Source organism: Leptospira tipperaryensis, assembly GCF_001729245.1.
GTDB classification, from domain to species: domain Bacteria; phylum Spirochaetota; class Leptospiria; order Leptospirales; family Leptospiraceae; genus Leptospira; species Leptospira tipperaryensis.
In genome coordinates, this window is sequence record NZ_CP015217.1 from 1,612,400 (window position 1) to 1,670,070 (window position 57,671).

At 42.8% G+C, this 57,671-nt stretch carries 50 protein-coding genes and 1 pseudogene (2 of these 51 running past the window's edge); 27 read left to right on the forward strand and 24 right to left on the reverse strand.

What is annotated here, in order from left to right:
* The 5 genes from recO to A0128_RS07730 form a co-directional block, all read left to right on the forward strand.
* A protein-coding gene (recO, locus tag A0128_RS07705) for a DNA repair protein RecO (RefSeq protein WP_069606975.1) crosses the window boundary here: on the forward strand, positions 1–306 show its 3' end. The gene continues 480 nt to the left of window position 1, outside the view; only the last 306 of its 786 coding nucleotides appear in the window; its start codon lies beyond the left edge, outside the window; its stop codon occupies positions 304–306.
* Positions 290–535 (forward strand): hypothetical protein, encoded by a 246-nt coding sequence (locus tag A0128_RS07710; RefSeq protein ID WP_069609191.1) that lies wholly within the window; start codon positions 290–292, stop codon positions 533–535. Before recO ends, A0128_RS07710 begins: the two co-directional genes overlap by 17 nt.
* A 288-nt stretch (positions 536–823) precedes the next feature.
* Positions 824–2,584 (forward strand): arginine--tRNA ligase, encoded by a 1,761-nt coding sequence (gene argS / locus A0128_RS07720; protein ID WP_069606977.1) that lies wholly within the window; start codon positions 824–826, stop codon positions 2,582–2,584.
* The gene (locus A0128_RS07725) at positions 2,584–3,840 is read left to right on the forward strand and encodes a nicotinamide-nucleotide amidohydrolase family protein (RefSeq protein WP_069606978.1); all 1,257 of its coding nucleotides are present in this window, start codon (positions 2,584–2,586) and stop codon (positions 3,838–3,840) included. Before argS ends, A0128_RS07725 begins: the two co-directional genes overlap by 1 nt.
* A complete protein-coding gene (locus A0128_RS07730) occupies positions 3,837–4,916 on the forward strand; it encodes a WD40 repeat domain-containing protein (RefSeq protein WP_069606979.1) in 1,080 nt (359 codons plus the stop codon). Before A0128_RS07725 ends, A0128_RS07730 begins: the two co-directional genes overlap by 4 nt.
* 323 nt (positions 4,917–5,239) lie before the next feature.
* On the opposite strand, the gene A0128_RS07735 is transcribed toward A0128_RS07730, so the two are convergent.
* The 5 genes from A0128_RS07735 to tpiA all read right to left on the reverse strand — a co-directional run bounded on the left by A0128_RS07735 (position 5,240) and on the right by tpiA (position 9,322).
* Entirely contained in the window at positions 5,240–6,232 is a 993-nt protein-coding gene (locus A0128_RS07735) for a response regulator transcription factor (protein ID WP_069606980.1), read from the reverse strand.
* Positions 6,232–7,365, reverse strand: a complete 1,134-nt coding sequence (locus A0128_RS07740) for an LIC_12097 family sensor histidine kinase (protein WP_069606981.1) — start codon at positions 7,363–7,365, stop codon at positions 6,232–6,234. Before A0128_RS07740 ends, A0128_RS07735 begins: the two co-directional genes overlap by 1 nt.
* Positions 7,366–7,371: 6 nt before the next feature.
* The gene (lenA, locus tag A0128_RS07745; RefSeq protein WP_069609192.1) at positions 7,372–8,046 is read right to left on the reverse strand and encodes an endostatin-like outer membrane lipoprotein LenA; all 675 of its coding nucleotides are present in this window, start codon (positions 8,044–8,046) and stop codon (positions 7,372–7,374) included.
* Positions 8,047–8,107: 61 nt separating this feature from the next.
* Positions 8,108–8,461: a preprotein translocase subunit SecG gene (secG, locus tag A0128_RS07750; protein WP_069606982.1), complete on the reverse strand. Its 354-nt coding sequence runs from the start codon at positions 8,459–8,461 to the stop codon at positions 8,108–8,110.
* 108 nt (positions 8,462–8,569) lie between these two features.
* On the reverse strand, positions 8,570–9,322 hold the full coding sequence (tpiA, locus tag A0128_RS07755) for a triose-phosphate isomerase (RefSeq protein WP_069606983.1): 753 nt from the start codon (positions 9,320–9,322) through the stop codon (positions 8,570–8,572).
* 254 nt (positions 9,323–9,576) lie between these two features.
* On the opposite strand from tpiA, the gene A0128_RS07760 reads away from it, so the two are divergent.
* Complete coding sequence (locus A0128_RS07760; protein WP_156781907.1) at positions 9,577–10,353, forward strand: hypothetical protein; 777 nt, start codon at positions 9,577–9,579, stop codon at positions 10,351–10,353.
* A 139-nt stretch (positions 10,354–10,492) separates the two neighbouring features.
* Here the strand turns inward: A0128_RS07760 and A0128_RS07765 are convergent, their stop codons facing one another.
* The 5 genes from A0128_RS07765 to lepB all read right to left on the reverse strand — a co-directional run bounded on the left by A0128_RS07765 (position 10,493) and on the right by lepB (position 15,815).
* Positions 10,493–11,683, reverse strand: coding sequence for a phosphoglycerate kinase (locus tag A0128_RS07765; protein WP_069606984.1), 1,191 nt, complete (start codon positions 11,681–11,683; stop codon positions 10,493–10,495).
* A 3-nt stretch (positions 11,684–11,686) separates the two neighbouring features.
* The gene (gene gap / locus A0128_RS07770) at positions 11,687–12,694 is read right to left on the reverse strand and encodes a type I glyceraldehyde-3-phosphate dehydrogenase (protein ID WP_069606985.1); all 1,008 of its coding nucleotides are present in this window, start codon (positions 12,692–12,694) and stop codon (positions 11,687–11,689) included.
* A gap of 145 nt (positions 12,695–12,839) precedes the next feature.
* Positions 12,840–13,247: a response regulator gene (locus tag A0128_RS07775; RefSeq protein ID WP_069606986.1), complete on the reverse strand. Its 408-nt coding sequence runs from the start codon at positions 13,245–13,247 to the stop codon at positions 12,840–12,842.
* Positions 13,244–14,695 (reverse strand): sensor histidine kinase, encoded by a 1,452-nt coding sequence (locus A0128_RS07780; RefSeq protein WP_069609194.1) that lies wholly within the window; start codon positions 14,693–14,695, stop codon positions 13,244–13,246. Before A0128_RS07780 ends, A0128_RS07775 begins: the two co-directional genes overlap by 4 nt.
* 559 nt (positions 14,696–15,254) lie before the next feature.
* Positions 15,255–15,815, reverse strand: coding sequence for a signal peptidase I (gene lepB, locus A0128_RS07790; protein WP_069606988.1), 561 nt, complete (start codon positions 15,813–15,815; stop codon positions 15,255–15,257).
* Between the two features lie 115 nt (positions 15,816–15,930).
* Between lepB and A0128_RS07795 the strand changes: the two genes are divergently transcribed.
* The 6 genes from A0128_RS07795 to A0128_RS07825 all read left to right on the forward strand — a co-directional run bounded on the left by A0128_RS07795 (position 15,931) and on the right by A0128_RS07825 (position 23,032).
* Positions 15,931–16,473, forward strand: coding sequence for a gamma carbonic anhydrase family protein (locus tag A0128_RS07795; protein ID WP_069606989.1), 543 nt, complete (start codon positions 15,931–15,933; stop codon positions 16,471–16,473).
* Between the two features lie 260 nt (positions 16,474–16,733).
* A complete protein-coding gene (locus tag A0128_RS07805; RefSeq protein WP_069606991.1) occupies positions 16,734–17,804 on the forward strand; it encodes a hypothetical protein in 1,071 nt (356 codons plus the stop codon).
* A 190-nt stretch (positions 17,805–17,994) separates the two neighbouring features.
* Complete coding sequence (cysK, locus tag A0128_RS07810; protein WP_069606992.1) at positions 17,995–18,924, forward strand: cysteine synthase A; 930 nt, start codon at positions 17,995–17,997, stop codon at positions 18,922–18,924.
* 304 nt (positions 18,925–19,228) lie between these two features.
* Entirely contained in the window at positions 19,229–20,077 is an 849-nt protein-coding gene (locus A0128_RS07815; protein ID WP_069606993.1) for an oxygenase MpaB family protein, read from the forward strand.
* A 13-nt stretch (positions 20,078–20,090) separates the two neighbouring features.
* Positions 20,091–21,944 (forward strand): type I DNA topoisomerase, encoded by a 1,854-nt coding sequence (gene topA / locus A0128_RS07820; protein ID WP_069606994.1) that lies wholly within the window; start codon positions 20,091–20,093, stop codon positions 21,942–21,944.
* Positions 21,945–22,696: 752 nt separating this feature from the next.
* The gene (locus tag A0128_RS07825) at positions 22,697–23,032 is read left to right on the forward strand and encodes an LIC10421/LIC12816 family protein (protein ID WP_069606995.1); all 336 of its coding nucleotides are present in this window, start codon (positions 22,697–22,699) and stop codon (positions 23,030–23,032) included.
* Positions 23,033–23,150: 118 nt separating this feature from the next.
* Here A0128_RS07825 and A0128_RS07830 read toward each other — a convergent pair whose 3' ends face one another.
* The 3 genes from A0128_RS07830 to A0128_RS07840 form a co-directional block, all read right to left on the reverse strand.
* Complete coding sequence (locus A0128_RS07830) at positions 23,151–23,564, reverse strand: SRPBCC family protein (protein WP_069606996.1); 414 nt, start codon at positions 23,562–23,564, stop codon at positions 23,151–23,153.
* Positions 23,565–23,660: 96 nt separating this feature from the next.
* Positions 23,661–24,455, reverse strand: coding sequence for an ABC transporter ATP-binding protein (locus A0128_RS07835; RefSeq protein ID WP_069606997.1), 795 nt, complete (start codon positions 24,453–24,455; stop codon positions 23,661–23,663).
* A 6-nt stretch (positions 24,456–24,461) separates the two neighbouring features.
* Complete coding sequence (locus A0128_RS07840; protein ID WP_069609195.1) at positions 24,462–25,943, reverse strand: HDOD domain-containing protein; 1,482 nt, start codon at positions 25,941–25,943, stop codon at positions 24,462–24,464.
* Between the two features lie 121 nt (positions 25,944–26,064).
* Here A0128_RS07840 and A0128_RS07845 point away from each other — a divergent pair.
* The 4 genes and pseudogenes from A0128_RS07845 (at position 26,065) to A0128_RS07855 (ending at position 28,642) form a co-directional block, all read left to right on the forward strand.
* Positions 26,065–26,341 (forward strand): annotated as a pseudogene (locus tag A0128_RS07845) (LIC12077 family protein).
* Between the two features lie 4 nt (positions 26,342–26,345).
* Positions 26,346–26,600, forward strand: a complete 255-nt coding sequence (locus tag A0128_RS07850) for a hypothetical protein (RefSeq protein ID WP_069606998.1) — start codon at positions 26,346–26,348, stop codon at positions 26,598–26,600.
* Positions 26,601–27,201: 601 nt separating this feature from the next.
* Complete coding sequence (locus A0128_RS22530; protein WP_156781793.1) at positions 27,202–27,561, forward strand: SBBP repeat-containing protein; 360 nt, start codon at positions 27,202–27,204, stop codon at positions 27,559–27,561.
* Positions 27,545–28,642 (forward strand): SBBP repeat-containing protein, encoded by a 1,098-nt coding sequence (locus A0128_RS07855; RefSeq protein WP_156781794.1) that lies wholly within the window; start codon positions 27,545–27,547, stop codon positions 28,640–28,642. The genes A0128_RS22530 and A0128_RS07855 overlap by 17 nt, the downstream gene beginning before the upstream one ends.
* Positions 28,643–28,815: 173 nt before the next feature.
* On the opposite strand, the gene A0128_RS07860 is transcribed toward A0128_RS07855, so the two are convergent.
* From A0128_RS07860 to A0128_RS07870, 3 genes are all read right to left on the reverse strand, one after another.
* Complete coding sequence (locus A0128_RS07860) at positions 28,816–29,664, reverse strand: hypothetical protein (RefSeq protein WP_069606999.1); 849 nt, start codon at positions 29,662–29,664, stop codon at positions 28,816–28,818.
* A gap of 88 nt (positions 29,665–29,752) precedes the next feature.
* Complete coding sequence (gene panD, locus A0128_RS07865) at positions 29,753–30,088, reverse strand: aspartate 1-decarboxylase (protein ID WP_100784009.1); 336 nt, start codon at positions 30,086–30,088, stop codon at positions 29,753–29,755.
* Positions 30,089–30,116: 28 nt separating this feature from the next.
* Entirely contained in the window at positions 30,117–30,650 is a 534-nt protein-coding gene (locus A0128_RS07870; RefSeq protein WP_069607001.1) for a type II toxin-antitoxin system antitoxin SocA domain-containing protein, read from the reverse strand.
* An 18-nt stretch (positions 30,651–30,668) separates the two neighbouring features.
* Here A0128_RS07870 and lipB point away from each other — a divergent pair, with 18 nt between their 5' ends.
* From lipB to A0128_RS07900, 6 genes are read left to right on the forward strand one after another with little or no spacing between them, the layout of a single operon-like run.
* Positions 30,669–31,316: a lipoyl(octanoyl) transferase LipB gene (gene lipB / locus A0128_RS07875; RefSeq protein WP_069607002.1), complete on the forward strand. Its 648-nt coding sequence runs from the start codon at positions 30,669–30,671 to the stop codon at positions 31,314–31,316.
* 51 nt (positions 31,317–31,367) lie between these two features.
* Positions 31,368–32,480 carry an LIC_12071 family protein gene (locus A0128_RS07880; protein WP_173662788.1) on the forward strand — a complete coding sequence of 371 codons (1,113 nt, stop codon included), beginning with the start codon at positions 31,368–31,370 and terminating at the stop codon, positions 32,478–32,480.
* A 10-nt stretch (positions 32,481–32,490) separates the two neighbouring features.
* Positions 32,491–33,387 carry an STAS domain-containing protein gene (locus tag A0128_RS07885; protein ID WP_069607004.1) on the forward strand — a complete coding sequence of 299 codons (897 nt, stop codon included), beginning with the start codon at positions 32,491–32,493 and terminating at the stop codon, positions 33,385–33,387.
* A 3-nt stretch (positions 33,388–33,390) separates the two neighbouring features.
* Positions 33,391–34,986 (forward strand): murein biosynthesis integral membrane protein MurJ, encoded by a 1,596-nt coding sequence (murJ, locus tag A0128_RS07890; RefSeq protein WP_069607005.1) that lies wholly within the window; start codon positions 33,391–33,393, stop codon positions 34,984–34,986.
* Between the two features lie 9 nt (positions 34,987–34,995).
* Entirely contained in the window at positions 34,996–35,217 is a 222-nt protein-coding gene (locus A0128_RS07895) for a DUF167 domain-containing protein (RefSeq protein WP_069607006.1), read from the forward strand.
* A 23-nt stretch (positions 35,218–35,240) separates the two neighbouring features.
* Positions 35,241–41,213: an LA_1737 family protein gene (locus A0128_RS07900; protein ID WP_069607007.1), complete on the forward strand. Its 5,973-nt coding sequence runs from the start codon at positions 35,241–35,243 to the stop codon at positions 41,211–41,213.
* A 71-nt stretch (positions 41,214–41,284) separates the two neighbouring features.
* Here the strand turns inward: A0128_RS07900 and amt are convergent, their stop codons facing one another.
* The gene (gene amt, locus A0128_RS07905) at positions 41,285–43,423 is read right to left on the reverse strand and encodes an ammonium transporter (protein ID WP_069607008.1); all 2,139 of its coding nucleotides are present in this window, start codon (positions 43,421–43,423) and stop codon (positions 41,285–41,287) included.
* A gap of 102 nt (positions 43,424–43,525) precedes the next feature.
* Between amt and A0128_RS22055 the strand changes: the two genes are divergently transcribed.
* Positions 43,526–43,708, forward strand: coding sequence for a hypothetical protein (locus A0128_RS22055; RefSeq protein ID WP_156781795.1), 183 nt, complete (start codon positions 43,526–43,528; stop codon positions 43,706–43,708).
* Between the two features lie 151 nt (positions 43,709–43,859).
* Positions 43,860–44,978: an alanine dehydrogenase gene (gene ald / locus A0128_RS07910; RefSeq protein WP_069607009.1), complete on the forward strand. Its 1,119-nt coding sequence runs from the start codon at positions 43,860–43,862 to the stop codon at positions 44,976–44,978.
* Here the strand turns inward: ald and A0128_RS07915 are convergent.
* Both A0128_RS07915 and A0128_RS07920 read right to left on the reverse strand, forming a co-directional pair.
* The gene (locus A0128_RS07915) at positions 44,975–45,646 is read right to left on the reverse strand and encodes a LuxR C-terminal-related transcriptional regulator (RefSeq protein WP_069609196.1); all 672 of its coding nucleotides are present in this window, start codon (positions 45,644–45,646) and stop codon (positions 44,975–44,977) included. The genes ald and A0128_RS07915 overlap by 4 nt on opposite strands.
* Positions 45,647–45,671: 25 nt before the next feature.
* Positions 45,672–48,692, reverse strand: a complete 3,021-nt coding sequence (locus tag A0128_RS07920) for an ATP-binding protein (protein WP_245667216.1) — start codon at positions 48,690–48,692, stop codon at positions 45,672–45,674.
* A gap of 488 nt (positions 48,693–49,180) precedes the next feature.
* Here A0128_RS07920 and A0128_RS07925 point away from each other — a divergent pair, with 488 nt between their 5' ends.
* Positions 49,181–50,053 carry an AraC family transcriptional regulator gene (locus A0128_RS07925; RefSeq protein WP_069607011.1) on the forward strand — a complete coding sequence of 291 codons (873 nt, stop codon included), beginning with the start codon at positions 49,181–49,183 and terminating at the stop codon, positions 50,051–50,053.
* Positions 50,054–50,123: 70 nt separating this feature from the next.
* Positions 50,124–50,567, forward strand: coding sequence for a DoxX family protein (locus tag A0128_RS07930; RefSeq protein WP_069607012.1), 444 nt, complete (start codon positions 50,124–50,126; stop codon positions 50,565–50,567).
* A gap of 54 nt (positions 50,568–50,621) precedes the next feature.
* Here A0128_RS07930 and A0128_RS07935 read toward each other — a convergent pair whose 3' ends face one another.
* A complete protein-coding gene (locus tag A0128_RS07935; RefSeq protein ID WP_069607013.1) occupies positions 50,622–51,707 on the reverse strand; it encodes an AraC family transcriptional regulator in 1,086 nt (361 codons plus the stop codon).
* Positions 51,708–51,977: 270 nt separating this feature from the next.
* Here A0128_RS07935 and A0128_RS07940 point away from each other — a divergent pair, with 270 nt between their 5' ends.
* Entirely contained in the window at positions 51,978–54,284 is a 2,307-nt protein-coding gene (locus A0128_RS07940) for a hypothetical protein (RefSeq protein WP_069607014.1), read from the forward strand.
* A 66-nt stretch (positions 54,285–54,350) separates the two neighbouring features.
* Here A0128_RS07940 and A0128_RS07945 read toward each other — a convergent pair whose 3' ends face one another.
* The 4 genes from A0128_RS07945 to A0128_RS07960 form a co-directional block, all read right to left on the reverse strand.
* Positions 54,351–55,583, reverse strand: a complete 1,233-nt coding sequence (locus tag A0128_RS07945) for a multidrug effflux MFS transporter (RefSeq protein WP_218918953.1) — start codon at positions 55,581–55,583, stop codon at positions 54,351–54,353.
* A 185-nt stretch (positions 55,584–55,768) separates the two neighbouring features.
* Entirely contained in the window at positions 55,769–56,434 is a 666-nt protein-coding gene (locus A0128_RS07950; protein WP_069607016.1) for an NAD-dependent epimerase/dehydratase family protein, read from the reverse strand.
* A 27-nt stretch (positions 56,435–56,461) separates the two neighbouring features.
* On the reverse strand, positions 56,462–57,622 hold the full coding sequence (locus A0128_RS07955) for an MBL fold metallo-hydrolase (RefSeq protein ID WP_069607017.1): 1,161 nt from the start codon (positions 57,620–57,622) through the stop codon (positions 56,462–56,464).
* Positions 57,609–57,671, reverse strand: partial view of a TetR/AcrR family transcriptional regulator gene (locus A0128_RS07960; RefSeq protein WP_069607018.1) — the end only. It continues 537 nt past the right edge of the window; 63 of the gene's 600 nt are visible here — the last part of the coding sequence; its start codon lies off the right edge, out of view — the gene reads right to left on this strand; its stop codon occupies positions 57,609–57,611. Before A0128_RS07960 ends, A0128_RS07955 begins: the two co-directional genes overlap by 14 nt.

Sequence of the window (57,671 nt, forward strand, 5' to 3'; positions counted from 1 at the left end):
CTCTGTCATTCCTGTGGAACCCCGTTAAAAGAGATGACTTCCGTAACGTTGCAGACTTCTCCCTTGGAAGTCGTTTGTGGAAATTGTCTTCATTCCAATGAAAATGATCTCGGTCTTGTTCAGTGGATTCAAACTTTTTTAATGTTACGTTTTCGAGACTTGAAGGAAAGAAAAATCTCTGTTGATACAATCCTGGACCTCGACAGAATTTGCAATCGGATGCTCGAGCCGATCCTTCGAAGGAAACTCAAATCGACTTCCACACTCTACGAAGCTCTGGGAGAGAATCTTGGAAAATTTAATTAAGACCGTTCTATTGTTTTTCTATTTTTCGATCCTCTTATTCCTTGTGATTTTGGACATCCGCTGGGATCAAAAGACGCCTGTTCAAATTCCCGTGCAGGTCGAAAGAGAAGAAAGGGGAAGACGATCAATACTTGTTTCCATGCTTGACATTAAAAAAATGGTATTTCAGGAACTGGAAATCAGTTGGGAAAATTCTAAAAAGAAAAACGTATTCTATGAAAGGAAATAACCGTATCGAAACGCATTTTATATTCCGCTTAAAGTCGAAAGAATGTTTGGAAAGGTTATGATTCAAAAGGGTGGTTTTTGTCGGAGTTCCGACAAGGGAAAACTTCTACTTGCAAAATTTGATTTTTGTGGTAAAGAGGAATTTCCCGATTTTTTCCACCACCCACCCCTCCACCCGAGTTTGGGCGGGGCGGATTTTCACGGAAAAATTGTCGTACTTCCGACGGGTTCCTTCTCAAATTCAAACAACGTGTAACCGGCTTGTCGCCCTCAATGGATCGCTCTTAAAATGAAAGAAACTGAAACGCTCAAACAAATCGTATTAAAAGTTCTGGAGGAAGGGGTGAAGGAAATCACTTCTGCCTTTCCGGATTTGGACCAGAGTTCCTTAAAAATAAAAATTGAATATTCCAGAGACGAGAAGTTCGGAGACTATTCCACCTCGTTCGCATTAGAAAATTCTAAATTACTAAAAAAGAATCCGGTTCAGGTTTCGCAAGACCTTGTCGCCGCGTTACAAAAAAGAACTGACCTCTTTGAGACTGTCGATTTTACTCCTCCGGGATTCGTCAATTTTAGAATTCTTCCCTCCTTTCTTTTAAAGTTTATCGAATCTTCCATTCTTTCCGGAAATTATTATCCGAAAGTATCGAACCCCCTTAAGATCAACTTAGAATTCGTATCCGCCAATCCGACCGGACCGTTGAACATCGTTTCGGCGAGAGCGGCCGCTATGGGGGACGCGATGGCGTCTCTTTTAAAAGCAATCGGTCATAAGGTAGATAAGGAATTCTATATCAACGACTTTGGAAATCAAGTTTTCTTACTCGGCGTTTCTACTCTCGTTCGAATTCGAGAACTCAAAGGGGAATCTTCATCGATCCAAGAAGCCGAAGACACGACTCCGATCGAAACGATCCTCGAAAAAAATATTCTTCCGTCCGAAGGTTATCGGGGAGAATACATTAAGGATATTGCAAGTTCTCTCTTGAAGGACGCGACAAAATCCCCTCAAATTGAATCTCTCCTAAAGGAAAAAAAATACAGGGAACTCGCGGAACTTTGTTCCGTCTGGACCGTAGAAGACAATCTCGTCTGGCAGAGAAAGGATTTGGACGCGTTTGGAGTCGAGTTTGACAACTACTTCAGCGAAAAAACACTTCACGACGCCGACAAAGTTCTGACCGTGATGAAAGATTTGGAAAAATCCGGAAAAATTTTTGAAGAAGACGGGAAGAAAGTTTTTCGTTCCACGGAATACGGAGACGATAAGGATCGTGTCGTGGTCAGAGACGACGGCCGACCGACTTACTTGCTCGCTGACATCGCGTATCATAAGAATAAGATCGAGAGAGGATACGATCGTATCATCGATATCTGGGGACCCGATCACCACGGTTATATCGCGAGACTTTCCGGTGCAATTCAATCCTTAAACTATCCAAAAGAAAATTTCAAAGTGATCATCGCACAACAAGTCAATCTTCTCGAATCAGGACAAAAAGTGAAGATGAGCAAACGTGCGGGTTCCTTTCAAACCATGAGCGATCTCATCGGCTTTTTGGGGAAACACGGCAAAGACGTGGGACGTTATTTTTTTGTAATGCGTTCTCTCGACGCACCTCTCGATTTTGACTTGGATCTTGCCAAGGACGAATCGGATAAGAATCCGGTTTTCTATCTTCAATACGCCCACGCGAGAATCTGTTCGATTTTTCGAGAAGTCGGAAACGAAACCTCCGCGGAAGAAGCTTCCAAACTCGAAATGTCCGAGGAGAGAAAACGACTTCTTTTCTGGATTGCAAGATATCCGGAAGAAATATTAGATTCTGCGAATGCGATGGAACCCCATCGTGTGACCAATTATCTCCAGAGTTTTGCGAAAGCGTTTACAATTTTTTATTTAGGAAGGAACAATCGTCTGAAGGACGCAACTCCCGAGGTTCGCCTTGGGCTCGCGAGAATCTGTCTTGCATCCAGAGATATTCTCTTTCAAGGTCTTTCTCTGATCGGAGTTTCAGCCCCGGAAAGGATGGATAAGGAATCCTAATGTCAGAACCGAAGATTATAGTTCTTTCTACTGGCTCGGAACTCACATCCGGAAGAAGTCAAGATACGAATTCCTCTTGGATCGCAAACGAACTCTTTGGGATCGGCTTTTCGGTTTCTAAGTTTGTTGTTCTTCCCGACGATCCAAATGTCTTAGAAGAAGAAATCGGAAACCTCGCAAAAGAATCCACAAAAGAAAGACCGGTACTGATGGTGATGACCGGAGGACTTGGCCCCACGGAAGACGACTATACATTAGAAATTTCTTGTAAGCTCGCCGGCGTTACTTCGATAGAAAGTCCCGTCGCGAGACAGAGAATCGAAGCCTTCTATCGTCTCAGAGGAAAGAATTTTGAAGAAGCGATGCAGACTTCGATTCGTCAGATCTCGGTTCCTGAAACTTCCATCATCTTAAACAACAAGGTAGGAATCGCTCCCGGATTTATTTTAAAGTTAGGCGAGAATGCGACCTTGAGTTGTATGCCCGGTGTTCCGGGAGAAATGACCGAGATGTTTAGAGAAGAGTTATCTCCTTGGATTTCGAAGACATTCTCCGCAAAGGAACTTCATTCCGGTTTTCGCTTTATCTGGTGGATGAGTGAATCTCTCTTTCAAAAAGAATTTATATCCAAAGAAGAATCGATTACAAACGGATCCGTCGTATGGGGTGTTGCCGCTAAACGCGGTTATATTCGCGTGAGTTTTCAATCGGGAGATCGAAAGCTCGTGGATTCTCTTTTAGAGAAGCTCGATCAGGTTTATGGAGCAAAATCAACTCCGGATATCTTTGAAGAATTACCTAAGATTCTCATCGAACAAAAAGTCACAGTTGGAACGGCGGAGAGTTGCACTGGCGGTTTGATGGCTAAGACCTTTACGGATCGTGCTGGATCCTCCGCTTATTTTTTTGGCGGAGTTGTTTCTTACGATAATAGCATCAAGGCGGGACTTCTTGGAGTAAAACAAGAAACATTAGACGTCTTTGGAGCCGTCAGCCGAGAAACTGCGAAAGAGATGGCGGAAGGAGCACTTTCGTCTTTGAAAACGGATTATACGATCAGCGTAACGGGGATCGCGGGGCCGGGCGGCGGAACCGCACAAAAGAAAGTAGGGTTGGTCTATTTTGGGATCGCTCAAAAAGGCGGAACCACCGAAATCCACGAACACTACTTTCCGTTTCCAAGGGCCTCCTTTCGCGAATACGCGGCTCATACTGGAATGTATTTATTATACGACTTATTGAAGAGGAAAGGATGAAACTTCTACCGATTGCGGGATTTAGCATATTCTTTACGATAGTGTTTTTTTATTTATTTGGAAATCCGTATCAAGCCGCTGTGGGAATCCAGAAGGTATGGGCGTTTTCTAAATCGGCTCACGCCGGTATGGCCCCCGATCCCCGTTTTCAGTGGAACCCCGAAGAAAATCTAAACGGTTATAAACACGAGAATTCTTATTATACCGTCCAGAGTTCAAACGGAATCGCGTTAGACGACACAAGAAGAATCGAATATCCCCTTAACGCGAAAGGATATCTGGAATATAAAAAGATCGGGGCTGAAGTGAATTTCTATTCCCCATCCGGAGAGATTCTCTGGACAAAAGAATACAGAAGTTATCCGAGAATTTCTCCTTCCGGAAATCTTGTTTTGCTCGTTGCGGGAGATCATAATCAGGTGATACTTTCCGATATCAACGGAAATGAAACCGGCGTGAAAAAAATCGACGGTCGTTTTTTGACGGACTATTCTTTTGCTCCCGATTCTAAAATTTGCGGAGTTCTTTTTTCGGGCGGCGAGTTGTTTGTTTTGGACTCTAAGGGTGGAATTCTTTTTAAAAAAGAATTGGGTTCCGAAAAAACTCCGGTCTTTGCTAAGAGTCTTTCTCTTTCTCCCGATGGAAAGAAGACGGCGATTCATCTTTTAAAAACTAACAAGGATCAGATTCTCGTTCTGGATGAAAAGGGAAACGAGGATTCTTCTTATGAATTGGATTCGATTTATCCGCATAAGGTTTATTTAGCAATTTCTAATACGGGTGAAGTGTTGGTTTCCGCTCCGGATAAAATTTCCTTCTACGACCGATCTGGTAAAAAGGGTTTGGAGGCGAAGCGAACTTCCGGCACCGGAGTCTATCAAACCGTCTTCCATAACGGGGATTGGTTTGCGGCTGAGTTGAATTCCGAGATTCTTTTTTTGGATGAAAAAGGAAAAATCTTAAAAAAAGAAAAGATCAAAATTTCCGATTTTCCGGGTAGATTTTTTCCTTCCGGCAAAACAGGTTCGGTCGTTTTGGAAACTGGGAAGGAATTGTTCCTTTATAGAAATTTATAATATTCTTATATAGTGAATCTTCTAACTTATTCCGACAAAGTGTTCTTTTTTAAAAAATGGCTTGCAACGGACTTCAAGTCCGTTTTGAGATAACGTCGCGTAGACTTTGATTTCGGGCCGTAGACATTCTAACTTGTTCTGACAAGATATTCTTTTTTAAAAAAGCTTGCAACGGACTTTAAGTCCGTTTTGAGATAACGTCGCGTAGACTTTGATTTCGGGCCGTAGACATTCTAACTTGTTCTGACAAGATATTCTTTTTTAAAAAAGGCTTGCAACGGACTTCAAGTCTGTTTTCCGATAAGATCGGAAAATTCTTAACTTCAGACTTCGTAGATGGACAAAGATTTATAACTTTTGTTTCCTTGTTTATCCAGAAGCGCGATGATTTCGGTTCTTTTATCTTTCTCGATGTTAAAAATTAACTGATCTGAAATTTCGCGACAGATATAAAGACCTCTTCCGTGAGAATCCGCGAGACCGGGCGGAAATCCGGTGGCCTCGTCGACCGTGATATGACGATCGAGTCTTTTTAAGATTTCTTTTTTATCCAAGGAACCGAAATGATCCCGGATCACGATGATGAATGTATTGTCGGCGATCCCGTATCCGATTTCAAAGAAGTCGGATTCTGCGAGCTGAATGTTTTCCAATGGAATCACAAGATCTCGAGAGGGGAGCTCGTATTGATATTTATAATTTCCTTTGGAATCTCTCGGCGCCCGAATCATCGCGTTAGACGTAAGCTCTTCTAAGATTTGATTGATCGCATTCGGAGCTCCTTTTTCCACGAGAAACTTCGCGATACGATTGCAGAGAAAGTTTCTCTGTTCGTCCGAATAGATCCTTTTGTAAACGATACTTTCCGGTTGAGGGACTGAAAATTCTCGATCTTCCGCTTCGGATTCTTGAATGATAAAATCCGGACCGAAGTATTTTTCAACTCCGAAGATGTCTTTGGTGAGAAGTTTACGAACCATCACCGAGATCAACTTGATATCCAAAAAAGAATATTTCGGAATGATGTTCCAGATTCCGTGTTTGTATGCGAAGTTGATGTAGTCGTTGATATTGTATGCGGTCATCAACGTATAAAGAACCTGAGGAAATTCGTGCTGTATCGTTTTGATGAGATCGAGTCCGGTTTTTCCCGGCATTCGAATATCGGTGATCACAAGATGGATCTCTTCTTTTTTAAGAATCTGAATCGCTTCGTCGTAATTCTCCGCGTCAAAAACCCGATACATTCCGTTCAGCAAATCCTTGATCGCCTCTCGAATCGAATGAATGTCTTCTACGATGAGAATGTTGTACATCAGGAAGAATACCCGTTGTTCTGAGTAAAGGGTAGGGAAACTCTGAAACGAGTTTTCCTTTCGAACGATCTGACCGACAATTCTCCTCCGTGTTCTCTTACGATCGAATGACAGATCGAAAGTCCGAGCCCGGTTCCGATTCCAGTCTTATTCTTCGTGAAGAACGGAGAAAAGATTTTGTCGATGAGATTGTCCGGAATTCCACCGGCATTGTCTTCCACGATGATGTGGACCATGTTTCTGGTCTTTCTTACTTCCACGCGGATCTTTCCTTCTCCATAGTCAAAGGCTTGGAGAGAATTCTTAAAGAGATTGATAAAAAGGCGTTCCATCTTTACCGGATTGAACTGAAATATAGTTCCGGGTTCGCAGAGAATTTCCCAGGTAATATTTTTTGATAACACGGGATAAACCCAAACCACGTTTTCCTTTGCTTTTTGGATCGTCTCGGAAATGTCCGCGGACGTGGTTACGAGTTTGTCCGGTTTTGCAAAGCTGATGATATCGGAGACGATCATCGCGGCGCGCGTTAGATCCTCTTTCATCATATCCAAACGTTTTTTAAAAAAGTCCGGATCAATGGAAGTAAGATTGTTCAAAAGACTCTGCAAAGTTAAACTCATTCCCGTAAGAGGGTTGTTGAGTTCGTGCGCGACTCCGGAGATAAAAATTCCCAAAGAAGCAAGATTTCGAATTCTTAGATTCTCTTCTTCCTTTTCTTTGATTCTTGTAATATTGCTTACTTTCTCCAAAACGGAACCGATGAGTCCGTCTTTTTCGATCGGATAAAAATCCAGATATAAGGTTTCTTTTTGTCCTCTTGCGGAATGGAAAATCTCCCGATTGACGTCGGATTTCGGATATTCAAAATATTGATTGAAGTTTTCTTCTCCGGTTTTCATTTCCTTCATCGGACAATAAGGACAAACCGCGGTTCGATTGTAGAGGACCTCGTAGCATTTTTTCCCTATAATGGAGGAAAACGACGGTTGACCGGAAAATTCGAGCGTGGATCGGTTGACCCTCCGAATACGAAAACCCGGATCGATCAATACCAATGGCTCGGTAATCCCATCCAAAATGGACTGTAGTTCACCGGCTCTTTCTAAGAGATTTTCCTGCAACGAGGACATGAAGATTCAATATTGTAGAGAATCTTTAAAAGTTTGCAGTAACTTTTTTTTATTTTTTGCGGATTCCTGGTTCTGCATTTCATGAAGTCTCAGGACTTGCACAAGAAAATCCTCTAAAAGTTTTAAGTAAAATTCTTGCTTAAACGCGGATCTTTCTCGGTTGCTTCCTTCATCCGGAAGAAACTGAATCGGATAACGCATTTCTTTTCCGTTCCGATTGGACTCCACGAGAATATCGTCCACGTTCTGATCCAGAGGAGTTTCGTCGATCAAGCGGATGACGGTCACATCGGAACCGTCCGCATTCTCAGCTTTTACTTCCGTTATGACTCGAGAAAGAGTGGTTCCCGTAAATTCCAAAAGGATCGATTTACTCTCCGCTCTTTCGATCCCGCTTCTTCCTTCGGAAATGGAATGTTTCGTGACCTTGATTCCCTTTCGATTGGGAAAGTTTCCTAAAAAAGAAATATAAGTTCCGCTAGGAACGGAATCGATTCTTTCTAATTTGATAAGTTCTCTTGCGACTCCGAGGTCTTCGTAAATTCTTAAAATTCTTCGATTGAGAATGGAAGCGGTGCTCGAAGAAGTCGCTTTGTGATCGTCAGTTTCTCTTCCTTCTGAAAACAGAGAGAACGCTACAAAGAATGAAAGAAGGAAAAGAAAGAATCGAGAGGAAAGAATTTGGATCAGAGAAGAAAGAACTTTCGTAAAAGATTCTTCTCTGATTTGATTTCGTCTGAAATTAAGGAGTGGTTGCCGGCGCCGCAGGAGCCGCGTTGGGAGCCGGAGTCGTAGTAGGTGTATTGTTTTCACTTTTGGTCTCCTCTGGAGGTGCGGTCAGAGTCGGTGCTGTTTCCGGCATCAGTTTATCTTCCTTTTTTGCAAAGAGAAAGGAAAGAAAAAGAGAAAGAATGATAAAGAGAATCGCGGTCACTCTGGTCGCTTTGGTAAGAACGTCCGCAGTGGAAGAACCGAAAACGGATTGGCTGGAGCCCCCGCCTAAAAGTCCTCCACCCTTGCCGGTTTGAATCATAACGAGTAAAACCAGAAAGAGAGAAACAACAACGAATAATGTAAGAATGACTCCGTTTAACATATCAGTTCCTGAAAAAAAATTGAATCCTTTGCCAGATTATGAATCCGCAGAGGAGTGACAATTAAAATACTCTCCTCTGGTAGCTTCTCCGACCAGTTTCAGCGGGTTTTAGAAGAGTCCTTGATAGGAATCGATCTTCTGACTGGCTCCTCCCACGAGTCCTCCGTCGATATCTTTTTCCTTTAAGAGTGCGGTAACATTGTCCGGTTTTACCGAACCGCCGTAAAGAATCGAAAGGGATTCTGCAACGCCGGAAGCTCCCACAAAAAGACCCGCGACTTCCTTGCGGATAAAAGCATGAACTTCCTGAGCCTGGGCCGGGGTCGCCACTTTTCCGGTTCCGATCGCCCAAACGGGTTCGTAGGCAAGAATCAGGTTCGAGAAAGAATTACTTTCGATTCCTTTTAGGCCTTCTTTCACTTGGGAAGCGATGACTTCGAAGGTCTTTCCCGATTCTCTTTCCGCTAAGGTTTCCCCGACACAATAGAGGGCGGTATATCCGTTCTTTAGAAGGTAGTGGATTTTTTCGTTACAGAAAGAACTGGATTCTCCCAAGAACTGTCTTCTTTCGGAATGTCCGATCATTACGACCTTAACTCCGATTTCTCGAAGTTGTTCCGGAGAAGTTTCCCCCGTAAACGCAGCGAGTCCGGATGGGTAGCAGTTCTGTGCTCCTACGACGACTCCGGTTCCTTCCAAAATTCTTGCGACGCTCGCTAAGTGAAGGGGGGAAGGGAATACCATCGGGATTCTATCCTTTGCGACGCTTGGAATTTTTTCCTTAATCGATTGTGCCAAAGAGATGGCTTCCTTTTCGGAAAGATTCATTTTCCAATTTCCGGCGATCACTGTCTTGCGCATGGTTTCCTCATTGATTATGATTTCGTGAAAGATGGGAAGAGTTTGTGGGAAAGCCTGTTGGCTTCAAGGACTTTTTAAGTTGGAATGTTTCCTACATCCTAATTCGCTGTGGAGGAATTCCGGATCGGATTCGCAAAAATACCTGCTTGATAAAGAAGCGAATAAAATTCATTCTTCGTATCGCAGATCAAAAGTATCAGTGATGAATTTGAAAAGGAAGGTTTGATTTGAATCTCACTCTGTATTCTAAATGGATAAAACGATTTTTTTTATTCTGTTGTATTCTCCCGTTTTTTTCGCTTCCATCCAACAGTCGGGCTCCGGAATCCGTTACGGCCGCACCGGGAAGTATCTTGTTTTCCAAATCAAAAAACGTTCGTTTGGAGGAGGAGAAATTATCTATTTTCTGTGAAGACAAATGTTCGATAAAGGCAACGTATAAGATCAATTCTTTACAAAAGGGAGATTATCTTTTTTCTTTTGTTTTACCTGCGTCCGCAACGTTGGAAATTCTTCACAATCAAAAAAGAATCTCGGTCGCGTCTAAAGAAAAAAAATCCCTGAAAATACTTTCCCAAGCTATGAGAGAACAAAAAAAGGAATATGGGCAATGGAAGCCTTTTGATATTCCTCATATCGCTGAGTTTCAGCTCGAACTCCCCGTTGGAATTCAAGAATTAGAAATCCTTTATACGATGCGACCCGGACAGAATGAAACTGGTTTTGGATATCTTTCTTTTGGAAATTCCGATTTCTGGGGAGTGATAGAATACGATCTTTGGCCCGCCAAGGAATGGGTTTCCGAAAATTTTAAACTTACTTTCGAGATGAGCGTTCAGGAAGAGCGGAGCTTTTTCTTTTTCGGAAGACGAACCGTAGAATGTTTCGACGCGAAGGATTTGCGTCGAAACAAATTGGAGCCTTCGGAAGAAACATTCAAATCGGGAAATCGGATTCTTACCTATCGATTTGGATTTCAATTTCCCGATGTCCTTCGATGTTTTTACGATATGGACGGGGCCCTCTACTGAGTTATTGAAAGATAGAATTCGGGTTTAGGATTCTATAATATTCTAAAATTTGATTTGTTGAAAAGAGGCAGAGGATCGGTCGCAAACGGATCCGTTTCTCACAGAAGATCGGGATCCGCGCTTGTTTTTGAATTCGAGTTTATTCGGATTCTTTTTTCTTTAAGGCTTCTACGCCTGGAAGTTTTCTTCCTTCCATAAATTCTAAAGAAGCTCCGCCGCCCGTCGAGATATGAGTGATCTTATCCGCGACTCCGGCCTTGTTGATCGCCGCGATGGAATCTCCTCCGCCTACGACGGTCTTTGCTTTGGATTTTGCGATCGCCTTGGCGAGAGCCATCGTGCCGCCCGCAAATTTATCCATTTCAAAAACTCCCATCGGGCCGTTCCAGAAAATGGTGCCCGCGTTCTTGATGATCTTTTCGTAGTTTGAGACGGTTTTGGAACCGATATCCATTCCCATCCAACCGTCTAAAATTCCCATCTTATCCACCGACTTTGTTTTTGCTTTGTCGCTGAATGAATCTGCGATGATATGATCGACCGGAAGTTGAAGATCGACTCCGGCCACTCCGGCTTTTTCGATCAACTGAAACGCTTGCACTTCAAATTCTTTTTCCACAAGAGAATTTCCCACAGGAACCGCTCTGGATTTTAAGAATGTATAAGCCATTCCTCCGCCGATAAGAAGGTGGTTTACCTTATCAAAAAGATTGGTAAGAACCTTAATCTTAGAAGAAACCTTCGATCCACCGATGATCGCCACAAAAGGACGAGCCGGTCTGGAAAGAAGCGCCGAAAGTTCTACGATTTCTTTGTGCATCAAAAGTCCCGCGTAGGCGGGAAGAAGATGTGCGATTCCTTCCGTAGAAGCGTGAGCTCTGTGAGCCGCTCCGAAGGCGTCGTTTACATAGACGTCCGCGAGCGCCGCGAGCTTTTTAGAAAAACCCGGATCGTTCTCTTCTTCTTCCTTGTGAAAACGAACGTTTTCGATTACGAGGATTTCTCCGTCTTTTAATTCTTTCGATAACTTAACTACGTCGTCTCCGATCACGTTCTTGGAAAAAAGGACGTTTGCTTTTACGAGTCCTTTGAAAGCTTCCACGACGGGAGCCATGGAGAATTCAGGATTCACTTGTCCTTTAGGTCTTCCTAAATGACTCGCTATAATGACACGGGCTCCTTTTTTCAGGAGGAGCTCGATGGTCGGAAGCGTTTTTTCGATTCTTGTTTTGTCGGTGACTTTTCCGTTCTCAATCGGAACGTTAAAGTCCACTCTTAGGAAAACTCGTTTTCCGGCGAGGTCGACGTTTTCGAGTCTAGGCAATTCCATGAATTAACCTTTTTTCGCCATATAACGGATGAGATCGAGAACTCGGTTCGAGTATCCCATCTCATTGTCATACCAAGAAACCAATTTGAAAAATCTAGAATTCAATTCGATACACGCGTCCATATCAAAGATGGAAGAAAGGGTAGAGCTCACGAAGTCGTTGGATACGACCATGTCTTCGGTGTAACCCAGAATTCCTTTCATTGCCCCCTCGGATTCCGCTTTCATTTTCGCTGAAATTTCTTTTAGAGAAGTTTCTTTTGTAGTTCTTACGGTTAAGTCTACTACTGAAACGTCTGGCGTTGGAATTCGGAAAGACATTCCTGTGAGTTTTCCGTTTACTTCCGGAATACAAAGTCCGACCGCTTTCGCGGCGCCCGTAGAAGCGGGAATGATATTTTGCATGGCTCCTCTTCCTCCGCGGAAATCCTTTTTAGAAGGTCCATCAACGGTGGGTTGAGTTGCGGTAGTCGCGTGAATCGTGGTCATCAAACCTTCTTCGATTCCAAAATTATCGAGAACTACTTTTACGATCGGAGCCAGACAGTTGGTCGTGCAGGACGCGTTAGACACAACGTGATCGGTTGCTGGGTTGTATTTTTCGTTGTTTACACCCATTACGAAAGTAGGGATGTCCTTGTCTTTTGCCGGAGCGGAGATCACGACTTTTTTGGCTCCGGCTTTGATATGTTTTTCCGCGCCGACTCTGTCAGTGAAAAGTCCAGTGGACTCGATTACGTAGTCTACTTTCAAATCTTTCCACGGAAGTTTTTCAGGATCTCTTTCCGAAACGCAGAGAACTTTTTTTCCGTCTACGATGAGTTCTTTTTCGGTATGTTCTACGGTTCCTTGAAATCTTCCGTGAGTGGAATCGTATTTGAGTAGGTAGGCCAGGTTATCAGGAGTAACTAAATCATTGATTGCGACAAATTCCAGATTGGGGTCTTTGATTCCTGCTCGGAAAACGAGTCTTCCGATTCTTCCAAATCCGTTGATGGCTATTCTAGTCATTTTCTTCCCTTTGTTGTTTAGATTTATTCAAGATCTCCCGTTTCCGACGGACGCCGAATGGGGAGAATTTTTAAGATTTGATTACAGTATTTTCCTGGAACATTCTCTTGAAAATCTGTTTTTTCCGGAGAAAAGGAGAGGATTTTTAAAAATAAACCTCGAAAATATCGTTCAGCATCGCCTCCGTGAGGGGCTTTGTCTTAAAGTCGGAGAGAATTCCGAATTCTTTCGCCTTTGCCCGATCGTCCGGATTGTCCGAAGTCGTGAGCATTACGATTACGATCTTTCCCTGGAGTTCTTTGGGAAGCGCGTCGTATTCCTCGAGAAACTCCCAGCCGTTCATTCCGGGCATATTGATATCCAGAAAGATCAGATCGGGACGAGGGTCCTCCGGACTGGCAACCCTTCCTCTGAGATATTTTAAGGCGTTTTCTCCCGATTGTTTCGAAATCACCTGATCCGCAAAGTTCCCTTTCCGAATGACACGTTCGTGAACGAAATTGTCGGATTGGTTATCGTCGACGAGAAGGATACAATTTACTTTCTTGTTCATATTCTTAGATTCGGAATCGTAAAATAAAAAGTGCTTCCGAGATTTTGAGTCGATTCTATCCAGATCTTTCCACCGTGCAACTCTACAATCTTTTTGCAGTTTGCAAGACCGATTCCGTAACCTTCGTATTCGGAGTCGTGATGAAGTCTCTGAAAAATAAAAAAGATACGATCAAAGTATTTGGAGTCTATTCCAATTCCATTGTCTTGAATCGAAAATTGCCAGAGATCGCCTTGTTGACTTACTCGAATCTGAATTTCGGGAGCCGTTCTTTCCTTTCTAAACTTGATCGCGTTTGCGATGAGATTCTGGAGGAGTTGTCTGAATTCCACTTCGTAGACTTGCAGAGAAGGGAGTTCGTCCTTTGTAATTTTCGCTCCGGATTGAAGAATCAAACTTTCCAGATCGGCTCTGACTTCTTCAAACAAAGTATTACAATCCACGCGGATCAGTTTTCTATCCCTTCCGATTCTGGAATACATGAGAAGCGCTTTGACGAGGGCGCTCATTCTTTTGGTCGCGAAGTTGATCGTCTTGAGATGCTTGTGCGCCGTGGAGTCTAACGTATTTGCATAGTCTTCCTGGAGAATTTGAATATAATTCGAGACGGTGCGAAGTGGTTCCTGCAAATCGTGAGAGGCGAGATAAGCGAACTGTTCCAATTCCTTATTCTTGGCTTCGAGTTCGTTTTTACGGATGAGTGTCGTCTCTTGGATCTTACGTTGTGTGATATCGATGATTGACGCAAGGACCATCGGACCTTCGTCGGTATCGATCGGGTTGAGACCGATTTCGACCTGAATTTCGGTTCCATTTTTTCTCAAAGCAAAAAGATCTCTGCCGGCGCCCATGGAACGAACCGAAGGCTCCGCAAAAAAACGATCTCTGTGATCGGGGTGTTCTCCTCGGAATCGATCGGGGAGAAGAATTTCGAGTTTTTGTCCGATCAATTCTTCTCGATCGTATCCAAAGAGTTTTTCGGTCTGATTGTTGACGAGGGAAATCGTGCCTTCGTGGCTCACGAGAATCATCGCGTTGGGAGCGGATTCAACCACGAGACGAAATCGTTCTTCGGCTTTTTTACGTTGTGTGATATCGATGATCGAAGCAAGAACCAAAGTCCCGTCTGCGGTTACGACCGGATTGAGTCCGATCTCGATCGGGAATTCGATCCCGTCCTTTCTCAATCCGAAAAGATCCCTTCCGGCTCCCATGGGTCTGACCTGAGGAGAATCAAAGAAAGAATTTCTGAAATCGGGATGGCGGTCTCGATATCGAACTGGAATCAGTTCTTCGACGATTCGTCCGACGAGTTCCGTTCTGAGATATCCGAAAAGTTTTTCAGTTTGAGCGTTGATAAAAACAACTTTTCCCTCTTTATTTACGAGGATGATCGCGTTTGGCGTGGATTCCACCATCAACTGAAAGGTAAGCTCGGAGAGTTTCATGATTTTCAAAAATTGTAAAATGGAATGTATTTTTGCTTGGTTTTGAATTTCTGCATATAAAAAGAAACCAAAAAAAAAGATACAAGTCTCAAGAAAGGATTGTTTCTTAGAGAATTACAAAAAAAGAAAATACAAGAAATTTCCAAAGTCAAATCTTAAAACATAAATTATCTATATATTCAAGAATTCTATATTAGAATTTATAGTTTTTTAAATTGAAGAGAAATTTCGTATTTGCTCAGTCAAGAAAAAATCTTTTCAAAAAAAGCCTGAATACGGACTTTAACGTCTGTTCGAATTCTATTTTTGACGTTTTTTTAGGAAGGAATGTGAAAAAAATTTCCTTTGCTCGTAGGCCCGTCTTAACGGATGGATTTCTTTTCTCAAAAGATTCTTTAGAAAAATCGAAACCGGGACGAAAGCCCGAAAGGAAAGGGCCGAAATTGGATGGGTTTTTTCATCCGGGGACGTTTAAAAAATTTTAGACTTGGTTTGTAAGAAAACTTTTAGAAGAGAAAAACTCGGAGAAAAGCGGGGAGTTCCCACATTTGTCTAAGGATTAAAGGGCTTTTCCTAATATGTTCTCGATAGGGATTGGGCCAAAATCTCTGGAATCGGAGCAAGAATCTCGGTTATCACAGAGGATAAAGTAATCTCTGTCCTTGAGAATGAGAGGTTCCGAATTGTCCCTTCCTGAAAAACTCGCGGGGAAAGGTCCGCGCTTGTCTTCAAATTGAAGGGTGTAACCGGCGCCGGATCCAAGATTTTCTTCCGGATTGTTGTTTCTAAAGAAGACCTTATTCTTCATTTGAACCGTTTCTCCGGGTTTTCCTGCGATACGGGAGAAAACAACTTTTCCTTCTTGTGTAGGATGTCTTACAAGAACGAGATCTCCGAGATAGAGATTGGAACGGTCTACAAAACGGGAAAAATAAATTCGAGTTCCGGGAGAATGGCCTGGGAGCATGTCTCGATTCTCCAAAACAAAAGGAAAGATAAGAAAGAATCGGATGAGGAAGGCGATGACTGCTCCGACGATAAGGCCGATCCCCGCTTGTTTTAAGAGGGACTTTATTTTTTCTCTTCTTTCTTTTTCCTGATTGGAAGAACTGCGGCTCATGCGTGCATTCTTTTCTCTCGAAGAATGGGGTCAAAAGAAAATCTTTTTTTTAGACTTGTTTTGAAGACTCCCGAGGAAAGTCCTGGAAAGGAAGGAAAAGAGAGGGAAGCGCGAAATGAAGTCAAACTATCAGGTTCTAGAATACATGGGAAAAAAACCGCAGATCCACGAATCTGTTTTTTTGGCTCCGGGTTCTCAGGTAGTCGGAGACGTAGTGATAGGAAAAAATTCTTCGATTTGGTTTCAGACCTTGGTGAGAGGAGACGTGAATTACATTCGAATCGGAGAGAATGTAAACATTCAAGATCTCACGGTGATTCACGTAGCAAGGGATGTTTATCCGGTCGAAATCGGAAACAACGTTTCGATCGGACATAGGGCGACGATTCACGGATGCAAATTGAAAGACAATTCTTTCGTGGGAATGTGCGCAACGTTGATGGACGACGTTGAAGTTGGAGAATTTGCTTTCATCGGCGCGGGATCGCTGGTAACACCGGGGAAAAAAATTCCTCCAGGAGTTTTGGTGATGGGTTCTCCCGGAAAGATCGTGCGTGATATTACTGAAAAAGAAAGAGAGATCATCACAAGAACGACAGGAAATTATATCAAATACAAAGAGAACTATCTTCAAGATCCGTTTTATTCTCGGAGTTAAAAAAAGAGAGAATAAGAAAAAAAAGGATGAGAAATGTTTAAGAGTGAAGAGGTCGTCGTCCACGGAAAATCTGTCGTAACTACGACGAACCTCCGTGAAAGCCGCGCGCCCCACCCTGATTGGGTGGAGGAGGTGGGCAGGTGGGAGAAAAGCGTGAGACTTTCCTCTAACACAAAGACCAACTTTTATCAAGAAGAATTCCCCTTCACAATTTTCGTCGTACCTCCGACAAAACCTTCTCTGAGAGAAAGGAATTTTCTATGAATTCAAATCGTCTTCCCGGGGTTTATATCCGCGGAACCGGGGTCATCGGCTGGCCTCTTGCGTCTCTTCTTTTGATTCTCCAGGAAAAACTAAAACAGTTCCAGGTTTATATCGAGCCCTTTCGTCTAAAGGAATCCGAAATTCCGGCGATTCTTTCTCTCGTTGAAAAAGGAGCGATCGTCGTAGAAACGACGGATAACGACGTCGCAAAATTCTTCCCTGAATTTATCAAAAAAGAAAACGCGCTCTTAGACGCCGTTGTTCTTTGCGACTGTTCTCCTTCCGGAGTGGCCGATTCGAGGATCTCAGAATACAATACATCAGAATATTCTAATATTAAAATGTTTATAGCCCAGGGAAGCGAACACAAATTCGGTCCTCAGTTTATGTATCCGGACACGAGGACTTCTCTGGATAAAATTCTTCCCAAGATGATTCACGTCGCGACCTGCAACACACATACTCTCGCGGGATCACTTCGCTTATTAACGGAAGAATCTCCTAAAGAATTGGAATCGATCCTGGAAGAAGCCGACTTTCTCGTAATTCGCCGTGACGCGGATATGGCAAAAGACGATCCCCACGTTACCGGACCTCTTTTGGTTAAACCGGAAGCGGAATGGGGAACACATCATAGTAGGTTGTTAAACGAACTCTATTCTCAAATCGGAATTAAAATTCCGGTGACATCGTCTTCGGTTACGATCAATTCTCCGTATATGCATTTGGTTCGTTTTCGTTTTCGTCTTAAAAAAACTCTGAAAAAAGAGACCGTCTTAAAACGGCTGCAGAACGATCCTTATCTTTCGACTACGAATCTCATTTCCACAAATTCGATCTTTTCCTCGGGAAGGGATCGCGGACTTTATGGAAGAATCTTTTCTCACGCGGTCATTCCTCTTGGTTCCTTGGAGATTTTGGAAAAAGAAATCAGAGGTTACGCGGCGACGCCGGGAGATTCAAACGTTCACGTCTCGACGATCTACGCGGTTTTCAAAACTCTCGGGATAGAATTTGGTCCGACGGCTGAGTCTTTTCTCCAGAGCGTGGTTCTTCAGGAAATCTAAGATTTTTCCCGAGATAAGTAGGAACTCACACTTTTCTTCCAAACCGAGGATGTCGAAAATTCCGCTCTTTTGTAAAAAGAATCCTCTGCAAAGGATTTTTTTTCTTGAATCTATTTGTTATATTGAAATAAATGTCTAATATAACAACATCTAAACTCAAAGAACCCTTGGAAGAGGCAGGAAAACAGAAATGAAAGCTAAGAGTATTTTAGAAACGATCGGAAACACTCCACACGTAAAAATCAACCGCTTGTTTAACACAAAGAGCGAAATCTATGTAAAATTAGAAAGATCAAACCCGGGCGGATCCATCAAAGATCGTATTGCACTTTCTATGATCGAAGACGCGGAGAAATCCGGAAAGCTCACGAAAGATAGTATCATCGTAGAACCTACATCCGGAAACACAGGGATTGGATTGGCTCTCGTTGCGGCCGTTAAGGGATACAAACTCCTTTTAGTAATGCCGGAATCTATGAGCATTGAAAGAAGAAGAATTATGGCGGCTTACGGAGCAGAGTTTGAACTCACTCCAAGAGAAAAAGGAATGCCGGGCGCGATCGAAAAGGCAAAACAAATCGTTGCCGAAAATCCAAAAGCTTGGATGCCACAGCAGTTTGAAAACGAAGCCAATATCAAAGTTCACGTCGAAACCACAGCACAAGAAATTTTAACGGACTTTCCGGACGGACTAGACTACGTAATCACAGGAGTTGGAACCGGAGGACATATCACCGGCGTCGCTCAAGTCTTAAAACAAAAGTTTCCAAAATTGAAAGTATTCGCGGTAGAACCGGAAGCTTCTCCGGTAATTTCCGGAGGAAAACCTGGACCACACCCGATTCAAGGGATTGGAGCTGGATTCATTCCAAAAAACCTTCACACTGATCTTTTGGACGGAGTGATTCAAGTAAGCAAAGACGAAGCATTCCAATACGCGCAAAGAGCTGCAAAAGAAGAAGGAATCTTTATCGGAGTTTCTTCAGGAGCTTCTTTTGCAGCTGTGGCAAAAAAACTTCCTGAAATTCCGGAAGGTTCTAAGGTTCTGACTTTCTCTTACGATACGGGAGAAAGATATCTTTCGATCGAAGGTTTGTTTCCAGTTCCAGCAAACGCATAAGAATTTTTTGATCTAAATTTTCTCCACTTACAAACCCCGGAGTCTCTAAGGCTTCGGGGTTTTTTTATAAAAAATTCCATTTTTAGAATATGATTTTTGAGTGAAGTTTTCTCCCTTGAGAGATGTTTTTGCTTCTTTCGATGCTCATAGATTCCTCTCACATTTCGGATTAAAAAGAAATTATTTAAATGGAAAATGAATTTGTCTATAAACAACCGTTCACCAATCTCTTCAAAGGTTTGATGACAAATGAATCAAGAAGAAAATTTCTTGCAACACAATCGGTATTCTGCAAATTGCGGGTATGTGGAACCGATATGCGATATACGATCAGATTCAAAAGTTAGATCCCGAGAAAGATTGTCATAGAATCTCCTTTCTCTCCGGGAGTTACGATTTCCCAAGGGATATAGAAATCTCTTTAGCATTAGCATTCTTTAAAACGTTTGCGATTCCTTCTATCGCAAAAATTTTAGACGGGACAAAACAATTCGAAAACTTCGGACAAAAAAGATACGATGACACTGCGATTCTCTTGGGAGAATTTTTAGAAAACGGAACCGAGTCCGAAAACGGAAGAGCCGCGATCCGAAGACTCAACCAGATACATAAAAAGTATTCGATTTCCAATCAGGATTTTCTTTATACCCTCAGCACATTTATCTACGAACCCGTTCGTTGGAATCTTCGTTTCGGCTGGAGAAAGGGATCTCAGAAAGAGAAACTCGCCAACTTCCATCTATGGAAGAACGTAGGAAAACTCATGAACATCCAAGACCTTCCCGAAGACTATGATGCTTTTGAAGTCTGGAATCGGAAGTTTGAAAAAGAGAATTTTAAACGGATTCCGGAAAGTGAACGCCTTGGCAAAGCGACGCTTCATATCCTCGCCGGAAGGATTCCAAAAATTCCGGGAATTCAGACGATTCTTTTTCACGGCCTTTTTAGCCTAATGGAACCTCCTCTTCGAGACGCGATGGGATTTCCAAAGCCGATTCGTTGGATCGAGCTTGTTACGATTGCCGTTTTTAAGATCCGAGCTTTTGTTTTGAGAACTCTTTGGACTCCTCGAAAAAAACCGTTCCTTGTGACGAAGCGTAAAAACCCGACATACAAAGACGGATATTTGATTGAAAACCTCGGGCCAAGTTAGAATCTAAAACTTCGTGTCCTTCCTCCTCATCGTCGAATCTCCATCCAAAGCAAAAACCATCTCCGGCTATTTGGGAAAAGAATATAAAATTCTCGCGACTCTCGGACACGTCGCGGATCTTCCTAAGACAACTCTCGGAGTCGATCTCAAAAATCGTTTCGAACCGGAATACTCGATTCTTCCGGGAAAGAAAAAAGTCGTTTCGGAGATCGTCAAAGCCGCTAAAGAATCGGATAAAATTTATTTAGCAACGGACCCCGATCGAGAAGGCGAGTTTATCAGCGCTTATATCCGGGATCGTCTTAAAAAAAAATCAAACGTCTATCGTATTCGATTTTCTGAAATTACAAAGAATTCCATTCTCTCGGCGATCGAACATCCGACTCAAGTTCAAGAATCTCTCGTAAACGCTCAAAAAACGAGAAGAATTGGAGATCGTTTGATCGGATATTTTATCAGTCCCGTTCTTTGGAAAGAAATCGGTCCCGGACTTTCCGCCGGGCGGGTTCAATCCGTCGCATTAAAATGGATCTGTGATCGGGAAGAGGAGATTCGCGGCTTTAAACCGGAAGTATATTATAATATTTTAATTTATTCTCAAGATAAAAAAGGACAAGAAGGGATCTTTCAAAGAGTAGGAGATAAAATTCTTTCCAAAGAAAAAGCGGAGTTAATTCTTTCTCGGATTCAAAAAGAAAAAAATCTGATCATCGCGGATAAAAAGGAATCGTACGGCAAAAACTTTCCTCCGCCTCCGTTTCAGACCGCGAGCTTACAACAGGAAGCTTTTCGTAGATTTCAATTTTCCTCTAAAAAGACGATGAGCATCGCTCAGAAATTATACGAGGGGATCGATCTCGGAAACGGTAAAAGGGAAGGGCTGATCACTTATATGAGAACGGATTCTACACGTCTGAGTCCGGACTTTGTCTCTCAAGCGCAGGATTGGATTCTTTCCAATTTAGGAAAGGACTTTCAGGAAACCGCGATCAAGGTAAGAAAATCGAGCCGCAAGATTCAGGATGCACACGAGGCGATTCGGATTACGAACGCTACTCTGACACCTCAAGATGCAAAGAGAATTCTAAGCAAGGAAGAATCTTCCCTTTACGAACTCATTTGGAAAAGGACCATCGGCTCCCTTCTTCCACCGGAAGACTTTATAAAAATTGAATATTCTATTCTTTCCTCGGGTGAAACCTTTCGATTGGAAACAAAAAAAACTCTTTTTCCAGGATTTAAGATTCTGAGTGAAACCGAAGATAAGCCGATTCCGGTTTGGGAAAAAGGAGAATCCGTTTCCGTTTTTAAGGTCGAGGCGGAAACAAAACAAACCGAGCCTCCGTCTCGTTATTCGGAAGGTTCTTTGGTTGCAAAACTCGAAAAGGAAGGAATCGGACGGCCTTCTACGTACGCAACGGTTGCGGAGACCTTGTTAAAACGAAAGTATATCGATCAGGACAAAAAATTCTTCTTTCCTCTTCCCTTGGGAGATAAGGTAAATTTTTTTCTTCAGTCGAGTTTTGGAGATCTTTTCCGGGAAAAATTTACCGCCGAACTCGAATCAGATCTGGATAAGATCGAACAAAACGAATCCGATTCCTTCGAAATATTAAACCGACTTTGGTCCACCCTTCAAACTCAGATTGAAAATAGTAAAAAGACTTCCGGGGCCGTTCGTAAAGGCTGGGTCGATATTCGAGAAAAGAAAAAGGAAACCGGCTGGGGAATCTGTCCTCTTTGTAAAGAAGGGATTCTTCAAAAAAAGAAAACTTCCAAGAAGAAGGAATTTTTTCAATGCAATCGGTTTCCCGACTGCGAATATGTAAGCTATGAACTTCCGGATCGCGCGGATCCTTCTCCCTGAACCTTTTGTTTTCAGAAAACCATTTCGTTTCACAAATCCCTTCTTTCCGTTAGGAGACTTAAAATCCTTTTGGAACCGGATACTTCTTTGAGATTTTAATACGAGGTTTTCCACAAATAATCCCAAGGGATTAGCGCTCTGTTAGAATTTTGCTCCTTTCTGAGAACGTTTTCGTAAAAGAAGAATGCAGTTCGACTCAAAGTAAGCATGTTATGTTCGACTTGTTTATTTTTTACGCGAAACTCCTTCTTTCAACCCGCGTCGTATTTCTACATAAGAGCTTACAGCTTTTCCATCTGCTGAAACAATCGGGTTTCCTACTTATAAAACGCACAGACTTTCTAACTCTTATGATTTTATTTGAGTTTTCTTCGATGAGATGTATAATGTTTATATAAGAAGTTTTATCGAATTCTACTTCTCGTTTATTTTTTAAGAGTTTAGCGCTCCTTCCTCTTTTGGATGTATGATATAACTTGAATATTGCTTGTATTTTGATGTTTTGGCTTTGTTTTGTTGAGTTTTGATTAGTTGCAAAAAATAGAATATTCTAAAAATAAAGAATTACATCGGAATTTTAAAATAAAAAATACAAGATTATAAAAAAATATTTATTTTTTTATAAGGATAAGTCGTAGTGGTAGTAGAGAAACAAAGACACTTTGGTTCTTGAGAGGCCATCCTAAAAACGATTCGATTTTTGAAGATGGACTCTAAAGCAAAAACAAATACAAAACTTGAGGTTTCAAATCATGAACACTAACAAATTAATTTCTGTAATGTCCCTTTTGGGTTTTCTGGCTGCAAGCTCCGTTTTCGCCGTATCGGAAGACGTGGAAGATCAGCTTTTGGAAAAGGCTATCGTAGAAAGCGCGGTGACTAAAGAACAAAAAACCGCAGTAGGGAATTATCTAAGAGCCGTCGCTCATCAAAAAACGCAGAGAGCCGAAGAGTTGAGAGAACTCGCCGGAAGATCCACAGGTGGTAAGTTTCTTGCGAGCAACGCTCAGTCTCAAAAATACATCAAACAAGCTCAGATGTTGGAAAGAGAAAATGCGAGATACCAAACTCTTCTTGGTAACTTCTAATCCGGAAAAAATTTGATCTTTGTGGTTTTTGAAAAGGCGCTGAGGCGCCTTTTTTGTTTTTAGAGGAATATTCCGTTTTTATAAAATTCTCCTGAAACGATGAGTCCGGTTGTTCTTATTAGCCGAATTTCTTTTCCATCAAATTTTTAAGTTCGTTCAAATCCTTTTTTACCCAGTTTGCGTCTTCCTCGAATTTTTCAGAACTCATCTCCGGCGTTTTGAAAAGAGAGAATACTACCTCGCTTCCTTCCGCGTTGGGGAGAATTCGCATCGGATTGTGGATCCGTTCTCCCGTTGGAAAGATCACGGTGTGATCGATGATTCCGAATTCATTCGGTGGCGTAAAGACCGCCTTGAGTGTGCCCTGCGGAGCTTCGATGATCCATTCTTCATCGTTTCCTTGTGTGATGGACTTGCAAAGTCCGGAGGCCCACTGCGGAAAGTTTTTTGGATCGGAAAGGTAAGCGTAGACGGTTTTCCAAGAGACTCTTATGGAAACCCCGATATGTTTTGTTTCTAAGATTGGAGACACGTTTGAGTTCCCTCCTTTGTTTTACGAAGAATTCCAAGTTTTGTGTTTGGAGCCGCGCGGTATATTCTAAAAATGGAATCTTCCATAGGAAAGCGCTTATTCGTTTCGTTTTGGGATGACGGACCAGGTCCCGTCGATCTTTTTTACCTGTAATGAAAGATCGTAGAGTTCTTGGAGATGAGACTCTCTGAAACAGTCTTCGATAGGACCGAAGGTCAAAACTTTTCCTTCCTTTAATAAAACGGCTTTGGAATAGAATTCCGGAATTTCTTCCGGTCGATGAGTGATATACAGGGAAGTGAATTTTCTCTGAGAATGATAACGTTTTAAAAATCCTAAAAAATCCTCTCTGGCGGTTAGATCCAAGGAAGAGCAGGGTTCGTCCAGAATCAAAAGATCCGGCTCGCTTACGAGACTTCTTAAAAATAAAATCTTTTTCTTTTCCCCCGATGAGAGCGTAACGTAGAATTGATCCTTCTTGGAGAGTAAGTCCGCGTATTCCAAAATTCCCAATGCTTTTTTCTCTTCTTCCGCGCTGGGATCTCTGTAGTATCCGATCGTATGAAAGAGTCCGGTTAAGACGACGTCCAGGACTGTGAGTTTTCTTTGAAGAGCGTTCTCTTGCTGAGAGGCGTCCAAGATTCCGATCCTCTTTCTCAATTCTTGAATAACGGTTTCTCCGTAGGTTTCTTGAAAGAGTCGAATGGTCCCGGAAGTTGCCCAGATCATTCCATAGATAAGATTGACAAGAGTGCTTTTGCCGGCTCCGTTTCTTCCCAGAAGCACGCAGTGTTCGTTTTCAAAAATCTGAAAACTTACATTTTCAAGAATCGTCTTTCCGGTGGGTTTATAACTGACTTCCTCGACGGAAAGTAAGGGATCCGATTTCAAACGTTTTTAATTCTCCATTCTCGCGATGTTGTAGAGCTTTCGGAGTTTTTCACAGGTTTCTTCAAAGATCTTTTTATCAGTAAGATCGTATTTTTGAAGTATGGTTTCGTCTATCGTGAAAAAAGACGCCTTCTTATCGATACAATCCACCATCATGTTTGCGAGATAGACGAGTTCGACTAAGTCGTGATATACGCTTCCTATTGCCATAAACGGTCTGTGATGAAATTCTATCATCTGAACGAGATCGGGAGGGAAGTCCCATTTTCTTGCGAGGAGTCCGCCAAGGGTCGGATGCGAAATTCCGATCGAGATCTCTTCTAAGATCGTAGAACTTCCGAAGTCCCTGTCTTTTTGATAATTGGATAATTTAATAAAAAGTTTTTGATCCAGGGAAAGAAGAATAAATTTTCCAAGATCGTGAAGGAGAGCTCCGGCGGCGGCGATATCGGCGACCCTTGTCATTCCACCTCTGCCTGCGATATGGCGTATAAAAAAACTGCACATATTGGAATGATTCCATACTTCTTGCAGTTTCGCATAACGTCCATCCATGATCTTTCGAACTCCGGAAACGTAGAGAAGGTTTCGAACGTTTTTGAGGCCTACCACTTTCACGGCTTGGACGATGGTGTTGACCTTGTTTCTACTCGCAAACCCGGCGGAGTTGGATAGTTTTAAAAGGTCCACGCTCAAAGCCGGATTTTTTTCGATCTCGTTTGCTATTATCGAAAGATCGGAATCCGGATTGTTACAAAGAGAGATGATTCTTGTGAGAGTATTCGGAAGAGGAGGAAGGCCTTCGATTTCGGCCAGGATTCTTTCTTTGAGTTTGGTCGTGATATCGATCGGGACGATCTGTTGCGGAACTACAAGAGTAGCTCTCGTAAGTTTTCCATCCGTATCCACTTTGAATTTATCGGAACCGATCCCTGAATTTTTTAAGAGCAGTTGGATCAGAACCAAACCGAGTCCAGCGCTTTCTTGAGAATCGGAGATGTCCATGAATGCGTCCGAGAGATCGTTGTATTTTCTCGCGGACTCGATTCTTTTTTTAATTCTTTCGGTTTCTTGCGGAAGAAGGGCGGCGTCGTTTTCTACGAGGATCGCAAGACTATTGTTGATCATCTTTGCTCGGAGATGAATCTCGAAATTACTGTTGACTAAACTTTCTCTTTGATCGTCCCAGTGATGAGTGATTTCCTGTTGGAAGGTTCTCATTCCTTTTGCGTATTGGTCCGCGTTGTGGATATCCAGATTCTTTTTGAGAAAGAAGATTCTTTTTGCGTTCGCCTTATTTGCGTTCATCAAAATTTCTTTTAGAATCGTAGAAATCACTTCCGTTAGAAAAAGCCGATCGATCTTTCCGAGAATATTAAGCAATAAATTATAGAGTTGTTGGTGGTCCTCTTCCGATACGAATTTGTATTCGATATCTATGTCTTTTCCGTTGAGAAGAGTGTCTGTAAGTTCCGTTATGTTGAGCATCGATAGGCCTTTCTCTTTGCAATTTTTTGACCAATCCGAAATAAATCCAGTCTTTCCGGAAAACATTGTCCGGGGTCGGATTTATTCTTTCCATTGTATCAGAGGAACGTTGGAGGATAGAATGGTGTTGATCCGCGAAACAGAAAACGAAATCGAGCAACAATTGCGTTATTTTTTAGAGGAGAAATTGGAAGGAATCCTAGAAGAAGCCAGAAAGGTGAAAAAACGGCGTCAGGAGGTCCTACACGGGAAGAAAACGGGGGAGTTGGTTCCTCAGGATATTCTCGTCCAGGAAAACCCTGAAGAGGGGCAATTGACGCTTTGGGACGAGGCTCCAGGGCAATCAATGCGAACATAATAAAAGAATGGACATTGAAAATGCCTGTTCTTACAATTGAACCAATGGACAATAGCTTCTTTTCAGAAAGCGAAAACGGCCAGGGTCTCCCTCTAAAAAGGGACATTCTCGACATCATGGACTCCTACCGGTACATGAACTCCTCCTACTTCTTTGATTTTTTATCCGACGGTCGCTGGGATCACGGCACGGGTTGGATTGAAAAGAATATGAGCGGGGCGGATTGGTCTACTCGGTATGTCCCAGAGAGCATCGAACGTTATAAGAAACAGACAAAACGTTCTAGAAAGTCTCTCTAAAACAATCCATTTCCGATCCAAGCGATTTCAAAGAGATTTGAGATCGATACTCCTTATTGTCTTTTTTAGAAAAGAAATAAAACTCTCAAGCGCAGGATTCAAATTTTTTTGAAAAGAATATAGAATCTAAGAATTTCTTTTCAACCTTTCTCACTGAAAACAAATACAAACCTCCGTTTCACCCTTTAACTTTCTAAGAAAAAACTTTTAGAAACGTAAAAGCGTTTTTTCGTCCGAGCCGACGGATTCACCAAATCTTTGTTAGCTGTTTTATTTTCACTTTTCGAAGTTTGTTTGCATTAGAGAGGGACGACTTTTTGTCAGCGACGCTTCCTGGAGTCGATGCGGTTCCTGCCGTTTTGTAGGAAGTTGATTCCCGCCGACTGTCTTTCAATCCATAGAAGTTGACTCTTATGATTCAGGCTGACTGTTTTAAAATACGGCAGTGATAAGAGAAGAAAGGTTTCGAAGAGAATACTTTTTGCTAAGGGAAGAATCGGACTCTCCTTTTGTCGCGGTAAACGCGAAAGAAGAATCCGCCGATTTTATTTTGTAAATCGATTGATCCTTCGATTTACAAATTTGTAAGAGAAGGTGAAGAATGGTAGTTTTTAGGATTGATACATTCGTTTTTCGGAATATTCTATTTTTATTTTTCTTTCTTGCGAACTGCGCCGTTCAATCCAGCAACTTATGCGATCCGAGCGGGAGTTTGTTTTTTAAGACGGCGGCCCTCAAAATTCTCGCCCAAGATTCCACTTCGTTTTGTGGAATGAGCCTTCCCGTTTCAAAAAATTCGGCAATCAATAACAGCGGGCTGAGACAATGGTCCACACTTCTGGGAGTGGCGGGAGCTACTACAAATTCGCTCGGTGTTTCTACGGACGATTCCGGGAACGTGTATCTTACTGGTTCTACGAATGGAAATTTAGACGGTCGATACTTTGATCGGACTCTTTGATATTTTTGTGGCGAGTTACGATAACACGGGCCGTAAACAATGGACAAGGACCTTGGGAGTTATCGGTTCCAACACAACGGCTTCGGGGATCGTTTCGGATTCTTTGGGAAACGTTTATTCTACCGGAAAAACAAACGGAAACTTGGACGGTCAGGTTCTTACTGGAATTCAAGATCTCTTTATCGTAAAGTATGACAACGCCGGGAACAAACAGTGGACTCGTCTTTTAGGCGCGCCCGGTACTACGGCCGCTTCGAATGGAATCACGATCGATAGACAAGGAAATGTTTTTGCAACGGGCCAGACGAACAACAACTTGGACGGTCAGGTTCTTACGGGCAATCAGGATCTCTTTATCGTAAAATTTGATAGCGCCGGGAACAAACAATGGACCAGACTCCTCGGAGCCGTTGGAGCCAATACGAGCGCCTTTGGAGTTACAACGGACGCATCCGGAAACGTTTATTCTACCGGTTCCACATTTGGCAATCTCGACGGCCAGACGTTGACGGGAACCCAGGATCTTTTTGTAGTAAAATACGATACAGCCGGGAACAAACAATGGACTAGGCTTTTGGGAAGTCTCAGCGGTTCCTCTTTGACGGCGGCTTTTGGGATCGCCACAGATCCAACCGGAAGCGGGGTTTACGCTACGGGAGGAACTGGCACAAATTTGGACGCTCAGACTCGAACAGGCAATCAAGATCTCTTTATCGTAAAGTATGATCTTTCCGGGAACAAACAATGGACCCGTCTTTTGGGAGCGCTTGGGGCGACTGAGACCGGCTTTGGGATCACTTCGGATTCTTTTGGAAACGTCTATACAACGGGAGCTTCGAGCGGCGGTCTAGATGGGAATCCTTCCATCGGAGCTCAGGATCTTTTTGTAGTGAAATACGACGGCTCCGGAAATAAGCAGTGGTCGAGGTTGGATGGAGCAGGCGGCGGTTCCAATACCAACGGTAACGGAATTGTTTCCGACGTCTTTGGGAATCTTTATGCGACGGGCTTTACCAACGGAAATTTAGACGGTCTTACTCCGACGGGAACCCAAGACTTCTTTCTCATCCAGTATAAATAGAGATCTTTTCTGTATTCTCTTTCAAACGGACTTGAAGTCCGTTTTCATTCTTCTTTTCTATTTTTGGTTAGGAGCTTAAAAGAAATCGAAGATGGAGATTCAATCCGATTGGAGAATGGAAGTCGGGTAAGCGAAGAGCGGGCGGAGACTTCCGCCCGGGGAAAAGAAAATTATTAGTTGAGGAGTTTGATTCCGCCTACATCCATAAATCTTCTGTAGACTAATTTGTTTTTCTCTTTCAAAGGATTGAAGATCAAAATCACAACCTTATTGTAAGTCACGTATCCAGGACGATACTCGGTGTAGTGATGAGACATCAAAGTCGCTTTGTATTTTGCGTTGTAGATCGTGTAAGTGTGTTTGTTTAGAGATTCGTGAGATTGTTTCTTTTTCTCATCTTCCGTCTGATCCACAAAATTGCTGAGCAAGACCTGGTCTTTTTTCGGACCTTGTTCTCCGAAGATGGTAAACTCTAAAGCATTCTCAGGATGATTGGTAAGATACGTAACAATTTCCGTTAAACCGGGAATTCCCATTTTCACGGATTCCCCTCTGGAAATCTTAGCGTCGTATTCCTTTTTTTCCTTGTTGAATCTTTCTTCTCCCCAAACCGCTTTCGGTTCGAGTTTCTGAGGCATTAGATTTTGGAAATTGATCACAAAGGTATTGTTTTCAGAATCGTAACCTCTCCATTTTGGAAAAGGAACGAGTTCTCTTTTTTCCGTACTCACGGAAGAACTTTCATTCACGGCTATGATATAAGCCGAAAACTTAGCGGGTTCAAAGTCGCGGTTCTCCAGTTCCACCATAACATCCAGAAATTCTCCCTTCCCGTTGTCGGAATGTCTGCGGAAGAAGGATATGTTCTTCACGGCGAGACGTTCGTCGTAGTAGGAGAGGGGATAATAGTCTGTTCCTCCGTCCTTTTTGTTCGGATCGGGTTTTTCTGCATTTTGGCTATAGGATGACTGACCGAGGAAAAGAAGTAGCAGGCAAACAGAGATTCTCAAAAAAGATTTCATAGTTATTCTGGTCCGATGGAATTCTTACTAATTTATATCGGTCTCTACGAGCCGGAAATTAGGTTAGGAAAGTTGTTTTTTGCAAAAATTACCGTTTCCGGTTATTTTCGTCAACGTGAACTACTTTTGGGGAGTAATTAGAGGGAAGTTCTTTCTCTTCCACTTGCGCGTAGGTGATAATGATGACCTTGTCACCCTTCATTCCGAGTCTGGCGGCCGCCCCGTTGAGGCAAATTTCCCCCGATCCGCGTTTTCCTTCGATGATATACGTCTCGAAACGGGCTCCGTTGTTTACGTTCACAACAGAAACCTTCTCATAGACCCGCATTCCCGCCGCGTCCACAAGATCCATATCTACGGTCAGACTGCCTTCATAGTTCAGGTCCGCGTCCGTTACCGTAGCCCGGTGGATTTTACCTTTCATTATGGTTATCTGCATCTTAGGGTTTCCGTTATTCACTAAATAGTACCTTAAAAATTTTACCGGAGATATTTAAAAGCGTTTTCCGCTTAAAAAAGTGAATTTTGGTATTCAAGGTATCCATGCTGAATGGAATTTCCGCAAAAAGTGGGGAAATAATGTAGTTTTCGTAGAGATTCGGATATACCCGATTCTCATCGTAGACCGCATTCTTAAAATTTTCCAAAATCTTGCGAATGATCCTTTTCTCCTGTCGATTGAGATCGACCGCTTCCTCTCCGGGTTCTCCCGTCCAAACGATTTGAAATCCTGAGATTCCTTTTTCCGTAAGTCTGGGCTTGATATCAATTAGACCGTTTTTTCTCAGATGAAGCAACGCCGATTGAAAATCCAAAGCGCAGGGAGAATCTTCCAGATGGATATAAGTCTGATTTGTGATCAGTTTTGCGTTTTTTTGAAAGTAAACCCCGTCCGCGTAGTAGATCAGCTTGGAAAGAGACAAACGATCCCTTCCATTTGGGGATTTTTGTAGGATAAAAGAGATGACTTCTAAAAGTTTTTCCATATAAAGAATCTTGTGAGAATGATCGAACTGAAAGGAGAATTTCCATACCTTCGTTATGTGGATTTGCAGGAAAAATTTCGCCGATTTCGGAAAGAATGCGTTCTGTATTTAGAACACGGTCCCACGATCACCGGCGGAATCAATTATAATCTTGAGAATCTCCTCTTAGGGAAAGATTTTCTGGAATCCCAAGGGATCGCGGTCCATTTTATTCAGAGGGGCGGGGATTTTACCGCTCACGAACCCGGCCAACTCGTGATCTATTCTCACGTGGATTTGAAAAAACGAAATCTTTCTATTCGCTCCTTTCTGGAGAATTTTTTGGGCGCTTTACAAGACGCGGCTCTGAAGACCTGGAACTTAAGCCTCGTCTCCGATCCGGATTCTCCAGGCCTTTATCTTCAATCCGATCCTACGAAGAAAATTTGTTCGATCGGCGTGAACTTTAAGTCCTTTTTTACGAGCTACGGAGTCGCTTTTAACTTGAGCAACGATTTTCGCGCCTTTCGTTGTATCCATCCCTGCGGTAGAAACTGGACGGACATGACGAGCATCGAAATGTTAGGCCTCGACGCGGGAACGACCAAACGAAACGAGTTTCTTTCCTTGGTTCGAAAAAATCTAAATTCTTTTCTTCTTTCTTCAGAAAACGCAGTTTCCCACTGAAAACCTCGCGTTCTCCCATTTTATCCTCAAGAGAAAGCCTCTTTTCTTCCGATTGATGAAAGAGAGGTCAGAAGAGTGAAGATTTTCAAAAGTATATTCTATTTTCTTTTATTGCTGATCGTCTGCGAAGCGGTCGCGCTCGGAGCCGTGGCCTGGTCGTTTTTAGAATCTTCCCTGGCTTCTTTCGAACTCTTAAAAATCGCCTCCGATAACAGAGCGAGAGACACGTTAGGCACTCTTGCAAAGGCCGCTGAAAATTCCGGCTTGGACCGTAACTACGACGATATGAACTTCGTTTTTAACAGGATGACGAAGTTGTCCGAAAAAGACACGGACGGTTATACGATCAAAGAAATCTTTTTAATGAACGACGCGGGAATCGTCCTCGCTCATTCCAATCCGGAATTTCTTCAGGAAGATTTGAAGAAGAGAAAACCGGTGACACTCTATCAAGACGCACTTTATACAAGGGCCTTTCGTCTTCGTAAATGGCAGATCGGTATTCCGGTTTTGATGGGTGAAAAAAAAGAAGTCGTGGCCAAGAGCGGTTTTTTTTCCAAACTCGCGGGTTACTTTCCTGAAATCAACGAACCCGAAATTCTTCTTTCCGCGGCCGTCTATCATCCGATCAAACTCGATCGTGTCGCTGCGATTCATATGACCTATGATCGCGGAAACTTCAGGACCTTTGTCGCCAAACAAACCGAACTTCTGGAGTGGTTGGTTCGTAATTATTCTCTCATCGCTTTGGGTGCTGCCTTATTTTTAGAATTTGTTTATCTCCTTTTGACCTTGGGCAATTCCACGAGACAATCGGTTCCTGATTTGAGCTCGAGACCTCTCGTGGAAAAGGTCTCTCATTCTTCCGAAATGAACGTTCCCGTTCTTGCGAGAAAATCGAGTCCTCTTGATTCTCTTCCGATTCCGGGAAGTCTTGGCAACGCCTCCGCCAAAGTGGAGGAGCCGATTTCAACCCCGGTTTCCGTCGCTCCCGTTTTAACCGCGTCTTCGATTTCAGTTCCGCAGGTCGCTTCCGTTGTCACACAACCGATCGAATCTTCTCCCGTTGCAGTCGCATCGGTTTCTCATTCGGAGCCGTCAACGGTAAGTCCGACGATCATCGCATCCAAAGAAGAAGTTTTGGACGCGATCTACTTAGGATAAAAAAAAGAACGTGGAAATCCGATCCAGACTTTCCGGGAATATTCTCAAACTCAAGTTGAAGGGGAGACTCGACGCTTCGAGCGCGGAGGATTTTTATTCTTATCTCAAAACAAAATGGGAAGAAGGAATCCGGAAATTTTTATTTTCCTGCGAAGAACTCGAATACGTAGAAGCGGAAGGAATCAGCGTACTCGCTCGTTTTGAAAACTTTCTAAAAAACAGAGGGGCTTCCTCCGCCTATTGCGCGTTCAACGAAGAGTGTAAGACGTTACTCAGCTTTCTCGGGTTTGGAAAAACCATCGCCTTTTTTGAGGATCCTTCCCGCGCGGAAGAATATCTTTCTCTTATCAAAATTCAGGATCAGAGAAGTTCTAAAAAAGAATCGTTTCCGATTTCCCAGATCAAAAGAAACGAAGCCATTCAGTTTTATTCTTCGGGAACGGGAACTCCTCGTACCAGTTCCGGCGGTTCTCACTCCGTTTATATTCCCGAAATCCAGACCGTTCCTGAATTTGATGTCGCTTCTTCGGAATCTCCCGATGTAGTTTCGAATCCGGTTTCAAATCTAGAAACCGGTTCTTCAGAGCACGGTCTTTCGAGTCAGTCTCAGAGACTCGAAGCCTTCTTACAAGAAGAGGGAACCCATTCGTCTTCTTCTCCTATCCCTTCTAAGAAACAAGAATCCGTATCTTCTTCCGAATCCTTGTCTTACTCCGCGAAGGCGGCTCTGGAAAAAGCGATTCAGACCGAGAAGAGTTTTCCAAAACGAATCATCTACTGCGGCGCTTGTAGCAGTAGAATTCGAGTTTCCAAGCCGGGAAGATACCAATGTCCGGCGTGCCAGATTCAGTTTGACCTAAATGCCATGGGCGGAGTTCGATACCTAGAAAAACTTCTAGGAACATAAGAGTTGTCCAACGCCGCTTCGCGAAGTATCGCACTTTCATTTTATACGTTCTTATCCAGAATCCTGGGTCTCGTAAGAGATCACTTTATGGCGGTTTCCTTTGGAACCGGCATGGTTGCTTCCGCGTTTTCAGTGGCGTATCGTCTTCCCAACATGTTCCGCAATCTTTTGGCCGAAGGAACACTTTCTCAATCCTTTATGCCTCTCTACGCGGAGTCGGGAAAGATCAGCGAAGAAGAAGCCAAGGTCATGAGCGGCGCGGTCCTTTCCTTTTTGTTTTTTGTACTTTCACTTCTTGTGGGTGTGATGTTTTTCTTTTCTCCGTTATTCCTTCCGTTTCTCGTGGGGGGTACCAAGGAATATTCTAATTTAGTAATAGAGCTTACCTATATCCTCTTTTTTCTGATCGTTACCGCCAGCCTTTCCGCGATCTTTATGGCGATTTCGAATTCTAAAAATCGTTTTTTTGTTCCTTCTCTTTCTCCGATCATATTAAATTTAAGTTATCTTTTTGTCTTTATCGGTTTGTTTCCGTTTGTCTCCGATCTTCACGACCGAGTGATCGTTCTTTGTTCGGCGATCGTTACCGGAGGACTCTTGCAGTTTCTCGTGCAGGCTTGGTTTGTCTGGAAAAAAGGCGATATGCCAAAGATCAACTGGAACTGGAAACATCCCGCGATCCAAAAGATCTTTCGACTGATGTTGCCGGCTGCTCTTGGCGGAGGTTTTTATCAGTTGAGTCTTCTCGTGGATATCTTTCTCGCGAACTGGGTTCAAAATCACAATCCGGGTTTAGGTGCGGTTGTGAGTTTGGATTACGCGCAAAGACTCGTTCAACTTCCGACCGGAATCATCGGAGTTGCACTTGCTACCACGATTCTTCCCGCGCTTCTTCAATCCTTGAAGAATGAAAAGTGGTCCGAGGTGGGAACGGAGTTGTCGGCGGCTCTTGAGTTTGCGATCTTTCTTACGGTTCCCGCTGCGATCGGGATGTCTATTTTATCCGGACCTATTTTGGATTCGATTTATTTCGGAGGGAAATGGGATCATCTCGCGACTCATACTGCCGTTTTACCTTTGATCTTTTATTCGATCGCGATTCCTTTTTTTAGCATCAATAAGATTTTGATTTCCTCTTATTACGCTTTTCAAGACACAAAAACTCCTCTGAAGATTCAGTCCGCTTCTTTTACGATCAATATCGTATTGAATCTTTCCCTTGTCTGGTTTTTAAAACATTCAGCGATCGCACTCGCTTCCGCGATTTCGGCGTCCATTACGTTTTTATTGTTGGGAACACTTTTGAAAAAACACAGGGTCGAATTTCCCTGGCTCGCTCTCTTGAAAAAAATTTCCAAGATGATTATCCCGTTTTTTCTTTTGGGAACTTACTTGATCTTTCACAATCTATTCTTATATTCTCCGATTCTAAACTATTTGGAAGAGGGAGGGGTGAGTTACGCCCAGGCTTCGAGGATCAATCTTTGTATAGTAATTCTTCCCGCGATGATACTTTTTTTTGTTTCCAGTCTCGTTTTCCGCGTGGAAGGGATATACCTCTTAGTGGGAAGGTTCCGAAAAAAACACCGGATCACCTAACAAGTTGGAATGAAGTTTACGATTCACGTAAAACCGAACTCTAAAAAAGTCTTTCTCAGAAAAGAGGAGGATGGTTCTATAACGATTGCAGTCCGTGAACCGGCTCAGGAAGGAAAGGCGAACCAAGCCGTGATCGAAGCCCTTTCCAAAGAATGGAATGTTCCAAAGAAAAAGATTCAAATTCTTTCCGGAGAAAAAGGCAAACGAAAGACCGTCGAGATCGATCTCTAAGATATAAGTAAGACTCCAATACGATGCGAAATTATTTATTTCTTTTAATTCTAATCTTTTTTCCCGCGCTTCTTTGGTCCCAGACGGAAGATCCTTTTGACGAGCTCGTTCGTGAAAAAAAGGAAATTTTCGGAAGCGAAAAGGAAGAAAAATATCCCTTGAGAGCCGGATTTGTGGACTGGGAACGCTGGGAAGGGCACAGTTCGTTTCACGTCCTCTGGTTTATCCGAAAGACGGATTATCCAAAATTTAAGCAATTTAGAATATTCCCAATTTATAATTCTCTTGAAGCGAAGTCGGGTAACGCATCTAAAAGTTATCTCTTTCCGATCTACAGCTATCGAAGTCTGAATCTGGAAGGAATCCAAGACAATACTTTTCTTTCTCCCGTTTTTTATCGTCGAACCGTGGCTCCTTCCGGGGGCGGAGCAGGATATCGGGAGTCGACTAACTTTTACTGGTTGGGTTACAACTCGAGTTCGTCCGGGCCCGGCTTTGAAAAAAGTTTCTTCATGTTTCCCGGATTTTTTCCCTTGATCGCAAAGGAGAATGAATTGATCGGCGGAGTAAAATCGACTTCGACGATGATTCTCCCTTTGCTCTTATTTAACAAAGAATCTCCGGAAGAATCTAAAACTACGCTCGCCTTGTTTCACTGGGGCCACGACTTGGAAAAAAGATTTTTCCGATTCTTTCCTCTACTTCATTACTCGGCGGAAAAAACAAGAGAGGACTATTCGTTTACCTTTTTTCCTTTTTATCATCAATCCAGATCCAATAAAGAATCCAAGACGTTCACGATTTATTCTCCGGTTTGGTTTCAGGACGAGGAAAAGACGAGTGATTCTTATTCCGAATATTCTTTTAGTCCGATCGGCTGGTATAAGTCGAAATCGGTTTCGATGACTTCGGAAACTACAAAATTCTTATTTCTTCCTTTGGCTTTGTATTTACAAGAGAATGGAGAAGATTATAAAATCAGAAACTTTCTTTTGTTTCAATGGGGACAAGAAAAGGACTGGAGTTATTTTCGAGTTCTGCCTTTGCTCTATTGGTCGGGAACAAAGGGGCAACCCAATTCCTTTTTTACTTTTTTTCCCTTTGTCTTTTACAAAGAGAATTCGTACTTAAATTTATTTCCTGTATATTTTTCCTGGAAGGATTCCAAAGAAAAATCCGGATACGCCGGTCCTTTGTATTATCATTCTGAATCTCCGACCCAGAAGATCAACTACGTCCTAAATACCTACGTGAAATGGGAAAAAGATAAGGGAGTGAGCGAGATCATCAGCGCTCCGATTTTCTTTTACAAAAAGAATTCTTATCTCACGGTCTTTCCGCTGTATCATCACAACTACGACGGAGAAGAATTCTCGCGATATATCTTTCCTCTTATCTATCACAAGGACACAAAGGATTATTCCGAGGATTACGTAATCAACACGTATTGGAAAAAAGACAAGGATGGATTGTCCGCGGTTACGATCTTTCCGTTTTGGTTTTATAAGAAGAACGAATTTAAACATCTATTTCCGGTTTTCTTTTCCTGGGAAAACTCCAAGGACGATTCTTCGTTTGCGGGGCCTTTGTATTATCGAAATAAAACTTCAAATACTTCGAGCACTTACGTTCTCAATACCTATGTCGAATATGAAAAGGATCAACTGGCCGCTTTGACTTTTTTCCCGATTTTCTATTTTAAGAAAAATGAATACACTCATGTGTTTCCGGTATATTTTTCTTGGAAGGATCGAGATCAGGCCGTAAATCGAGCTGGCCCTCTTTTTTATCAGCATCGCTCGGAAGACGTCCATCACGACTACTATTTTAATACCTATTTCAAACGCGAGAGAGGGAAGGGGATCGTTGAGTGGATCAGCGCTCCGATTTTCTTTTACAAAAAAGATTCGTATCTAACCGTCCTTCCGTTGTATCATCAAAACTACGACGGAGATGACTTTACCCAGTTCGCACTTTTGCCTCTTCCGTTTTATCGGCATATTCGAAAGCAAGAATCGGAAACCCTCGTCCTAAATGCGTATTGGAGTAAGGACGCAAAGGGAGAATACTTGTCCTCCTTCTTCTTTCCGTTCTACTTTCATAAAAAGAATTCTTATCTCGCGATGCCCTTACTTTTTTTCTTTCAGACGGGATCCGAAACCGAAAAACAAACCATCGCACCCTTTTATTATAAATACAATTCCGCCAAGGAAGACGAATTGTTTATTCTCGGCTATCACGAGTATAGCTCAAACGATTCTTCCTTTAAACGGTTTTATCCGTTTTACTATTCTTCCGAAGAGAGGACCGGAGAATCTTTCTTAGGTTTGGCGGGTTTGTATTATCGCTGGAAGAATGCGTCGGGCGATACAACTACGAGGACGATCCTTCCTCTGCACTACTATCAAAAAAATGAATATAATCTCTGGTTGCCTTTTTACTATCGATTCGGAGGCGACGATCGGAATTACGTTTCTTTTAGTCCGCTTCATTATCGACTTCGTTCTCCCGGTGTGGATCGAGATTGGGCCTTGCTCTATTATTCATCCGAAAACAGAGAAGAGAAGACGAGTTCCAGTTTTGTAGCTCCTCTTTATTGGCAATGGAAGAATGCGGATTCCAGAGGAGATATTTTTCTTCCTGCTTATCTCAAATACTATGAGAAGAATAAAAACTTAGAGCTCTACTTCGGCGGGATCTCGATTTCCCAAACCGGAGGTAAGTTCGAAACTTCCTTGAAGTCGAGCCAATCCGGTAAAGAATTCTATGTGGATCTGGATTACGCTTTTGTATATAATCTTTTTAGCATATCTTTACGGAAGGAAGTTTCCAATCCCCTGACCTTTTTTGACGACGAGAAAAAAGAGGAACCGATTCCGGTTTCTCCGCAAGTGAAGAGTCAGAAAAATTTTGGCGGCAAAAAAGACGTCAGGATCGCGGTTGTTGGAGAGGAAAAAAAACAAGGTCCGCCTCAGGAAGGATCGAACTTTGTATCTTACAAAAAGTTAGCAAGAGAGAATTCCAGAAATTATTTTGGTTGGGAAGCGTTATTCGGAATCGCGAGTTATCAATCCGGCGACGATAAAAAACACTTTCGGATTCTTCCTCTCGGTTGGTTTACCTGGGGAAAGAACAACGAGGATAAAATTTTCGCCTTTCCGCTTCCCTTGCCGACTTTCTGGGGAACGATCGGAGACGAGTCGTATCGTGTCGTATTTCCGCTCTACGCCGAGCAAAAAAAAGGAACCGACTTTGTAAGATCTCTTGGGATTTTTCTTTTTGTCATGGAGCAGGAAAAGGATCGAAGAGAATATTCAGTTTTCTGGCCGCTGATACGTTATTCAAAATCCAAAGAGGAAGTCGCTTATCGTTTTTTTCCTTTTTTTGCTCATAAGGAGTCCGCTTCTTCCTTGGAAACAAAGAGTATATTCTTTTATCGCACCAAAGAAAAGACGGGAACCTACGAACATTCTTCCTTTCATGGAATTCTTTTTCCGTTCTATCAGGCTTCCGAAGATTACAATCATATGAACGCGAATAGCAACGGCTCCGGTTACAGTCTGTTTTTTCCATTCTATTATAGAGACTATGAAGATCGTATAAGCGACGGAAGCCCAGTCTTGAAAGAGAAAAATCTCTATACTCCTATTTTCTTATATTCTTCCAGAGAAAACGTTACCTTAAAACAAAAGAGCTCTTCTTTGCTCAGTCCTTTTTATTATAGCAGTTCGAAAGAGAGTGTCGTATTAGATAAACCTTATGTTTCCGAGTTGAATTTTGTGCTTCCGATTCCTCTTGTCCTGTGGGGACGGAAGAATGAGGAAAAATACCGGTTTGTTTTCGGTCATTACAGTTCTACTTCGGCGGAAGCTTCCTCTTGGAATTTTCTTCTTTTAACCGGCGCTTCGAAATTTAAACAGAACGAGAAAGAAGACGTATCTTCGTTTTATGTCTTTCCGTTTTACTTTGGAAAGACGATCACCGAAGGGGAGACTTGGAAGTTTAAATCGGATACGGTTCCTTTCTTTTATTCCGCGAAGCGTACTCCCGATTCTTATGACGCGACTTTTGCGTGGATCTTTAGTTATAAAAAGAATGCGGTCACTCAGGACGAAAGGCTTATTCTCCCTCCGTTAATTTATTATGAGAAAGAGAGAAATCCTTTTGGGCAAATCGATTCTTCCGTGTTTTCTCTTTTTTATTTTCATAAAAGTTTAAAACAAGGGACTTCGAAACTGGATACGTATTCGGATAACACATTTTATACGATCTTTCCGATTCCTCTTTTTTACACCTATGAAAGTGTGACGGAAGCCGAAACTAGAACCGAAACAAACGGTTGGACTTGGTTGTTTTTGGCGGACCTGGAACAAAAGAACTTTCCGCTTCTGAAAAAACAGAGTTTCGAATTTAGAATGCTCTTAGGACTTCTCGGAGGTTATTCTTCAGAAGTAGAACTTCAGCGGAGGAGTCAGTCTTGGAATGCGTCTTTGTTCTTTTTTAGAAAAACAAAACAAGAGAACGGAGTTCAAACGTATTCTTCTACTTTGATTCCGATTCTTTATTCCAATGAAGAAACTCCGACTTCTTCCGAAACAAATATTCTGATCTTAGCCGGAACGAAGACGGATCAAAAGACGGGGCTCAAACGATCCATGCTTCTTCCTTTTTGGTTTCAAAAGGAAGAGGTCACTCGTAAGGGTTATGTGGATTATGCAACTTTTACTCCCTTATTCTTTCAGACAAAGTATGTCCAAGAAGGAAAGGAAGCGAATCTATATACAAATCGATTTTTCCCGATTCTTCCGATACCGTTGCTCTATACTTTTGAAGAACGCATTCGAGAAGACAAGGTCAAAAAAGATGTCTGGGGATTTGATTGGTTGTTTTTGGCCAATTATAAAAATACGAAGTATCTTCACAAGAGTTCTGAATTTACATCTTTCAAGGCGGCTTTTTCCTTGTTCGGATATGAGAAAAATGGAATGGACGGCGAACACGAGACGAGTTCTTATCTGTTTCCTCTTTTCTTTTATAAGAGTTCGGATCACAAGGACTACGATTATTACCGCTGGATCGTTCCGATCGTTAGTTATAGAAGTTTTAACGAAAGACAAGGGCAGATCCGCTCTCACACAAATCTTTTCGGGATTCTTTTAAATTACAAACGGGACGACGAGGTCGGCACGAGAAGTTTATATCTATTTCCTTCTCTCTATTATTCGAGCGAACGAAACGGAGGAGAGAAAACGTTTCTTTTGTTTCCGCTCGTTTACACATCCTTTAGCGAAGAAAAGGAATATTCCTTTTTCTTAATGGGTTACTACCAGGGAAGGAATTCGACAAGCAATCGTTATAACTTTTTATATCTTGTCGATATAGAATCCTCTCTTTCAGAGCAAAGAAAGGAATTGTCTTTGTTCTTGGGGGCGTTTCATTCCCAGTTTGAAAAGGATAGAACTCGTTGGTCTGTGTTAGGCGGAGTTTTGGCCGGATACGAATCTACTCCGCAAATGACGGACTGGAATTTTCTTTGGATTCATTATCTCAATTCTCCTCAGGAGAAAATTCAGAATTTTCTTCCGATCTATCGATACGGTGAAACTTCAGACAGCTATTCTCTTTTGCTTCCTCCGATTCTTTCCTATCATTCGAAGGATAAGGACGGCTCTTTGACGTTAGGCGGTCTTTTTGGTCTGATCTACTATAACAATCGTTCCGAAGTTTACAAAGAGGAATCCACAAAAGTGTTGGGCGGGCTCTTTTACTTTTCCGAAACTAAGGCGGAGCGAGGATTTAAAAACCGAGGAATTTTCGGCTTTCCGGCCATCGGCGGTTTGATCTGGAATCACGAATACGAGGCGCAGACGGGATACGAGAAAACCTCTTTCTTTAAGTTTATTTATAGTAGAACGACAACCGTGAAGGGAACGACGTTCAGCAGGATTTTTGGAATTAAAGCATTCGAGTCTTCCAAGAGCGGAGATTCCGAATAAACATACTCTGTTGTTCGAAATTTATCGAATTTTTTTTAAAGAAGTTTGCTCGATCAAAACGAACTTTGATTTCAAACTCCGTTTTGTTTCCAGTTGATTCCGATGATCGAGATATCGTCTTGTTTGGCGACTCCGGATAAGAATTTTTCTTGTTCGTTTAACAACGAGTCGATCCCTTCTCGAAGAGGTTTTGAGTTCATCGAGTGAATGATCTTTTCGACCCTGTCTTCTCCGAATTCCTCCTTTTCGTCGTTCCACTGTTCCACCAGTCCGTCCGTAAAAAGTACAAGTTTGGAAGTCGGTTTGATTTTGATTTCGTTCGAAGTGTATTCCGTTTTGGAAATGGCTCCTACGATCCTTCCCGTTTTTTCTAACTTTAGAATTTTGTCCTCAAAGATGAGATACTGTGGAATATGGCCCGCCGACGCGTAACGAATGTTTCCAGAATTCGTATCGATATCCAATACGATACAAGTAAAGAATTGATTCAAGTTTTTGAATGTGTTTAAGAATTCGTTGTTTAAATGATATAATATTTCGGTCACGCTGTAAATTCCGCGTTTTAGAGATTCGTAGATGGCCTTGATCGCCATAGTGATGAGGGCGGCTTGTATTCCGTGCCCGGTCGCGTCGGCAAGAAAAAATCGAGTCAGACCGGGGCGCAGTTCCATGATATCAAAAAAGTCCCCTCCGACTTCACTCAGTGGCAGATAACGTACTATGATTTCGAGTTCTCCGATCGTTCTATCTTTTTGAGAAAGAATTCCGGATTGAATTTTTTTTGCGGTGGAAAGATCGTTTTGGATCAGATTGAGATTCTCTTCCAATTGTTTTGTGAGAATTTCCTTTTCTTTGATGTTCATCCGAATTCTTCCGAGAACTGAATTGTATCGTTCCGCAATCTGGCCGACTTCCGTAAAAGGTTCGATCGAAAGATCTTTGCTGAGGTCGCCGGTTCTTTTTTGGTATTCCATCTCGAGAAAAAGATCGATGAGTTCGGTCGTGGCCCTGTGTTCCGTATAGTTTAAACCTTTCTGCTCGTTTAATTCCGAAACTCGAAACTTAAAAAACCGATTGATCAAACCGAGGATGAGATAACTTAAACCGAAAGCGAGGGTGCAACAAGTAAGAATTCCGATTCCTTGTGCTTGGATCTGTTCCCACCGAGTAAGGCCCGTTCCTAAAATTTCCAAATTACCAAAGAGACCGACTGCGATCGTTCCCCAGACTCCCGCCGCGAGATGCACTGGAATCGCACCGACGGCGTCGTCTATCTGTAGTCTGTCCAGAAGGGATCTCGTTTCATACATGATGATTCCCGCGACAAAGCCGATCAAGACCGAATCGATGGAGTTAACCGCGTGACAAGAAGCGGTGATCGCGACAAGACCGGCTAACGCGCCGTTTAAGGGAAGAGTGGCTTCCGCGTATTGAAGTCGGATCCAGCCGTAGATAAGAGAGGCGGCCATGCCGCTCGCTGCGGCGAACATCGTATTGACGATGATCTTGGGAACGGACGCGGTGAAGGCTAACGTGCTTCCTCCGTTAAATCCGATCCATCCAAGCCAGAGAATCAGAGTTCCGAGCATCGCAAGAGGAAGGTTGTGACCCGTGATATAACGGACAGATCCGTCTTCCGCGTATCTTCCCGAACGATTGCCTAAGAGTAGCATCGCCGCGAGTCCGACCCAACCGCCGACGCTGTGAACCACCGTCGATCCGGCAAAGTCAACAAAACCTAATTTAGCAAGCCAACCCGTCGCCGTTTCCCAGTTTAAAAGATCCTTTCCCCAAACCCAGTGACCGAAGATCGGATAGATGATGGCCGAGATCACGATCGTGACCACGATATACGCGCCGAACTTCATACGTTCCGCGACAGCTCCCGATACGATCGTAGCGGCGGTGCCACAAAACATCAGTTGAAACAAAAAGAAGACCGCGATCTCAGGATGAGCCGTTGAAAATTCAGGAAAGAAAGAATCGGAACCGATCAAGCCGAAGGAGGAAGTTCCGAACATAAGGCCGAAGCCGACGGAGTAGAAGATTAAAGTTGCAATGCCGAAGTCCGTTATATTTTTGATCGCTACGTTGATCGAGTTTTTTGTTCTCGTGAGACCGGACTCAAGACAAAGAAAGCCCGCTTGCATAAAGAAAACAAGTCCGGAGGAAAGAATGATCCAAAGTATATCGAAATTTGTCTTAGGCATCTGCGTCTTTTGTTTTTCAGACGAATAAAGTTTGCAAGAATCATTTTAAGAATTTCATTTTTGTATCGGATTCTTTTATTTTTGAAATTAGAGAAGAACGTTATGCTATGCTTACAAATGAGGCATTCTGATTTTTATAGAATCAGAAACGTTAGTTTTAGAGCTGGGATTCGTAAGAATCAAAATGACGTTACCAAACGGATGAATCCTAAGTATTTCAAAGAAAGGAAACGTGTCGTTTTAATATCTTTGGATGAAATATTCACGATTCGTGAAGTGACCTAAAGCAAATTCTTTCATCCATTTTCTTATACAAAAGGGGAATCATTTTTGTTCCGGAAAGAAAAACTTTGAATAAAATCAATTGCGGAATTGTATCAAACAATAGAATCTGAGCCGATTCTATCCAACACAAAGAGATCAGAGCGAGAGAAACATGAAAATCGGAATCCTAAAAGAAATCAAAATCGCCGAAAATCGAGTCAGTATGACTCCGGCGGGTGTGGAGATTCTAAAACACAACGGACATACTGTTTATGTGGAGCAAAACGCAGGTATAAACAGCGGATTTCCGGATTCAGAGTATGTGGAACACGGAGCGGAGATTCTTACTGATCGAGCTGATATATTCAAAAAATCTGATATGATTCTTCACGTAAAAGAACCGCAACCTTCCGAATATTCTCTTTTAAGGGAGAATCAAATCCTATTTACGTATCTGCACCTCGCCGCTTCCAAGGAACTGACCCTTGCACTTATGAAAACAAACTCCGTGTGCGTTGCTTATGAAACGATCCAAGAAAAAGACGGTTCCCTACCGCTCTTGATCCCGATGAGCGAGATCGCGGGAAGGATGGCCGCACAGGAAGGAGCCAAGTATTTGGAGATGATCCACGGAGGTAGCGGAGTTCTTTTGGGAGGAGTTCCCGGCGTTGAACCTGGAGTCGTGGTCGTCATCGGAGGAGGGATCGTAGGAACGAACGCGGCAAAGATCGCGGCCGGACTCGGAGCTCGGGTTTATATTTTGGATACAAGCGCGGATCGACTTCGATATCTCTCGGAGATTATGCCGAGCAACTGTATCACTCTCTCTTCCAGTCCTTCCAAGATTCGAGAGTTATTAAGAATCGCCGACGTCGTCATCGGATCCGTTTTGTATCCCGGCGCAAAAGCGCCGAGACTCGTGACAAGGGATCATCTAAAAACGATGAAGAAGGGATCCGTGTTGATCGACGTCGCAATTGATCAAGGAGGTTGTTTTGAAACTTCAGTGCCGACCACGCACGAGGATCCGATCTATATCGTTGACGGAATCGTTCACTATTCGGTCGCGAATATGCCGGGAGCGGTTCCCAAAACTTCGACTCTTGCGTTGACGAGCGCGACCCTGCCTTATGTATTAGAAATTGCGAATTTAGGTTGGAAGCAGGCGGCGATTTCTTCGGAGGAAATCAGAAAAGGGCTAAACGTAGTCTTGGGTAAAATCACATACAAGGCTGTATCGGATGCATTCGGAATGGAACATACAAACATAGATTCCATTCTGAAATCTTAATCCTGTTTTTCTCCGAGGTTGGAACCGCTCATGGGAAGCAAGCCGAAATCGGTCGCTTTTTTAACCAATTCGGCTCTGTTGTGAACATTCAATTTTTTGTATATATTCTTTACGTGATGTTGGATCGTATATTTGCTCACGCCTAAGAATTCGGCCACTCGGTTGATCGTTTTTCCGGTAACCATGTGATCCAAAATCTCTTTTTCTTTTTTGGTCAGTTTGACTCCGTCAGCTACTTTTTTTAGTTTAAAACTGTTTAAAACCCGAAACGCGATCGTTGGAGTGATGATCGCCCCGCCGCGCAACACGGTATCTATGACTTCTAAGATGTCCTTTAATTCGGATTTAAGAATATAACCGATCGCGCCGTATCGAAGTGAGTTGTAGATGAGTTCGTCCGAGTTCATATTACTCAGCATGATCTTGCTGATCGCGGGATCTCTTTCAGAAAGTTTTGCAGCGAGATCGACTCCAGTCATTCCGGGAAGAAGAATGTCTAAGAAGATGATGTCTAACGTGCGACCTTTTGCGTCCTTCCAAAAGGATTCCGCGGACTCCCAGTGAAGAATTTCTTCGACGTCCGGGACGGATTCTAAAACCTTTAAAATTTGGTTTTTATAGTTTTCGTCGTTTTCAACAATTCCGATCTTTATATTCTTTGTTGTCATGTTCATCCTTAATTCTTATGCGGTATCAAATCGTTAAAAAACGATCGGCCTTGATTTGAAGAGCGATCGAGTATACGTTTTGTAAAAGCGCCATTTCCATTTTACCGTCGAGCTTTACGATCCTCTCGATCAAATTTTCGGTTCCTCTTCCGGATCGGTTGTTCGTCAGTTTATAACCGGACTCCGATCTCATATCCATTCGAATTTCCTTATCTTTGAGTGAGAAATTCCAAATCGAAATTCCCTTTCCATACTTTAGATCGTTGTTCGTCACTTCGTTGATGATTCCAAAAAATTCCATGAGACTCGCTTCGTCTTTGTGGGATTCGAAGATCTCCAAGAGTTCGTCTTCGCACTGAAAATCGATTTCTCTTCCAGCGTCCGAATAACGTCTGAGAAGGACAAGATTCACGCCAGTGATAAAATTTTCGGAGACGAGATTGAGATCTTCTATCTTTAACATTTGTTCGCGTAGCATTCCGATGGATTGATTTACCGTTCCGTGAATTTTTTCGAAAAGATTTCGATTCGGTTCTATCGTTCCGCTGAGAAGTTCTTCGGAAAGAAATTTTAGATCGATCAGTTTCGCCCCGAGATGATCGTGAAGATCGATGTTGATTTTTTGTCTGACTTGTTGAATCGCTTCTCGTTTATCATTTTCCCTTTCGAGTCTTTCCTTATGACCTTGGACCGATTCGAGTAGATTGTTGACTCGGTTCATCAACTGTTCAAAGTCAAAGGGCTTTACTAAATAATCGTTTGCTCCGGCGTTCAATGCTGCGATGAGATCGCTGTCCCGGTTCTTTGCCGAAACCATGAGGATCGGTAGGTCGATAGGGCTCAGGCGTTTACGGATTTCTCTTGCGACTTCCAAACCGGAAAGACGAGGCATCATCACGTCCAGGATCATCGCTTGAAAGTTCGTATCTGTTTTGAGCAATTCCAAGGCGTCGTTTCCGCTCTGAACGACGAGACATTCGATGTTGCGGAGCGAAAGATAATTCTGAATGACTTCTAAGTTGACGGGTTCGTCGTCTACGACAAGAATTCGAATCTTGTGGTTCGTTTCCTGATTCTTCCATTCTCCTTCATCGGATGCGACAGTTTCCAGTTGAGAAAAAGAATTTGAATTCTTATTCTTTTTTTTCTTTTGAGAATCGGGTATGTCTTTGCAAATCGGAATCGTAAAATAGAACCTCGAACCTTCGCCTAACTTAGATTCAACGTCTAATTCTCCGCCGTGTAAGGCGACGAGTGCGCGACTGATCGTAAGTCCTAAGCCAGTTCCTCCCGCGTTTCCCGCGTCGCCGGATTGAACTCTTTCAAAGAATTCGAATATTCTTTTTTGTTGATCTTCTTGAATTCCGATTCCGGTATCGGTCACGCTGATTTCGGCGGTATCCTCGTCGATTCTTTTGGCGCTTACTACGATTTTTCCCGTTTCCGTAAACTTGATCGCGTTTCCGATTAGGTTTTGTAGAATTTGTTGGAGTCGATTCTCGTCGGCCATGAGGGGAGGAAAATCGGCTTCGATTTCGTTTAACAAAACTATCTTAGACGGATCCGCGTTGACGCGGTTTAAGTCCAATGTGAAGTCGGCGGCTTGTTTGATGTCTACTGGAATTTTTCTGAGATTGAGATCGCTGTGTTTGAGTTTGGAAAAGTCCTGGATGTCGTTTACTAAACTGGAAAGTCTTTCTCCGCTCGAGACGATCATTCCCAATTGTCGTTCCACAAATACGGAAAGATCTCCTCCCGCTCCTCTTTTTAAAGAATCCGCGATGCCGATGATTCCTTGAAGCGGAGTTCTGAGTTCATGAGAAGTTGTCGCGAGAAATTCGTCTTTGAGTCTATCCAAAGAAATCAATCGATCGTTGGAAGTTTGTAGATCAACGCTGAGTTTTTGAGAAAGATAATAAGAAATCGCGAATTGTTTTGAAATGATAAAGGCCTGTGCGATAAAAAAGATCGATATACCGTAGGAAATAAAGTAGGAAGTATTGATGATCATGTTCGCATAAAGAAGATCGTTGATGATAATCAAAAAAAGAAGAATACAGATTAAAAATCCGATCCAAGCGCCGACACGTTTGTTGCGAATGGCGCAAATCAATACATACACCATATAAATACATTCGATAAATACAAAGAAGCTAAAGACGGGGAGGGTCTTTGAATAGAATGCGAGATCCGTCACGAGAATGATCGCCGATAAAAAGGAAAAAACCGCGACAAATGTATAAGCCGCTTTTTTATGAAACTCGTTCGGAAACATCGAACGTAAAAAAAGAGCTAAGATAAAACCTCCGATATACACGGAAAGCAATTCGAGTCGATAGCTCAGATTAAAATCAAAGTTTGGAAAAAGAGTGAATAAAAGACGTTCTCCCGTTAATACGATTCTTAAAATCGCTACGAGTCCAATGAGAGTAAAATAGAAATGAGAAAGTTCTCTGCGTAAGAGAGAGAAAAGACTGAAATGATACAAAACCCCGATGAATAATCCTCCGGTGATAAAAAGGTCTAGCCAAATCGTTCTTTCACGAAGCGTGTTCAACTCTGCGTGTTTGCCGATCAAAACCTTTGCCCAGACTCCGCCTTTTGAATGTGCAAAGTTGGAAACTTCGATGACGACTTCGTTCTCTTTTCCTAAGACAAAGGATTGGCTGACCGCCGGTCGATATAAGGGGCTGCTCGTCTCCGAAGAAACTCCAACGGTTCCACTCGAGAGAACCTTGACTCCGTTCACATAAAGATTGTAAGCGGTGGCGGCTTCGAGCATCTTGATCGACATGTCGCTCTGGGGTTCGTTTAAAAGAATGCGCATTCGGTATGTCGCATAACCGAAGCCGGGATAATACTTTCCATCCTTGTTATAGTTGGTCCAAGAATCGGGAACGTTTACGAATTCGAGTGGTTGTAGACGTTTCTCTTTTAGAGTGGAATCTCGGATCTCCGAGTAGAGTTGCTTCCAAAAGAATTCCCAATTTCCATCCAAACTTAAATTCCCTTTGTTCGTAAAATTCCAAACGGATCGAAGATCCAAGACTCCCTCGGAAACTTTTGGAGGTCTTTCGATGATGAAAATTTTTTCGCAGGATACAAAGAAGAGACAAAAGAAAATCAAAAGACAAAGGACTCTCTTCGATTGATTCTTTTGAGGAAACATAAGAATGTCTTAAAGAACGAATCCGAATCGGGAAACCATTTTCTTTTTTTTAACGGTCCTTTCCGGGAACCGATGGAAAGAAATTTGTTGGAATTCAGCAAAAGATAGGAAGTTGCCACTCATTCGAGGGATCAAAATGTCTTTTATTGCAAATTGCTAAACGGAAATGGATTGATAAGAATTCAAAGCAAAGAATCAAGTCGGTTTCATTTTTGAAAGAGAGGACCATTCGAGGAGCTTCTTCTACGATTTCACTGAGAAACAAAATAAGGATTTTCAGCGTGGCCTTTTTAAAGATAGAAAAACGAAATTTCTAGATTCTTCCGAATTGCAATTTTATAAGGATTGTGTTCACTGGAAGCAGAATGTCAAAGGTAGATCACATTCCTCCGATTCTTCATCTTTCGGACGTAGTCGAAGATAAAACAGATCCTTTTTTTTACGCGGGTCGTTTGGAAGAATTGCCGCCCAGCTTTCAAGAATACGATAGCTCTCACAGACATACTTACTTCGCACTTTTCTTTTTTTTGGAAGGCGCAGGAACTCATACGATCGACTTTCAAGAATATACGATCGAAAAGAACACTCTTTTCTTTTTAAAACCGGCGCAAGTGCATTCTTGGAAATTTACAAAACCTGTAAGAGGATTTGCTCTCAAGGTTTCTTCCGAGTTTTTTACGGATCAAGGTGAGAATGCTTCCCTGTTACGAGAATATCCGTTTTTTCAATTTGCTCAAACTTCTCCGAAAATTCTGATCGAGGATTCTATACGACTGAGATCCGATTTTGAAAGACTCGTCGATGAAAAGAACTTACGATCCGAAAAGAAAATGCTTTTGATCTTGTCTCAAGTGATTCTTCTTCAGGCCAAAAAAGAATACGATTTTGGACAAGCGAACGAGATCCCGGCCGATTCCACGATCGTATTGTTTCAGAAATTTTTGGAGGAGAATTTTTTAAAAGAAAGAAATACTTCTTATTATTCTCGAAAGATAGGAATCGCGCCGAACACTCTCAATCGGATCTGTCACGAAGAATTGGGTAAGTCGGCGAAGTCGGTGATTCACGAACGTATCGTTCTTGAGATCAAACGTATGCTCCTACATTCAAATTTGAATATTACACAAATCGCATGGGAATTGGGTTTTGCAGATAACGCATATTTTAGTCGTTATTTCAAAGCGCAAACCGGAACCTCTCCGGAAAGTTATCGAGATTCCAAACGAAAAACACCATAAAATACGGAATCCGTCCATTTACATTTTCGTTTTTATTTTCTATAGTTTCCTTATCTTAAAGGAGATTGAAATGATCGAAAAATTCTTTCAAACGGAATCGAGTTGGATCTTGACATTCGTTCGAATTGCCCTCGGAGTTGTGATACTTCCTCACGGACTTCAGAAATTATTTGGATGGTTCGGAGGATTTGGATTCGGAGCGACGATGGGTTTTTTTCAATCGCAAGGAATTCCATCCGTGATTGCGTTACTCGTCATCTTGGCGGAATCCTTTGGAGCGCTCGGATTGATCCTCGGCTTTGCTACAAAACTTTCAGCGTTCGGAATCGCTCTTACTATGATCGGCGCCGCCGTCTTTGTAAGAGCCAACGGATTTTTTATGAACTGGTTCAACACACAAGCCGGAGAAGGTTTTGAATATCATATCCTTGCGACCGCGATGGCACTGGCGCTTTTGATCGGAGGCGGTGGAGTTTTGTCTTTGGATTCTCTGATTTCGGAAAAGCTCAAATAAGAAATAAAAAAAGGTTCCGATTCCGGGTTGTAGATTCTTCCCGGAATCAGAATTTCATACGATCTCTTTTTTTCTAGTCTGACTCGGCGTTTTTCCCGTTATCTTTCGAAAGGAATCATTGAAGGAAGACTTCGAATTAAATCCCACAAAATAACAGATGGAAAGAACGTCTTGTTCCGGATTTTCTCTTAACAGATTTACGGCTTCTTCGATTCTGTATCGATTTACGTAATTGTAGAATCCGGTGTTTAGATGTTCGTTTAGAAACTCCGTAAGCTGATACGGTTTGATCGCTAAGTCCTCGGAAAGAGTGGTTAACGTTAGTTCCGGATCTCTGTAGAGTTTTTTATCCCGCATCAATTCTTCGATTCTGAGTTCCAGTAAAGACAGATCGACTCCGACTAACAACGATTTTTCGTATTTTCGTTTTCTGACTTCCTTGGTCAAAGGTACAAAAAAGTCAGGATAACGGGCGGGAGCAAGAAATAAAAGAATTACGATCAAAGCGACAAGAACTCCGCCGAGGCCGAAAAGTTCGTCGCTTCCTCCCATAAAACCGAAGACTAAGGAATACATAGCGATCATCGTGATCGAAGCCAAGATAAAGATAAAACGAATCTGAGTTTTGATTTCCGGCACGGAAGAAAGCCCGGCTAACATTCGAAATCTTGCAATAAAGTATCCCGTAGTCAAAAACGTAGTCACCAGAAATGAAATCGCGAGAAAGTGTTTGTATCGAATTTCTCGAAAATTTCTGAGATCCGATACAATCTCTTCCGGGATTCTCGCAAAGAATAAGATTTCCAAAATGATAAAGATAATTGGAAATACGAAATGGATTCTGATATCCCTCTGTAGATCCTGATTTGGATAGAGAAGTGCGTGCGTATAGAGCAAGGTTACAGGTCCGATCATAGAAAAGGACGTGAGCAATAGAAAGATAGAATGGGGAAACGTCTGATCCACTTTCCCAAGCACGTTTCCAACCGTGAAAAGAATGATTCCCAAGGAAGCAAAGAGAAGCGCTGTCAAACGATTCTCTCTTCTGATTTCTTGCGGAATCAGTTTTTGAAAAGTAAGAAGCGCTGAGAGCGCACTTCCAAAATAGATCACGGCCCGTATCCAATCCGTTTCCGACATGGGAAAAAGGGATCTCTTTTTTGTATGTTGTCAAGTGATACTAGGCGATTGTTATAAAAAGAATCCGCGATTTTTCATTCTTTGAAAATTCTAAACAAGACTTATTGAATTACATTCCAGTTATATTCTACTTATTTAATTTTTAGAAACGTTCGATTCACGAAATTCAAACGTCCGGATTCTATCTCTCAGACGACCTTTTTTTGAATATCGGTTATTCTTTTTAAATCTTTAAAAAGAAGAATGAAGAGAAGAGGTGTCTCGATGAAAATGCGAAAGTTTCCCCTTGGGAAAAAGTATTTTAATATTCCACTGGTTGCGACTCTGATCCTGATCGCGGGTTGTCCCGCAGGAATCTTTACGAAGTTTCCGGATCAAGAAGACGTATGTAAGTTCGATGCCGTAAGAGAAGGGGTCAGGTCTGCGTCCGCAGCTTTTTTTCCGGATCCACAATTGGAATCCTTATCCATCAACGGAGGACTTGCTTGGCAAAATCTTCCGGATAGTCCGATACCGGTTCCTCCTCCCGTATTGAGCCCGGGACAAACGATCACTCTGAGAGGAAGCGGATTCGGATCCGGTCCCGATATAGATTACACAAAGATTATGATCGGAAACACTAGAGTTCTTGAAACGGATCTTAGAATGTTTGAGCAAAAACTTGATCTCATCAAACAGGTGAACTTTGAAACCAAGGACACTCACGATCAGTGGGGAAAATACATTCTCAGTTGGTCCGATTCGGAAATCAACTTTAAGGTTCCGGAACACGTAAGCGGAGGACCTCTGATCGTTCAGGTTCAAAAACGAACCGGCTACAATCTTTCTCTGCTCAAGCCGACGGACGCGCATAACGTGATCGACGCTCAGACAAAAAGAATCACAGACGAAGACTTTAAACACAAATGCGACGTCGTTTCGTTGTTAAGCGAAGCCAAGGCTACGAAACCTCTTGCGGTAACCGTCAACAATCCCGGTTTTAACAATCTATTCTCACTTGGAGAAAAAATATTCTGGTCCTACGACTTTAACATCGGTTTGGCGCACGCCATTCGAAACTTAGATTGGAATAAGATCTTCGGTTATCAAACCACGGATCCGATCACGGGTTACGTTGCCGATCCGGCGTTGTTGTTCGGCGCTTATCACGCGATCTCAAACGAGGTTCCAAGTGCGGCGATCGATAACGTATATTTCGATCCCTATCCGCAACCGACTCCGATTCCCGGATATCTCGGAGGAGATCAGTTGACAAAAGGAAACACAAGAAGTAGCGGTTGGGTCGGTTATCGTTATAAGGAAGCTTCTCACCCTTATACAGGCAAAGGAGAATGGATCGGTTTTAACTGCGCTTCTTGTCACGGTTATAGAATCAGCTTTGAGGCGTCTCCCGGAAGTGTGGTGACAAAGGTGATTCCAGGACTTCCGAATCCGAATTGGTCGATGCGCTGGTCTTTGCTAGGAGATATGAAAGGAATCAAGGAATCTGAACCCGGTCCGAGTTTTGACTCTTCTGCAAAAGACATCGATAAGACAGCTCTGATCTATCACATGCCTCAGGGCGCCGGCGAACACACGTTAGTCCGCGTTAAAGGAGAAGGGAGTGAAACCGATAACGACTATCAGTTTTCTCCGATCGCGATTCCAAACGTGACCAACTACATGGGCGTTAGACGTTCTTTGTCTCATACCGAATCCTACGTCGGTTTTGAAGGATCTTATATTCATTCGGAAGAACCCGATGGAGCTACCGGTTCGATGAAAGCGAAAGAACTTCAAGCTTTGACAGCTTACATGACCAAACTTGACCAATATGATAAACCTCTGAGACAAGTCGGTATATATCGTTGGCTCAAATCCAAAGGAAAACTGATTTCTCAAACCGGAATCAATCTGGGAGAAGGGAGTTTTGTTCAAGCAGGTTGGGAATCTTTTCCGGGAGTTGCGGAATCGATTAACAGAGGTAAGACGGTTTATCAGAGGGATTGTGGTTCCTGTCATAGCGATAAGATCGGACTCAATTCCAACGAAAAGATGTTCAAGCTCAACGAAGTGGGAAGATTTTTCGCTCCGACCGTTTATCAAAAGGAACAACAGTCGATTCGTGCTAACTTCTTGAGAGACATGTATTGGGTGCAACACAGGGGATTGTTAAGCGACGGACACGTCCGAAATCTGGAAGACTTGGTTCATCCGGATCGTTGTACGGAAGGTTCCGGCTTGTATAATTCTTATTATACGCTCCATACTTCGGTGCAGCCCGCGCTCGGCGGTCCGGACTTTCCACAACCGTATCCCGCCTATAACCGGAAAGGCGACGTGTTTCGCGTAATCAAATCTCCGAATACTGACGTTGGAAATAAACGAAATCGTTTTATCGAAAGACACAAGTATTTCGTGACGCTTCCGAACGATCCGGATTGGTATTACTGGGATTATCAAAAGATGAGGAGAGAATACGGTCCGGAAGAGATGGGAACCAAACAACCCATCGGTATGCCGGCGGCTCCACATCCATGGTGTGCGAGAAGCGCATCCGAAGTGGACGACTTAGTTGAGTATATTCTAACTCTCTAAAGTGATTTACAAAATGGATTCAATCAAGACTTTAGGTTTTGATTGAATCCTAAGTTTAGGAAATCATTAAACCGAAATCGCAGGAGTGATCTCTTCGTGGACCGGAAGTTCTTCCGGAATTCTCCGTTTTCCTATCATCAAAATAAGGAACGCAAAACTTGCGGAAGCAAAAAGTATGATCGAAAGAGGAAGACTCGTGTGAGCGCTAAAAAGGCCGACACAACTCGAGGCAAAGGCGCCGATTCCCATCTGAAGAGAACCCATCAGAGCGGACGCGGTCCCCGCATTTTTTGAAAACGGTGCGAGTGCGAGTGCGGCTGCGTTCGGATTGAGTAGTCCCACAAGAGCCAAAAGACTAAAGAAGAATAGGGTGGTTCCGATCAAGCCAAACCAACCGTTCCAGGTTCCGATCAAAAAAAGAAGTGTGACTGCAACCTGACCGAGCAAAGCGGTTTTCAAAATCTGTTCATTCTTAAATTTTTTGACTAAAAAAATGTTACACTGACTTGCTCCGATAAATCCTACCGAAAGAAGCGCAAATATATAACTGAACTTCTGCGGTTCTACTTTAAAAATTTCCATAAATATGATCGGCGAACCCGAGATATATACAAAAAGTCCCGAGAAGGCGACCGCGCCGGCTAACGTGTAAGAATAGAATTGTGGATTTCTAAAAACGATCCCGTATTGATGAAAAATATGAATCGGTTTTAACGAAACGGAAGGATCGGCTTTATGACTTTCCGGAAGATAAAACACGCTTACCAAAAGCATTAAGAATGCGATCGCGGAGAGTATTATAAAAATTGCATGCCATCCGAAATTTGTGCTGATATAACCTCCGACTGTAGGTGCGAGAAGAGGAGAAACGCCCAAAACCAAAATGAGCAAGGAAAATACTTTTGAACTTTCTTTCACCCTAAAAAAATCTCGGACCATCGCGACGGAGGCAACGTTAGCCACACAGCCTCCAATCGCTTGGATCAAACGAAAAATGACGAGTTCATCGATAGAACGAGAAAACATACATCCGAACGAAGCGAGAATATAAACGAAAAGTCCGACGTAGAGAGGTTTTTTTCTGCCAAAACGATCCAAGAGAGGTCCGTAGAGAAGTTGTCCGAAGGCCAAGCCTATAAAATAACTCGAAAGAGAAAGAGCCACTTCCGCAGCAGGCGTATCTAAATCTTTTGCAATCTCCGAAAATGCGGGAAGATACATGTCGATGGAAAAAGGACTCAGAGCGGTGAGGGTACCTAAGATGAGAATGAGAAAAAAAGGCTTCGGTTTGGATGGCAAGGATTCTTCCTTATCCGATTCTATTTGTTTCTCCATTTTATTAAAAATGAATTTTACAACCAGCTCGGAGTCATTTTGTCACTGTTTTAGTTACAGATGGCGTTGTCAACGTAATTTTGAATATAAGAAAATTGGATCAAGAACAAAAACACGATTTTGAAAATCGGTCTTTTGCTTTTGGAGATTTATCCTCGTTTTGCTAATACGACAATGTCCGGAACTTCGATGGTATTTTTCCCGTATCCTTTTTGAGCAACGGCTAACATCGCCTTCCCTAATTCTGCGAGCGTTGTCACTTGTTTTGGAAAGAAACGACGGAGGGCCGGATAGGCCCACGTAAAATACTTATAATAAGGAAGTGTGTTTTTCAAGCCCGGAGTGGGATGCATGTATCCGGGTCTAAAGTTAAATGCGGCTTTGAATCCGATTTGTAAAAGATCGTTTTCCGTTTTTCCTTTTACCCTTGCCCACATTACCTTTCCCTTTTCGGAACTGTCGGTTCCCGCGCCCGATACGTAACAAAAAGTCGCCTCGGGGCTTTGTTTTTGCAGGGTCTTTGCAAAGTGTAGAGTCAGATCGTGAGAAATCTTGTGATACTGTTCTTCGTTGAGTCCGATGGAACTGATGCCCAGACAAAAAAAGCAGGCGTTGTATCCTTTGAGTTGAGGTTCAATCGAGGAAAGATCAAAAAAGTCGTTTAGTACGATCTCTTTTAGTTTCGGATGTGTAAAACCTCCAGGCTTTCTATGAATTACAAGAACCGATTCCACGTTTTTGTCTTCGAGGCATTCGTGTAAAACTCCTTCTCCCACCATTCCGGTCGCACCCGTGATAATCGCTTTGATTTTCATGTTCAATCCTTTGAATATTCTATTCTTCTAATTCATTTGTGTCGAGCGAATCGGATCTTCCGCGGCGGTTTTCCACGGAAGGTCCGGCCACCAACGGGAAAAATTCTCACTCGCCTCCGGTTCGAAACTTTGTCCGGGTTTTGGAGTGAATACATTTACGCCCATTTCCTTTGCCTTGACCAACACTCTTTCGATGGGTTCGGTCCAACCATGAGCCGCGAGTTCGAAGAGGGCCCAATGAACCGGTAAGAAACTTTTTCCTCTCACCATCTTGTGAGCGATCACCGCCTGTTCCGGTCCGATATGCCAATCCGGCCAGGCTTGGTTGTATTGTCCGGTTTCGATCATCGTAAGATCAAAGGGTCCGTATTTTTCGCCGATATCTTTCATCGCGGGGAAAAGACCTGTGTCTCCCGAATAGTATAATCTATGTTTGGCGCCGATCAGAGCATATCCGGCCCAGAGGTGTTCGTCTTTGTCCAAAAGAATTCTTCCGGAAGCGTGTCTTGCAGGAGTCGCTACGATCTTAAGTTCTCTGATGGAGAAGGATTCCCACCAATCGAGTTCTACAATTTTTGATTCAAGAATTCCCCAATGCGATAGATGTTTTCCTACTCCGAGGGGAACTATAAAGACCACGCCTTTTTCGTTTAGGGCCAGTGTGGTTTTGTAGTCCAGGTGGTCGTAGTGATCGTGCGAAATAACGACGACGTCGATTTTGGGAAGATCTTCGAAAGAGAGAGGAGGAGCATACCAACGTTTTGGTCCGGCCCAGGTGACAGGAGAAGAACGATCGGACCAGATCGGATCCGTGAGAATTTTGTAACCGTCAATTTCGACTAACGTAGAAGAATGTCCGAACCAGGTGACTCTCATTCCGCTTGCAGGCTCGACGTCGTAGAGGGAAGGTTCCGGTCTGTGAACATTTAACTCTTCGATCGGACTTGAAAATTCGCTTTTACGGAAAAGAGAAAGTATACTTTCGGAGACGTCGTTTATCAACGGTTGAGGATTTACAAATTGACCGTCCTTCCAATTGGGTGAGGCTTTGATTCTTGCCTCTCTTTCGCTTGAAGCCGTTAAACTCATACAAGTATAAACGCTAAAGATACAAGCGGAGAAAAGAGTAACGATGGAAATCCATCGGATCGCTTTTAAAACCTTGATTACTTTCTTATTTTTTTTCATGACGACTCCCGAGTGGTGTGCATAAAATTTTAACTGCGGTATTCATTCC

Bases quoted from the DNA above. Each gene is read 5' to 3' on its own strand.
- A0128_RS07730 (WP_069606979.1), top strand. From the start codon at position 3,837: ATGAAACTTCTACCGATTGCGGGATTTAGCATATTCTTTACGATAGTG.
- amt (WP_069607008.1), bottom strand. From the start codon at position 43,423: ATGCCTAAGACAAATTTCGATATACTTTGGATCATTCTTTCCTCCGGA.
- A0128_RS07735 (WP_069606980.1), bottom strand. From the start codon at position 6,232: ATGTACAACATTCTCATCGTAGAAGACATTCATTCGATTCGAGAGGCG.
- A0128_RS07850 (WP_069606998.1), top strand. From the start codon at position 26,346: ATGGACAATAGCTTCTTTTCAGAAAGCGAAAACGGCCAGGGTCTCCCT.
- A0128_RS07725 (WP_069606978.1), top strand. From the start codon at position 2,584: ATGTCAGAACCGAAGATTATAGTTCTTTCTACTGGCTCGGAACTCACA.
- A0128_RS07825 (WP_069606995.1), top strand. From the start codon at position 22,697: ATGAACACTAACAAATTAATTTCTGTAATGTCCCTTTTGGGTTTTCTG.
- A0128_RS07740 (WP_069606981.1), bottom strand. From the start codon at position 7,365: ATGTCCTCGTTGCAGGAAAATCTCTTAGAAAGAGCCGGTGAACTACAG.
- A0128_RS07935 (WP_069607013.1), bottom strand. From the start codon at position 51,707: ATGTCGGAAACGGATTGGATACGGGCCGTGATCTATTTTGGAAGTGCG.
- tpiA (WP_069606983.1), bottom strand. From the start codon at position 9,322: ATGCGCAAGACAGTGATCGCCGGAAATTGGAAAATGAATCTTTCCGAA.
- lepB (WP_069606988.1), bottom strand. From the start codon at position 15,815: ATGAGCCGCAGTTCTTCCAATCAGGAAAAAGAAAGAAGAGAAAAAATA.
- A0128_RS07795 (WP_069606989.1), top strand. From the start codon at position 15,931: ATGAAGTCAAACTATCAGGTTCTAGAATACATGGGAAAAAAACCGCAG.
- A0128_RS22055 (WP_156781795.1), top strand. From the start codon at position 43,526: ATGCTATGCTTACAAATGAGGCATTCTGATTTTTATAGAATCAGAAAC.
- A0128_RS07840 (WP_069609195.1), bottom strand. From the start codon at position 25,943: ATGCTCAACATAACGGAACTTACAGACACTCTTCTCAACGGAAAAGAC.
- panD (WP_100784009.1), bottom strand. From the start codon at position 30,088: ATGAAAGGTAAAATCCACCGGGCTACGGTAACGGACGCGGACCTGAAC.
- gap (WP_069606985.1), bottom strand. From the start codon at position 12,694: ATGACTAGAATAGCCATCAACGGATTTGGAAGAATCGGAAGACTCGTT.
- A0128_RS07895 (WP_069607006.1), top strand. From the start codon at position 34,996: ATGAAGTTTACGATTCACGTAAAACCGAACTCTAAAAAAGTCTTTCTC.
- A0128_RS07900 (WP_069607007.1), top strand. From the start codon at position 35,241: ATGCGAAATTATTTATTTCTTTTAATTCTAATCTTTTTTCCCGCGCTT.
- A0128_RS07805 (WP_069606991.1), top strand. From the start codon at position 16,734: ATGAATTCAAATCGTCTTCCCGGGGTTTATATCCGCGGAACCGGGGTC.
- lipB (WP_069607002.1), top strand. From the start codon at position 30,669: ATGATCGAACTGAAAGGAGAATTTCCATACCTTCGTTATGTGGATTTG.
- A0128_RS07815 (WP_069606993.1), top strand. From the start codon at position 19,229: ATGTGGAACCGATATGCGATATACGATCAGATTCAAAAGTTAGATCCC.
- ald (WP_069607009.1), top strand. From the start codon at position 43,860: ATGAAAATCGGAATCCTAAAAGAAATCAAAATCGCCGAAAATCGAGTC.
- A0128_RS07915 (WP_069609196.1), bottom strand. From the start codon at position 45,646: ATGACAACAAAGAATATAAAGATCGGAATTGTTGAAAACGACGAAAAC.
- A0128_RS07940 (WP_069607014.1), top strand. From the start codon at position 51,978: ATGCGAAAGTTTCCCCTTGGGAAAAAGTATTTTAATATTCCACTGGTT.
- A0128_RS22530 (WP_156781793.1), top strand. From the start codon at position 27,202: ATGGTAGTTTTTAGGATTGATACATTCGTTTTTCGGAATATTCTATTT.
- A0128_RS07870 (WP_069607001.1), bottom strand. From the start codon at position 30,650: ATGGAAAAACTTTTAGAAGTCATCTCTTTTATCCTACAAAAATCCCCA.
- A0128_RS07775 (WP_069606986.1), bottom strand. From the start codon at position 13,247: ATGAACAAGAAAGTAAATTGTATCCTTCTCGTCGACGATAACCAATCC.
- secG (WP_069606982.1), bottom strand. From the start codon at position 8,461: ATGTTAAACGGAGTCATTCTTACATTATTCGTTGTTGTTTCTCTCTTT.
- A0128_RS07860 (WP_069606999.1), bottom strand. From the start codon at position 29,664: ATGAAATCTTTTTTGAGAATCTCTGTTTGCCTGCTACTTCTTTTCCTC.
- A0128_RS07930 (WP_069607012.1), top strand. From the start codon at position 50,124: ATGATCGAAAAATTCTTTCAAACGGAATCGAGTTGGATCTTGACATTC.
- A0128_RS07950 (WP_069607016.1), bottom strand. From the start codon at position 56,434: ATGAAAATCAAAGCGATTATCACGGGTGCGACCGGAATGGTGGGAGAA.
- cysK (WP_069606992.1), top strand. From the start codon at position 17,995: ATGAAAGCTAAGAGTATTTTAGAAACGATCGGAAACACTCCACACGTA.
- A0128_RS07925 (WP_069607011.1), top strand. From the start codon at position 49,181: ATGTCAAAGGTAGATCACATTCCTCCGATTCTTCATCTTTCGGACGTA.
- A0128_RS07765 (WP_069606984.1), bottom strand. From the start codon at position 11,683: ATGGAATTGCCTAGACTCGAAAACGTCGACCTCGCCGGAAAACGAGTT.
- A0128_RS07955 (WP_069607017.1), bottom strand. From the start codon at position 57,622: ATGAAAAAAAATAAGAAAGTAATCAAGGTTTTAAAAGCGATCCGATGG.
- A0128_RS07780 (WP_069609194.1), bottom strand. From the start codon at position 14,695: ATGAAACTCTCCGAGCTTACCTTTCAGTTGATGGTGGAATCCACGCCA.
- argS (WP_069606977.1), top strand. From the start codon at position 824: ATGAAAGAAACTGAAACGCTCAAACAAATCGTATTAAAAGTTCTGGAG.